Genomic DNA, 54,785 nt, shown 5'->3' on the forward strand with positions numbered 1-54,785 from the left:
GATCGCGCGCCAGCTGCGGGCCGACCACGTCCGGCCGGGTGGCAAGGAACTGGCCGAGCTTCACATAGGAGGGGCCAAGCCGCGACAGTGCCACGCCGATGCGCGCGGGATCGCCCGTCGTGCCGGGGCGGGCGATGAGCCGGGCGGCGGCGAAGAGCGGCTCCGAGCCGGGCGGCATCAGCGCGGGGTCGATGCGCGTGAACACGCCTTCGCGGGCCAGCACATAGCCGGCGCGCGCCAGTCGCAGGAAATCACCGAGGGGAGTGGCCACGCGCCTAGATCCGCACGCCGGAATGCAGGGCGACGATGCCCCCGGTCAGCGGCGTGTAGCCCACTCTGCCGAGGCCGGCGGCCCGCATCAGGCCGGCAAAGGCCTCCGGCGCGGGGAACTTGCGGATCGATTCGACGAGATACTGGTAGGATTCGGCATCGCCGGTGACGAGCCGGCCCATGCCCGGAATGAGCTTGAACGAATAGGTGTCGTAGATGGCGTCCAGCCCCGGCACGTCGACACGGGAGAATTCCAGTATGAGGCAGCGCCCGCCGGGCTTGAGCACGCGGCGCATTTCCGAGAGCGCCTTGTCCATGCGCGGCACGTTGCGGATGCCGAAGGCGATGGTGGTGGCGTCGAACGACTTGTCGGGGAAGGGCAGTTCCTCGGCATTGGCCTCGACGAACTCGACCCGCCCGGCAAGACCCAGCGCGGCGGCCCGCTCGCGCCCCACGCCCAGCATGCCACCATTGATGTCGGCCACCGTCGCGCGGGTGCCCGCGCCGCTGGCCTCCACCGTGCGGAAGGACACATCCCCGGTGCCGCCGGCCACATCGAGCAGCTTGAAGGCGCGCTCGCTCTTGGGCGGGCGCAGGCGCGAGACCAGGAGGTCCTTCCACACCCGGTGCAGGCCCATGGACATGAGGTCGTTCATCAGGTCGTAGCGCCGGGCGACGGAGTGGAACACCTCGTCGACCATGCGCTGCTTCTCGGCCAGCGGCACGGTGCGGAAGCCGAAATGGGTCTCGGCCGTGCGCGTGCCCGCGCTGTCGCCCGCGGGACGATCCGCGTCCGTCGTCGCCTCGACCCGAGCGTCCTCGGCCAGATTGCCCGCATCCATCGGCTCGCGGCTCCCGCGTTCGATCCAAATCGGCGCGGACCATAGCGGAGAGCCCGCCGCCCTCCAAGCCGGCCGGCGCGGGGGCCGCCATGCACGGTGAGCAATGCACGGTGAGCCGTGCGCGATGGGCAGCGCGGGGGCTCGGTTCGGCGGCTCGGCTTGGCTCGGCGGCTCGGCGCGATTCGTCAGATCACCCGTACCCGCGTGCCCACCGGGACGCGCTCGTACAGATCGATGACGTCCTCGTTGCGCATGCGGATGCAGCCGGAGGAAACGGCGCGGCCGATCGAGTCCGGCTCGTTGGAGCCGTGGATGCGGTAGAGCGTGTCGCCGAGATAGAGCGCGCGGGCCCCGAGCGGGTTGTCGGGGCCGCCGGCCATCACCTCGGGCAGGTCGGGCCGGCGGGCGATCATTTCCGCCGGTGGGCGCCAGTCCGGCCATTCACGCTTGCTGGTGATGCGCTGCGTGCCGCTCCAGGCGAAACCTTCGCGCCCGACCCCGATGCCGTAGCGGATCGCCGTGCCGTCGCCCTGCACGAGGTAGAGGAAGCGGGCGCCGGTATCGACGATGATCGTCCCGGCGCGGTCGCGGCCGGCATAGCGCACCACGCGGCGGTCGAATTTGCGATCGACGCCCTTGCCGCCGCTGGCCTCGCGCGCCACCGGCAGCGGCGGGCCGTCCTCGCGGTAATAATCGGCGCTGCCATAGGTTGCCGCCTCGACCGCGACGGCGCCGGTGCGGCTCGCGCCATAGGTATTCGCAGGGCCGGCGCCGCGCGTGACCGGGATGCCGCGCGGGGGCGGGAGCGTGCCATAGACCCCGCCGCCCACCGCATAGGCGCCGCCGGCCAGCGGCATCGGCGCGGCGACATCGGCGCCGGGTTCGTCGGCCGGCGGCTGCGCGTGGACCTCTCCCGGCGGGTAGACAGCGCCCGCGCCCGATCGCCACCCGCTGTGGGCCGGTGTGTTGTAGCGCTGCGCGCTGCCGGCGCCCTCGCCGGAGAAGACGCGGTAGGAGGAACCGGAATCATAGATCCAGCCCTGCGCCCGGGCGGGTGAGAGCAGAACGGACAGGGCAAGAAGGAATACGGCGAGGATCCACAGGGTCGGCGGAAATCGCGCGGCGCTCGATCGCGGGATGCGTGGTCGCCCGCGATCGCAGGCATGGCCGAGGGCCCGCCGCCGCCCTTCCGGCGGCGGCGCACCCTGTTCGACGCGGCCGACGACGCCCGAATCAGCGCTCATCCGCTTGCTGCCCCCTGCACGGTCCATCGGCGGCAGGCTGGGGCGCCATGGTTAATTTGCCGTTAGTGGCGGCATATCGGGCCGGCTCCGCAGGGGCGCGCCGGCCCTTCACCGCTCACGGGCAGCGCACATAGACCATGGTGCCGTAGCGACCGGCCACTTCCTTGTCGAGCCACCGGAGCACCAGCACCTGCCCGTCGAAGCGCACCACTTCGCGGTCGGTCTCGGCGCCCGGCGGCTCGTCCGCCAGGCCGATGAAGGTCGGGCCGGGCGGTATCTGCTTCGACACCACCTCGGTGGGCTCCGACTGGTCGGCCAGATACATCATGAACCCGCCCGAGGGGCCACCATTGATGATGTAGGGCTGGCGGCAGCCCTGGCGCGCCTGCGCCTCGGTGCGCGCGGCGTCCTCCGGCCGGTGATAGGCGGCGAGGCCCCACTTGCCGATGACCTGCTGCGCGGTGATCGGCGAGATGTAGCGCGGGGCGGCCGGCTCGATCGGCGCCGCAGTCTGGTTGGTCGAGGAACAGGCCGCGGCAAGGCCGGCGAGGGCGCCGAGAACGGCCAGATGCGTAAGGCGGCGGACAAACGTCATGGAACACTCCGGGACGGATAGATGCCGGACGGACGGCAGGGGTCAGGCATGAGCCCGTCTCATTCAGATTCGTGGCACCAGCATAATCATAGTGCTTTACGGGGAAAGATCATCCGAACATAGTCCCGCCGCGTTTGTGCCCGCGAAACGCGTGGGCACTCCCGCCGGATCGCAGCGATCGGGCGGCCGGAGTCGTCATCGTGAACAGCGTCACCATCCGAACCGCCCGCGATACCGATGGCGATGCGATCGCCGGGCTGATCGCGGGTGCCTTTGCCGAATATGCCGGCTGCGTCTTCGACCGGGCTGCCGAGTTCCCCGAACTCGACGCGATCGCCAGCCATTTCGCCGCCCGCGGCGGTGTCATCTGGGTCGCCGAGGGCGGGGTAGAGGGCGGGAAGCCGCCCGCCGTCATCGGCTCGCTCGCCATCGCGCCTTCGGGCGACGACGACGCGCCGGCCGGCACACTGGAACTGTTCAAGGTCTATGTCGCCGCGTCCGCGCGCCGCCGGGGTGTCGCTCGCGCCCTGTTCGACGAGGCACGCCGCCACGCGCTGGCCCGTGAGGCGCCGGAAATCCGCCTGTGGACCGACACGCGCTTTCTCGACGCGCACCGTTTCTATGAACGCTGCGGCTTCCGGCGCCGGTCCGGCCCGCGCGCGTGCCACGACCTCTCCGCGACGTGGGAATATCCCTACCGGCTCGGGCTCCTCCCCGCCGGGAACGCCCTCGCCGACCTTCTCGCCGAAAGCTGAATCATGTCGCGTTACATCGCCGGCCCCGCCCTGACGGCGGTCGCCGGCATCGGCCTGCTGTCGATCATGGACGGGCTGATCAAGCTGGCCGCCGCCTCCCATTCCAGCACGCAGGTCGCGGCCATGCGCTATGCCGTCGGCGCCCTGGTGGCGTTCGCGGTGTTCCGCGCCCTCGGCACGCCCTGGCCGAGCCTGGCCGTCCTGCGTCCGCATGCCTGGCGCTCCGTGGTGGTGGCGGTGACGGCGCTGACCTTCTTCTATTCGCTGGCCACGCTGCCGCTGGCCGTCGCGCTGGCGCTGTCCTTCACCTCGCCGATCTTCATCGCGCTGTTCGCCGCGCTGATCCTCGGCGAGCGGCCCAACCGCTCGATCTATATCGCCCTGGCGCTCGGCCTGATCGGCGTGATGGTGGTGCTGGGGAATGAACTGACCCACACCGACCGGGTGGGCAACACGCTCGGCCTGGTCGCCGCGCTCATCTCCGCCGTCGCCTATGCGCTGTCCATGGTGGTGCTGAAGAGCCGTGCGGCGCAGGATCCGCTGCCCACCATCGTCCTGTTGCAGAACGCTTTCGCCGGCGTGCTGATCGCCCCGCTCGGGCTGATCAACTGGACCATGCCGGCGATGGGCGATGTTGGCCTGTTCCTCGCCATCGGCGTCCTCGGCACGGCGGGGCATCTGTGCCTGGCTTCCGCCTACCAGCGCGCGGCGGCCAGCAGCCTCGGGGTGCTCGAATACACGTCCTTCGCCTGGGCGGTGGGCATCGGGTTCCTCGCTTTCGGCGAAGTGCCCAGCGCGAGCACGCTGGCCGGCTCGGCCTTCATCGTCGGCGGGGCGCTGATCGCCTCGCGTCACGCGCGGGAGACGCGGGCGCCGGACGTCGAAATCGGCCCGTGATGCCGTGCCGGCTGCGTTTTGTCGCCCCGGAACGGAGAGCGGGGCATCTGCCGTAACTTATTCGTTTACCTCCATCGCGAACGCGGCTTGCGGCTCGCCAACGTTGTGATCTGATGGATCGCAATCAAGGCGGCAGGGAATGGCGATGGAGGCGGATATCCGGACGCAGAGCGAGCTTGCCCGCGGAGAGGTCGAATCATACCGACTGGCGGAGCAGGTCGGCTTCGTGATGCGTGTCGCCGGCCAGCGCCATACCGCCATCTTCGCCGCGCGAATGATCGAAGGGCTGACGCCGCCGCAATTCGCCGCCCTCGCCAAGCTGCGCGAGATGGGCCCGTGCTCGCAGAACCGCCTCGGCCGGCTGATTCATCTGGATGCCGCGACCATCAAGGGCGTGGTCGACCGGCTGAGCGCGCGCGGCTTCGTGCTGGCGGCGGATGATCCGCTCGATCGCCGGCGCCGCGCCGTCGGCCTCACCGAGCGTGGCCGGGCCATCGCCGAGTCCGCCATCCTGGTGGCGCGCGAGATCGCCGAGGCGACGCTGGAGCCGCTGGCCGCCACCGAGCGCCAGCAATTGCTCGGCCTGTTGCGCAAGATCGCCTGACGGCTGCCCGCAGGGGCATCGCGTCCCCCCGGGCCATGGGTCTTGCCGTCCGGGGCGGGGCGATACCGGCGCCGCTCGATCGCGCGGCTAATTCCCGGGCGGGGCGAAGTCCGCCAGCCGGCCGGCATAGGCCTTGGCGCGGGGCGGGGCATAGGGGCCAGCCTTGGAGGTGGCGAGCCCCACCCGCACCAGCGCCTCCGCCAGCGTCACCGCGCCGGCCACGCCGTCGATGACCGGCACGCCATGTTCCCTGGCCAGCGCCCGGGCGAGATCGGCCATGCCGGCGCAGCCGAGCACGATCGCTTCGGCGCGGTCCTGCGCGATCGCCCGCCCGATCTCGGCGGAAATACGCTCGCGCGCGCCGGAGGCGGGATCCTCAAGCTCCAGCACCGCCACGTCGGAGGCCCGCACGCCGCTGCACCGCCGGTCGAGCCCGTAGCGCTGCAGATTGGCCTCGATCACGGCAACCGAGCGCGACAAGGTCGTCACCACCGCGAAGCGATGGGCGATCAGGCTGGCGAGATGAAAGCCCGCCTCGCCGATGCCCACCACCGGCGCGCGGGCCAGCGCGCGGGCGGCATCGAGCCCGGTATCGTCGAAACAGGCGATGACATGAGCGTCTACCCCGCCCGCCACCCCACCCGCTTCGGCTTCGGCGATGGCGGCGAGCAGGCCCGGCAGCGCCAGCGCATCGTCATAATAGCCCTCGATCGAGGCCGGCCCCATGCTGGACGTGGCCGCCACGATATCCGTCCCCGGCGCCGCCACCGCCCGCGCGGCCGCCGCGATCTTGTCCGTCATCGAGCGGGTGGTGTTCGGATTGACGAGATGGATGCGCAAGGCTGGACGAATCCCTGTTGAAAACTCGTCCGCTTCTAACACGTGGGATGGCTGGGGCGGGAGGATTCGAACCTCCGCATGGGGGAATCAAAATCCCCTGCCTTACCGCTTGGCGACGCCCCACCAGCGCCGGCTTCCGCGTGGAAACCAGCATGGGCGCGGACATAGCCACAGCTGCGCGCGGCTTTCAACCTCGGCAAGCAGGCTCCACAGGCCCGCGCGGAAAACGCGGGCGTCGAGGCGGCCCGTGACGATCATCCACACGAAGAATGCCGGTTGCCCTTGCAGCCCGGCTCATTCGCGTGTTAGAGGCTCGCGCCGCGGCGGCGGAGTGTAGCGCAGTCTGGTAGCGCACCTCGTTCGGGACGAGGGGGTCGCAGGTTCAAATCCTGCCACTCCGACCATTTATTTCCCGAGACTTATCCATCCCTAGATTTCTGGCGCCGCAGCCACCCCCTGGGGTGGGCGGTGCCCTGCGCCGGCGGCAGGCGCGCGTCTGCGCTCTCGGCCGCGCCGGCCCGGCATCAGCCTCAGCATCCCCCCAAGCGCGGGCTTCAGGCACCGCTGAACGCGCTGCCCCAAGCGCTGCCCCACCCGCCCGCCCGGCTACCCGCCAGAGGTGGGCGGCCGGGGCGGGCAGGGCTTGTCGGTGCGGGTCTCCGGCGGAGCGAAGATCAGGCGGGGGCGGAAGATCAGGCGGGGGCGAAGGTGCCGTCGGGGCCGAGGCGCTCCAGCACGCCGGTCGCCACCGCGAAAAACGCCCCGTGCAATGTCAGCTGCCCTTCCGCGAGCTTTTCCCTCACCCAGGGGAAGGTTTCGAGGTTGCGCAGCGAGAGCTTCACGCACTGGTGCTCGACGATGCGCCGGCGCTCCTCCGGGTCCTCGCTCAGCTTGAGCGCGATGTCGCGTGCCGGCGCGGCGATGTTGATCCAGTCCGGGAGGAAGTCGCGCGCCTTCTCCGGCGCTCCGTCGATCAGCGCGCCCGCACCGCCGCACAGCGCGTGGCCCACCACCACGATCTGCGACACTTCCAGAACCCGCACCGCGAATTCGATGGCGGCGCTTGTGCCGTGGTGATCATGGTCGGGCGTCGTGTAGGGCGGCACGAGATTGGCCACGTTGCGCACCACGAATAATTCGCCCGGCCCGGCGTCGAAGATCATGCTCGGGTCCACCCGGCTGTCCGAGCAGGCGATCACCAGCGTCTGCGGGCGCTGGCCGCGCGCCGCCAGTTTCTCGAACAGTATCTTGCGTTCCGGCCACGAGGTGGTCCGAAACCGGCGATAGCCATCCAAGAGATTATCCATGTCCGTTCCCTCTTCAACCGCGCGCGCACGACGCTGAATAAAGGTCGCGGGCGACCGAGGCAATTCGCTCGTTGCGCCGCCGTGGCCCTCCCGCGGGCCGGGCTTCATTGCCGGGCTTCATTGCCGCGCTCCTTCGGCCGAGCCCGCCGCCGCCCGCGCCGGGGCGCGGTTTCCTCAGGCGGGGAAATGGTCTAGAGCGGTTCCGAGCGGGATGGCCGGCCGCGTGACGAGCGCGCGTCCGAACAGGCACCGCGAGCCTTTTCGGTGCTGGCGCCTTCCCGGCGGGGAGGCCTCCCGGTGCTGGAACTTTTGCGGTGCTGGAGCCTTCGCGGGGAAGGCGGGTTCACCGCACAGGTGCGGGACCGGTAAGGACAAGGCAGGGCAGGCTGAGATGGCGGAAGACATTCCCTTCGACCGGAAATTCGACGCGGTTCCCGGGCGGGCCGACCGTGTCGCGCCCGGAGTGCGCCGCGTGCTGGCGCCCAATCCCGGCCCGTTCACCTTCACCGGCACCTGCAGCTATATCGTGGGCGAGGGCGAGGTGGCGATCATCGACCCCGGCCCTGACGATCCCGTCCATGTCGCGGCGCTGATGGAGGCGGTGCGCGGCGAGCGCGTGACGCATATTCTCCTCACCCATACCCATCGCGACCATTCCGGCGCGCTTGAGGCGCTGAAGGCGCTCACCGGCGCGCCGACCCATGCGCAGGGGCCGCATCGTGCCGCACGCCCCTCTCACGAGGGCGAGGGCAACGCGCTGGAATCGGCCGCCGACCGCGCCTTCTTCCCCGATGTCGCGCTGGCCGACGGGGCGCAGGTGCACGGCGCCGGCTGGAGGCTCCACGCACTGGCGACGCCGGGCCATGCCGCCAACCACATGGCCTTCGTGCTGGAGGCGGAAGGGCTCGTGTTTGTCGGCGACCATGTCATGGGCTGGTCGACCACCATCGTCGCCCCGCCGGACGGCTCGATGAACGACTACATGGACTCGCTGCGACGCCTGCATGCGCGGCCGGAAACGCTCTACCTGCCCGGCCATGGCGGGCCGGTCCGCGAGGGGCGATTGCTGGTGGAGCGGCTGATCCGCCACCGCAAGGCGCGCGAGACCGCCATCCTGCGGGCGCTGGAGCGCGGGCCGATGACCATTCCGCAAATCGTGCGCGCCATCTATTTCGGGCTCGACCCCCGCCTCGCCGGGGCGGCGGGGCTCTCCACCCTCGCGCATCTGGAAGATCTGGTCGCGCGCGGCGCGGTGCTCACCGATGGGCCCGCCGTGGTCGATGGCGTGTTCACGCGGCCCTGAAGAGGGGCGGCGGGATGCATTTTACCGCGCTCCTTGCCCGCTTCAGCGCCGGCGGCGGCCCTGCGCCTCGGCGAGTTCGCTGAACAGCGCGTCGATGCGGCGGGCATTGGAGCCGAAATCACGGTCGCTGTTGCGCGATACCGAGCGCATGTCGACCCGTGTGCCCTCGGCGGTGCGGCGCACGCGGATCACGATATCGTCCCGGAGGCCGAAGGGCAGGGCGCGCGCCACCGCCTCGATCCGCCCGTCACGCAGGCCCCCGCGCGGGGAGACGGCGTCCACCACCAGCCATTTGTGGCGTGTCACCATGGCCAGCAGCGCCGCGTAGATCTCATCGGCCGGCACGTCGAGTTCCATCGGCTTGATGCCGGGATAGGCGTCCTCTTGTCCCGAGGCGGCGCCTTCGCCGGCATAGGCGAGGGCATTGGCCTCGCGCGCCCGCGCCGCGCCCAGCGTCACGAAGACCGGGGGATCGTCGATATCGGTGCTGATGTCGTGCAGCGCCGGCAGGCCGATGCTCAGCGCCGCCACCGTCGCCGTGGGCATGAGCAGCGCCAGCGCCAGCGCCGCCGCGCCGAGCACCCGCCCGAGCCCGCGCAGGCCCTCGTTCCAGATAACGACGAAGCCGGCCAGCGCCAGCAGCAGCGCGAGGACGGAAATGCCCACGCCGGCCAGCACCGTGTAGACCGCGCTGCGGAAATCCAGCGTCTCCGTGGCATAGAGCGCGATGCCGATGGCGGTGACGGGCAGCGCGAAGATGGCGGTGCGCAGGCTCCATACGGCGAGCCGCGACAGGCGTTCCTCGACATAGAGCCGGCGGCGCACCATGCCTTGCCCCTCAGGTCGCCTGTGAAACGGGAAGAGGCCCGACCGGCAGAGGCTCGGCCAGCAGGAGCTCGGCCAGCGCCTCGACCGAATCGACCACCAGATCCGCTTCATGGGCGAAATCGTCGACCGGAGACGGCCCGCAGCGCACCAGGATGGCCCGCGCGCCGGCGGCATGCGCGCATTCCATATCGTGTCGCGTGTCGCCGACAAGGGCGATATCGCCCGGCGGCAGGCCGGTCAGCCGGCTGAAGGCCTGCACCATGCCGGGGCCGGGCTTCGAGCCATGGCCCGAATCATAGCCATAGATGGCGCTCATCATGTCGGTGAGGCCGAGCAGGCCCGCCTGCACCCTCGCATTGGCCTCGGCATCATTGGTGGCGATGCCCAGCGGCAGGCCCAGGCGATGCAGCCGCGCCAGCGGCTCGGCCGGGCGGCCGATCGGGGTGAGAAAGCGCCGGCCCTCCTCGGTGAACAATTCGTCGATCTCGCGGAAGAAATCGGCATCCGCGGGGCGGCCGAGCACCTCGGCCAGCGCCGGGCCATATTGCCGCGAGGAGCCGGCGATGAGCGGCGAGCTTTGCCGGAAACGGCGTGCGTCCGGCAGATAATGGGCGGCGGCATAGAGCGCGTCGCGCGCCCGGCTGTCGGCGCCGGCAAGGCGCTCCAGCACGGCGCCGGCGGCGGGGCCCCAGGTGAGATCGAAATCAACCAGGGTGCCGTCCTTGTCGAACAGAATGGCGCGCGGTGCGTTCACTGTCAGTCGATACCGTTCATTGGCGTTGAGAGGGCTGATAGCATGGATTTACGGCCGCTCCCATGGTGGACCACAGGGTGGACCACATGGCGCACCATATGGCGCACCCCGCCGGGTACCCTGCGCATCCGCGTCCTGTCGTCGGCAGCGGCGCTGCTGCTGCTGATGGCCGGCCCCCTCGCGGCGGACCCGCTGGCGGAAGCCGGAGCGTCGTTCGACGCGGCCGGCAGGGCGCTGAACGAGCAGATCGGCGACATGTTCGGCACGCGCCCCGCGCCGCAAAAGCCGCGTGCCCGCCTCGCGCGGCCGCGCCCGGCGGTGCCGCTGCCCCCGATCCGCCCGGCCGAGCTTGCCCGCGAGCCCGGCTCGGCTCCCGGCCCGGCTCCCGGGCCGGTCCCGTTGCCCGCGCCGGCCCCGGTTGTGGCGGCGGCGCCGGCTCCCGCGCCCGCTCCTTCGGCCGTGCCGGCGATTCCCGCGCCGGTGCGCCCGCCGGATCTCGCCAGCCCGCCGATCGTTCCCCCGCCGCCCTCGGCGTCGGCGCCGCTGCCGCCCCGCCCGCCGGGTTCCGGCGCCGCGCCGGTGGCGGCCGCCGACGCTCCCCCTCCGGTCCTCACCCCCGCTCTTCCTGCCGCGCCAGCCCCGACAAATGCCGCCGCTTCCGCCGATCTGCCGCCCATGCAGCAATCCGCGCCGCTGCCGCCGCAGCGCCCGGCCGAATCACCGCCCCCGGCGGGTCCGCGCGTCGCCGCCCTGCCGCCGGCGGAAAGCGTGGGCGAGCCGGCGCCCGCGAGCGCGCCAACCATCTGCCCCGAACTGTCCAATGGCGGCCTCGGCGTGTTCACGCCGTCCGTGGTGACGGCGACCGATCCGCTCTGCACGGTGGATCGCGGCGTCAGCCTCTCGGCCGTGCGGATGAAGGACGGGCGGCTGGTCGAACTCGCGCCCGCCGCGGTGCTCCGCTGCGAGATGGCGGCCTCGGTGGCGACATGGCTGCGCGAGAAGGTGGACCCGGCGGCGGCAACGCTCGGCTCCCCGCTCGACAAGGTGATGGTCGCGGCCTCGCAGCAATGCCGCCCGCGCAACCGCGTCGCCGGCGCCAAGATCAGCGAGCACGGGCGCGGCAATGCGATCGACCTTGGCGGCGTTGTGCTGGCGGACGGGCGCCGCTTCGTGATCGGCCCGGCGGGCGCCGGCGAGGCGGGGATGACGCGCGCCTTTCAGGAGACGCTGCGCACCAGCGCCTGCGCCGATTTCACCACGATTCTCGGCCCCGGCTCGGACGGCTATCACGAGGAGCACCTGCATCTCGACCGGGCGAGCCGGCGCAGCGGCGCGGTGCTGTGCCAGTGGGACATTGTCGTCGAGGCCTCGCGCGGGCCGACGACCCGCGGGCACGGGCCGCACTAAGCGCGGGCGCGCGCGTCGGCCCGATGGCGGTCGATGGCGAGAGACACGGAAACGGTGCGAAAAGCGCGCTTTCGGCCGGCATGCGCCGAAGGGCGCGCTTCCGGCGCGGCGCGGGGCGATCTAGGGTGCGCGCGACTGATCCCCCCGCGGAGTTCCGGCTCATGCTCACCAATCTGCAGACTCGCGACGTCGAGACCCTGATCCACCCCTATACCAACCTCATGTCCATCCGGGACACCGGTCCGCTCATCCTGGAGCGTGGCCAGGGCTCGTGGGTCTATGACGTGGACGGCAAGCCCTATCTCGAAGGCATGGCCGGCCTGTGGTGCACGGCACTCGGCTATGGCAACGAGGAACTGGTGGAGACGGCGGCCGCGCAGATGCGCAAGCTGCCCTTCAGCCATATCTTCGGCGGCAAGAGCCACGATCCCGCGATCGAACTGGCCGAGAAGCTGAAGGAGATGGCCCCGGTGCCGATCTCCAAGGTGTTCTTCACCAATTCCGGCTCCGAGGCCAACGACACCCAGATGAAACTCGTCTGGTACATGAACAACGCGCTCGGCCGGCCGAAGAAGAAGAAGATCATCTCGCGCATGCGCGCCTATCACGGCGTGACCATCGCCTCGGCCTCGCTGACCGGGCTCGCCGGCAACCACAATGATTTCGACCTGCCGATCGCCGGCGTGCGGCACACGACCTGCCCGCATTATTACCGCCTGGCCGAGCCGGGCGAGAGCGAGGAGGATTTCGCCACCCGCCTCGCCGCCGATCTGGAGGCGCTGATCATCGCCGAGGGCCCGGACACGGTCGCCGCCTTCATCGCCGAGCCGGTGCTGGGCGCCGGCGGCGTCATCGTGCCGCCGAAGACCTATTATCCCAAGATCGAGGCGGTGCTGAAGAAATACGACGTGTTCTTCATCGGCGACGAGGTCATTACCGGCTTCGGCCGGCTCGGCACCGCCTTCGGCTGCCAGGCGCTGGACATGACGCCGAACTCGATCTCCATCGCCAAGGCGCTCTCCTCCGCCTATCAGCCGATCGGCGGGGTGATGATCCCCGAGGACATGTACCAGGCCATGCTGCAGGAGAGCACCAAGCTCGGCAGCTTCGGCCATGGTTACACCTATTCCGGCCATCCGGTGGCGGCGGCGGTGGCACTCAAGACGCTGGAAATCTATGAGCGCGAGAGCGTGTTCGAGCGGGTGCGGGCGAAGATTCCGCAGTTCCGCGCGCGGCTGGCGGCGCTGGAGGATCACCCCCTCGTCGGCGAGGCCCGCGGCGCGGGGCTGGTGGCTGGCGTCGAGCTTGTCGCCGACAAGAAGACCAAGCACCAGTTCGACGCCAAGAAGGGCGTGGCGGCCAAGTGCGTGGCCTTCGCGCAGGGCGAGGGACTGATCGTGCGCAACGTGTTCGGCGACGCGGTGACGATCTGCCCGCCGCTCATCATCTCGCCGGCCGAGATCGACGACCTGTTCGACCGCCTCACCCGCGCGCTGGACAAGACGCTGGACTGGGCGGTGAGCGAGAAACTGCTGGCGGCGTGACAGGCTCCGTCACGGGGGGGGCGGCATGTTCCCCGGGGGCTTCCCCGGGGATGAGCGCCTGTCGCCCTCCGCCGCGCCGGCAGGGCCGCGACCGGTGGCGTGACGCCGTCCCGTCCGGCCGGGCGCCGCCCTTTCGCGCGGATGAGGATGCCGTCGCCGCCGCTTGTTCGCCGGCTGGTCCCAAAGCCGAGCAGGCAAAGAAAAAGGGCGCTGCCAAGCAGCGCCCTTTTCGATATCCGGCCTTGCGCGGGCTCCGCGCAACCCCCGGAAGGGGCCGCGCCGCGAGAGCCGTGCGCCTTCAGAGCACCACGACTTCGGCGCCCTGCGGCACGCGGGTGTAGAGGTCGATCACGTCCTCGTTCAGCATGCGGATGCAGCCCGACGAGATGGCCTGGCCGATATATTCCGGCTGGTTGGTGCCGTGAATGCGGAACAACGTGTCCTTGTTACCCTGGTAGAGATAGAGCGCGCGGGCGCCCATCGGGTTGTGCGGGCCGGGACCGACGAAATTCGGCACGCCGGCCAGACGCTGCTTGATCTCGGGGGTGGGCGTCCAGGTCGGCCATTCGGCCTTGCGACCCACCTTCGCCTCGCCGTGGAAGGCGAGGCCTTCCTCGCCGACGGTCACGCCGTAGCGGATCGCCTTGCCGTCGTTCTGGACGAGATAGAGGTACTTCTTGTCCGTATCGACGACGATGGTGCCCGGCTTCTCCTTGCCGGAATAGTCGACGATGGAGCGCTGGTAAATATCCGGCGGCAGCACCTTCTGGTAAGGCGCATTGGCCAGCAGTTGCTTGTCCCGGGGGGTCAGAGAAGCCTCGGGCGCCGGCTGGCGCTCCACGGCGCTGCAAGCCCCCAACAGCAGCGCCAACAGGACAACTCCCGCCCCGCGCACAATCATATCCCGAAGCTCCGAATCTCTTCTCGCACGACACATGCGTGCTTTCATGCATGTCGATTAGCCGAACTCGTTCTGGCCTTGAAGAGGACATATCGGCGCCATGTGTCGGTGGCGCGGACTTGTTGCTCAAAAACCTCAGTTTCGTTGGAAGAGGTCCAGAACCGGGCTGAACACCGTTCCTAACGTAAGGCACCCTATCCCTGACCTCGATTCTGCTTAATTTTGACGCAGTCGGCGCCCATTTCGTCGACTGTCGTTCCCGAAAAGCGGGGCGACCATTCTGGAGGAAGGCATGTCTACCGAGGAAACCCCGGCTCCCGAGAGCCGGCCGAGCGAACGCTGGGACCGTTCCCACCAAACCGCCCACTGGCGCGAGATCGGCATTTCCGCCGTCGCCGCCGCTGCCCGCTATGCCTCGACCCCGACGGTATCCGATGCCCCCGCCAAGGGTGCGGCGCGGACCGACGAGGGGGACAACAAAATCGTCACGCTACGCGACGTGGAATATTTCGCGGCCTGAGCGCCGCCATCCGCAACATCCCTGCCGATCCTGGATTGTCACGCGGCCGATCGTGAGGCTGCGCCCTGTCGCGCGCCGGTGGAGCCTCCTCCGGCGCGCCGTGGCGGCCGGCCGTGAACGGGTGTCGCAGCCGTGCCGCTCCCGCCTCGGAATTCCGGAAGCGGGGTGGTGACACCGGACGCGGCCTTGTCCATTGTCGCGGCCGCCGCGAAGGCGCGTGCGGGGAGAGCCGATGATCAACGCCTATTGCATGCGCCAGGGCGCGCTGGAGCATGTCGCCGTTCCCGTGGGGGCGATGATCCCGGCCGAGGCGATCTGGATCGACCTGTTCCGCCCGGAGCCCGCCGAGGATGCCAGCGTGGAAGCCACGCTCGGCATCGCCGTGCCGACGCGGGAGGAGATGGTCGAGATCGAGCCATCCAGCCGCCTGCGCGCCGAGAATGGCGCGCGCTACATGACCGCGTCGCTGGTCTGCCACAGCGACAGCGACCAGCCGATGCTGGCCGATGTCACCTTCATCCTGAGCAAGGGCCGGCTCGCCACCGTGCGCTATGACGAGACGACCCCGTTCCGCGTCCTCGCCGGCAAGTTCGACCAGTTGCAGGCCGCCGGGCTGACCGGCGAGCGCGTGCTGATGTGGCTGCTCGACACCATCATCGACCGCGCGGCGGACATCATCGAGCGGCTCGGGGCCGAGATCGACGGCATTTCGCGCCGCGTGTTCGAGCAGGACGAGGCCAGCGTGAGTGGCAGCCAGCGTTTTCGCGTGCTGCTGCGCGAGATCGGCCGGCGCGGCGACCTCGCCTCCAAGGTGCGCGAGAGCCTGGTGTCGATCGGCCGGCTCGTCACCTTCCTCGGTACCGAGGGCGATGCGGCGCGGCTCGACAAGGAGCCGCGTGCGCAGCTCAAGAGCATGCAGCGCGACGTGGCCTCGCTGAACGACCATCTGTCCTATCTCGGCAACAAGATCACCTTCCTGCTCGACGCCACGCTCGGCATGGTGTCGATCGAACAGAACAACATCATCAAGATCTTCGCCGTGCTCTCGGTGGTGCTCATGCCGCCGACGCTGATCGCCTCGATCTACGGCATGAACTTCCAGTACATGCCGGAACTCGGCGCGCATTACGGCTACCCCATCGCGCTGGTCGCCATGCTGGCGGCGGCGGTGGTGCCCTACCTGATCTTCAAGTGGAAGCGGTGGCTGTAGTTCCGCGCGCCCTCACACGTGCTGGCCGCCATTGATGTGGATCTCGGCGCCGTTCAGGTAGGACGACGTCTCGGTGCACAGCACATAGATGATCTTGGCCACTTCGTCCGGCGTGCCGAGGCGCTGCATGGGGATCTGCTCGACGATCTTCTCCGTGCCCGGCGAGAGGATCGAGGTGTCGATCTCGCCCGGCGCGATGGCATTCACCCGCACGCCGACCCGGCCGAAATCGGCCGCCATCTCGCGGGTCAGCCCGGCCAGCGCCGCCTTGGAGGTGGCATAGGCCGCGCCGGCGAAGGGATGCACGCGCGAGCCGGCGATGGAAGTCACGTTGACCACCGCGCCATGGGTGCGCTTGAGCTCCTCCAGCAGGCCGCGCGCCAGCAGGATGGGCGCGAACAGATTGACCTGGAACACCTTGTGCCAGGCTTCCTGCGGCGTGTTGAGCGTGCTCAGGCGCTCGCCGCCCGGCCCCTTGGGCGAAATGCCGGCATTGTTCACCAGCGCGTGCAGCTCGCCGCCCTCCAGCCGGCTCTTGATCTCGTCGACCGCGCGGAGCGTGTCCTGCGCGTCGCCCAGATCGACCTGGATGTGATCCTCCGGCCCCATCTCCCACGGGCAGTTTTCCGGGAAGGCATGGCGCGAGCAGGTGATGACGCGCCATCCGGCAGCGGAAAAGCGCTTCACGGTGGCGTGGCCGATCCCGCGCGAGGCGCCGGTGAGCAGCAAGGTGCGGCGCGGCTGATTGGAGCCTTTGGTCATGGATCTCTACTTGATGCTCGGGGACAGGGTCAGGCGGGGTGCTGCGGGGAAAGGGGATCGTGGATCACGGGTAGAGCCTCGTCCGGCTCCACGCGCCGGCGTCCGGCGATTCGCGGCGGAAGACGACGCGGTCGTGCAGGCGGAACGGCCGGTCGTGCCAGAATTCGATCTGTACCGGCCGGATGCGGTAGCCGGTCCAGTGGGCCGGCCGGGGCACCTCGCCCAGCGCATAGTGCGCGGTGAACTTGGCCACCGCCGTCTCCAGCGCGAATCGGCTTTCCAGCGGCTGCGACTGCTGGCTCGCCCAGGCGCCGATCTGCGACAGGCGCGGGCGGGAGGCGAAATAGGCATCGGCCTCGGCATCGCTCACGGTCTCGACGGGGCCGCGCACGCGGATCTGCCGGCGCAGCGACTTCCAGTGAAACACCGCCGCCGCCTTCGGCACCGCCGCCAGCTCGCGCCCCTTGGCGCTGCCGGTATTGGTGAAGAACACGAAGCCGCGCGCGTCGCGGGCGTTCAGCAGCACCATGCGCACATCCGGCAGCCCATCGGCATCGACAGTGGAGAGCGCCATCGCGTTGGGATCGTTCGGCTCGCTGGCGCGCGCGTCGGCAAACCACTCCTCGAACAGACGAAAGGGTTCGGCGGCGGCGGTGAAATCACCAGATGTTAACTGTTCCGGGGCTTCCATGAGGACATCTTCGGTGAATGGACCCCAAAGGGGCCGGGGCAATGATCCACAAGCGGCGAAATGCGGCGGCGCACAAGGGGGATCCCCGCGGGGGGACGGCTCCGGCATGCGTCACCCCCCCATATAAGCGCGTCGCGCTGCTGCGCACAGCGCGATCCGTACTGATCTTCGTCGCAGCCGGCCTCGCCGTCGCCGGATGCTCCACCTTGCCCGATGCGCTCGACATGAGCGCGACCGGCTCGCTCGGGGGCGATGCGGTGGCGGCGCGCGCCATGGCGCCCCCGTCGCCGCCGGTCTCGCCGCGCCCCGCCGTCGCCATCGCCGCTGGCAAGCCTGTCGTGCAGGCTGTCGCCTATACGGCCGAGCCGGTGCCCAAGGGCATCGCGCCGGACGACTGGGCCGCCGCCCGCCAGGCGCTGGCCGAGGCGCTGCGCGAGAAGAACGCCTCCCCGAGCGTTCCGTGGGAGAATTACGCCAATGCCGCTCGCGGCACGGCCATTCCGCTCGGCGTGTCGCGACAGACCCAGACGGGCACCTGCCGCGACTTCCGCATCAGCTTCGTGCGCGCGAGCGATGAGAAATGGCTGCAGGGGGAGGCGTGCCGGAGTTCCCATGGCAGCTGGCAGGTGGCGCAGGCGCGGCTGCTCGCCCGCAGCTGACGCTTTCCCGCGCAATCGGGCGCGGCGGCACCGTTGCGTCGCAGCAACACCATGCCTACATGGAGGCGAGAGCCGGAACCGCCGGACGAGATGATCATCCATGCGCGATCCTTATGAGATTCTCGGCGTCGCCCGTAACGCCGAACAGGCCGACATCAAGCGAGCCTTCCGCAAGCTCGCCAAGAAACTGCACCCGGACGCCAACAAGGACGATCCGAAGGCGCAGGACCGATTTGCCGAACTGAATTCCGCCAATGAGCTGCTCTCGGACCCCGAGAAGCGCGGCCAGTTCGACCGTGGCGAGATCGACGCCGAGGGCAAGCCGCGCGGCTTCGAAGGCTTTCCGGGCGGGGGGCGTGGTCCCGGACGCGGCTTCCAGCGCGGCCCGCAGGGCGAAACCATCTTCGAGAGCTTCTCCTATGGCCCGGAGGGCATGCGCCGCTCCGGCCATGGCCCGCACGATGCCGGCGGCTTCGACGACGTGATCGCCGATATTCTCGGCGGGCTGGGCGGTCGTGGCCGTGCGCGCGGCGCCGGCGGCGGCGAGACGCCGCGCGGAGGCGACATCGATATCGCCGTGCCGGTGCCGCTCGATCGGGTGGTCGAGGGTGGCCCGGTCAAGGTGCACCTGCCCAATGGGCGCGTGGTCGAGGTGAAGATTCCCGCGAAGGTGGCTGAAGGCCATCGCATGCGGCTGAAGGGGCAGGGCGAGCCGAGCCCGTTCGGCGGCGCGCCGGGCGACGCCTATGTCGTCGTCTCCTATGCGCCGCATCCCGATTTCAAGATCGAGGGCGCCGACCTCCGGGCCGATGTCGCGCTGCCGCTGGCCGATGCCGTGCTCGGCGGCAAGGTGCGCGTGCCGACGCTGGGCGGCGAGGTGGATCTCTCCGTGCCGGCCTGGACCCAGTCCGGACGCACTTTCCGCCTGCGCGGCAAGGGCCTGCCCAAGGCCGATGGCACGGCGGGCGACCTGTTCGCGACCTTGCGGATCATGTTGCCTGCGGAACGCGATCCCGAGCTTGAGGCGCTGCTGCGCAGCCGGCGCGACGGCGCGGCCTGAGCCCGTCTCGGCCCGCCCGACCACAGTATGGCGGGCGGGCGCGCAACCGCTGGCTTGAGCGGGTCCTGCCGCTGTGCGATAGGAACCACTCGGCACCGCAAGGTGGAACGAAGCACGGAGCGCGGTGTGACGGGCAGAGCAACGGGCGGATTCATGAACGGCAAGCGGGGCCTGGTGATGGGAGTGGCGAATAACCGCTCCATTGCCTGGGGCATCGCCAAGGCGGTTCAGGCGCAGGGGGCGAAGCTTGCCTTCACCTATCAGGGCGAACCACTGCGCAAGCGCGTCGAGCCGCTGGCCAACGAGCTTGACGCCGTGGTGGTCGGCCATTGCGACGTGACCGACCCGGCGACCATCGATGCGGTATTTGCGGAAACCGAGCGTCAGCTCGGCGGGCTGGACTTCCTGGTCCATGCCATCGCCTTTTCCGACAAGAGCGAGCTCGACGGGCGCTATGTCGACACCACGGCGGATAATTTCAGCAAGACCATGCTGATCTCCTGCTACAGCTTCACCGCGGTCGCCCAGCGCGCCGAGAAGCTGATGACCAATGGCGGCTCGATGCTGACGCTGACCTATTACGGCGCCGAGAAGTGGATGCCGCATTACAACGTCATGGGCGTCGCGAAGGCCGCGCTGGAGGCCAGCGTGCGCTATCTCGCCGCCGATCTCGGGCCCAAGAACATCCGCGTCAACGCCATTTCCGCCGGCCCGATCAAGACGCTCGCGGCCTCGGGCATCGGCGATTTCCGCTACATTCTCAAGTGGAACGAGCTGAACGCGCCGCTGCGCCGGACCGTCACCATCGACGAGGTGGGCGATACCGGCATGTATCTGCTGTCCGAGCTCGGGCGTGGCGTGACCGGCGAGATTCATCACGTCGATGCCGGCTATCACGTGGTCGGCATGAAGAACCCGGAAGCTCCGGACCTGACGCTGGAGCGGGACTGAGCCGGCGCCGGACGGCGCGGCGGCTGGCGAGCAGGAGACGGACGATGATCAAGGCTCCCGGAGACAGGCGCGGCACGGTGCGCGGCCTTGCCCGCGCGGCGCTGGCGGCTGCGGTGCTGGCGGCGGCGGTGCTCATGGGCATCGGCGCGGCGAGCCTGCCGGCCGCGGCGCAGTCCTCCATCACGGTGCGCCCGCCCCCAGGCTCCGGCCTGCCGGACTGGGCGACGCCGGGCTCGCCGACGCAGGACAGCGGCACCCCTCCGACCTTCCAGCAATATCCGTTCTGGAGCCGTATCTTCGGCACCGGCGGGCTCATCTTCCCCGGCTATACCTCGCCGGCCAGCAATGACAGCAGCTACCAGCGCCTCGCCCTGCTGATCGGCGGCGGTGCGGGCCGCGTGGTGTTCGCCGCCGGCATGGCCGATACGCTCTGCCAGCCCGCCGGCGCGCCGACCCTCACCGTGCGCAACGCCCCGCCCGGGGTGACGCTGACCACCGATTACGGCCAGTTCGTCGCCACCGGCAACGATGCCGGCTCCACCTTCTGCCGCGGCCGCACCGTGCGGGGCACGCGGCTCATCCTGTCCGGCCGCGCCCCGCGGGGGGGCGGCAGCGTGACGGTGCGCGTCTCCTGGCCGCGCATCGGCCGCAATGGCGGCACCAGCTACACGCACACCGTGGCCCTGCCGTCGAAATGACCCGGCGGCGCATCTTCCTTGTCCGGCACGGCGAGACCGACTGGAATCTCGCCGGCCGCCTTCAGGGCCATCACGACATTCCGCTCAACGATCTCGGCCGCGAACAGGCGGCCAATCTCGCGCGGGTGATCGGCCGGCTGAGCGGGGGCGCCGGCGCGCTCGATTATGTGGCGAGCCCGCTCTCGCGCACCGCGCAGACCATGGCGATCCTGCGCGCCGAGCTTGGCCTGTCGCCGGACGCGTTCCGCCGCGACGCCCGGCTGAAGGAAATCTCCTTCGGCCGCTGGGAGGGCGCGACCTGGCAGGAGCTGAAGCGCCGCGACCCGGTCAGCCTCGCCGCCCGCCGGGCCGACCCGTGGCACTTCGTGCCGCCGGGCGGGGAGAGCTACGACATGCTCACCGAGCGGGTGATGGCGGCGCTCGCCGATCTCACCGAGGACAGCGTGGTCGTCACCCATGGGGGCGTGGTGCGCGCCATCCTGCACATGCTGGCGGGCATGCCGCCGCAGCAGGCGGTGGACCTGCCGGTGCGCCAGGGGGCGGTCTACATGATCCGCGACGGGGCGTTCGAACTCGCCGTCGCCTGAGGCTTTGCACGCCGCCGCGCCGATGGCGGCACAGATGAGGTATCGCGATGGGCGCACAACTGATCCGGGCCGACGAGGCCGCCACTCCCCGCCCGATCTGGTGCGTGACGCCGCAGACCTGGCGCGAGGTGGCCGCCGAGCTTCCCGCGCCCGCGCTGGCCTTTGGCGAGGCGACCGGCTTCAAGGCGGAGCCCGGCGCTGTGCTGGTATTGCCCGCCGTTGATGGCGCGATCGCCGGCGTGCTGTTCGGCACCGAGGAGGCGCCCCGCGACCCGCTGGCCTTCGGCAAGCTGGCGACCGCGCTGCCCGCCGGCGATTACGCGCTTGCCCGCGCCCCCGCCCAGCCCCGCCTCGCGGTGCTTGGCTTCCTGCTCGGCGCCTACCGGTTCACGCAGTACCGCAAGCGTCCTTCGCCGGAGCTGCGGCTGGTGGTGCCCGAGGGGGTGGACAAGGCCGATATCGAGCACATGGCCGAGGCGGTGACGCTTGCCCGCGATCTCGTCAACACGCCCGCCAACGATCTCGGCCCGGCGGAAATCGAGGCGGCGGTGCGCGCGCTCGCCGCCCGCTTCGAGGCACAGGTGAACGTGACGACCGGCGAGGACCTGCTCGCCGCCAATTTTCCGCTGATCCACGCGGTGGGACGGGCCAGCCCGCGCGCGCCGCGGCTCATCGACCTCTCCTGGGGCGCGCCGGATGCGCCCAAGGTGACGCTGGTCGGCAAGGGCGTGGCGTTCGACACCGGCGGGCTCGACATCAAGCCGCCGAGCGGCATGCTGCTGATGAAGAAGGACATGGGCGGAGCGGCCAACGCGCTCGGTCTGGCGCTGCTCATCATGGCGCGCGCGCTGCCGGTGCGTCTGCGGCTCATCATCCCGGCGGTGGAGAATGCCATTGCCGGCAATGCCTTCCGGCCGGGCGACATCTTCCCCTCGCGCAAGGGGCTGTCCGTCGAAATCGGCAATACCGATGCCGAGGGCCGGCTGATCCTCGCCGATGCGCTGGCGCTGGCGGATGAGGAGGCGCCCGAATTGCTGATCGACTTCGCCACGCTTACCGGCGCGGCCCGCGTCGCGCTCGGCCCGCAGCTGCCGCCCGCCTATACCGATGACGAGGCACTTGCCGCCGATCTCGCGCGCCACGCGAGCGCGCAGGCCGACCCGTTGTGGCGGCTGCCGCTGTGGAAGCCCTACGCCTCCATGCTCGACAGCCCGATCGCCGACCTCAACAACGCGCCGGGCAGCGGCTTCGCCGGCTCCATCACCGCCGCCCTGTTCCTGCAGCGCTTCGTCGAGCGGGCGTCGAGCTGGCTGCATCTGGACATCTTCGCCTGGAACCCTTCCGCGCGCCCCGGCCGGCCGGAGGGCGGCGAGGCGCAGACCATCCGGGCGCTCGACGCGCTGCTCACGGAGCGTTACGGGCGTTAAGACTTTGTTGGCCCGCGGCACCGCATATTCCCGGGAACAATCCGCTGCCGTAACGATCCTTGGTGGCGCGGCGGATTGGAGCCGGGGAGCGGGGCATGGCGGTCGAGTTGCGCCCATCGCAGGCGCTGCGCCTGTTGCACGAGCTGTCGCTCGCGCAGGTGCGGGACGATGCGCCCGATCTCTCCCCGCGCCAGCTGGCCATCCTGCTCAGCGTCTATCTGGAAACGCCGCCGCACACGGTGCGCGGGCTTGCCGCCCGGCTCGGCGTGACCAAGCCGGTGGTGACGCGCGCGCTCGACACGATGGGCGCGCTGCACCTCGTGTCGCGCCGGCGCGACGAGGCGGATCGGCGAAATGTGATCATCCAGCGCACCGTCGAAGGCGCGCTCTATCTGGAGAAGCTGGGCGATCAGGTGGTAGCGGTGGCCCGCGCCTTGCCGCGCTGAGCGGCGCCGCCTGTCATCCGCCATCCGCCGCCACCGGTCGTTCATTCCAGAGAGCCCGCCCGTGACCCTCGACCCCCGCCTGACGCCGGCCCGGCCGGACCTTGCCGCCGCCCATCTGCGCGGCGTCGTCGATGCCGCCCGCTTCATCGAGGGCGAGAGGTGGCGCGTGCGCGCCGTCAGCGCGCCGGTGCGCCGCGAGCCGTCCCCCGAGGCGCCGCTCACCACCGAAGCGCTGTCGGGCGAGACGGTGACGGTCTACGAGACCACGCCGGAGGGCTGGGCCTGGGGCCAGCTGGAGGCGGACCTGTATGTCGGCTGGCTGCCCGTGGAGGCGCTGGCCGCGCCGGGCGCGCCTGTCACGCACAAGGTGGCGGCGCTGCGCACGCCGGTATTTCCCGGCCCGTCCATCAAGCTGCCGCCGCGCGAACTGCTCTCCTTCGGCAGTCGTGTCGGCGTAGTGGAGATGCGCGAGCGCTTCGCGGTGACGCAGGATGGCGGCTTCCTCTTTGCCGGCCACCTCGTGCCGCTCGACGCGGTGGAGGAGGATTTCGTCGCGGTGGCCGCCCGCTTCCTCGGCGCCGCCTATCTCTGGGGCGGGCGCTCCAGCCTCGGGCTCGACTGCTCGGGCCTCGTGCAGGTGTCGCTCGCCGCGGCCGGCATCGCGGCGCCGCGCGACAGCGACATGCAGGAGCGCGCGCTCGGTGCGCCGGTGGCGTTCGAGGGTGATATCGCGGTGCTGGAGCGCGGCGACCTGGTGTTCTGGCCCGGCCATGTCGGCATCGTCGAGGATCGCGGCACGCTGCTGCACGCCACCGCCGCGTTCATGTCGGTGGTGCGCGAGCCGCTGGCCGGGGCGCTGGCCCGTATCGCGGCCGCGAGCGCGCCGGTGCGCAGCGTGCGCCGGCTCGGGTAAGGGGCGCGTTGGCGGCGCGCCTCAGAAATCCGAGGCGATGCCCTTCACTTCCCAGTCGCCATAGCGCACCGGCTCCGGCCCGTCGCGGCCATCGATCTCGGTCGGCGCCTGGACGGGAGCGGCGGCGGCGCGTCGCGCGGCGGCCTCGGCCAGCGCGCGCTCGGCGGCCGGGCTGAGCGCGCGGCGCGGAATCGGGGATGCCACCTTGGGCGTTTCGATGTCATCGGTCATGGCGCATTGGAACCATTGCCGGCCGGTCCGCGTCAAGCCGGCGCGGGGTGTGGGGGCGCGTTCGGTCTGACGCTGGGGCAGCGCCGATGCCGCCCGGCCTTGCGGCTTCGCACGATGCTTCCCATCCTATGGACGAGACCGCATGAGACGGCGCGTCAGACGAGGGACGAGATGAACTATTTCCGCACCGCGATCCTGCTGGCGGGCATGACCGCGCTGTTCATGGGCGTGGGCTTCATGATCGGCGGACAGGGCGGCATGCTGATCGCGCTGGTGGTGGCGGCCGGCATGAACCTGTTCAGCTACTGGAATTCCGACCGCATGGTGCTGTCCATGTACGGCGCCCGCGAGGTGGATCGCGCCAGCGCGCCGGACTTCTACGGCCTGGTGGAGCAGCTCGCCGCGCGGGCGCAGCTTCCCATGCCGCGCGTCTATGTCATCGACAATCCACAGCCCAACGCCTTCGCCACCGGTCGCAACCCGCGGAACGCCGCGGTGGCGGCCAGCACGGGGCTGCTCAACGCGCTCTCGCGCGAGGAGGTGGCCGGCGTGATGGCGCATGAACTGGCGCATATCAAGCATTACGACACGCTCACCATGACCATTACCGCGACGCTGGCGGGCGCGATCTCCATGCTTGCCAACTTCGCCATGTTCTTTGGCGGCAACCGTAACAACAATAACGGGTTCGGCGTGATCGGCACCCTCGCGATGATGATCCTCGCCCCGCTTGCCGCCATGGTGGTGCAGATGGCGGTGTCGCGCTCCCGCGAATATGTCGCCGACCGGACGGGGGCCGAAATCTGCGGCCAGCCGCTCTGGCTCGCCTCGGCGCTGGCCAAGATTTCCGGCTATGCGCATCGCATTCCCAACATGCCCGCCGAGCACAATCCGGCGACGGCGCACATGTTCATCATCAACCCCCTGTCGGGCGAGCGGATGGACAGCCTGTTCTCCACCCATCCGGCGACCGAGAACCGCATTGCCGCGCTGGAGGCGCTGGCGCGGGAAATGGGCGCTGCCGGCGGCGGCTTTTCCACTTCCGCCGCGCGGCCGGCCGATCCCGTACGGAGCGGTGCCGCGCCCGGGGGGCCGTGGGGCGGCACCTCGCCGCCCTCGCGTGGCCCGGATTCGCGACGGCCGCAGGGCCGTCGCGGCCCGTGGGGCTGAACCGGGCACCACATCCGTCGTTCGTGCGTCGGGGCGCTTGAAAAGAAGGGACTTCGCGGCTATCAGAAGCCGCGCGCCGCTTTAGCTCAGTTGGTAGAGCATCGCATTCGTAATGCGGAGGTCGTCAGTTCGAGTCTGACAAGCGGCACCATTACCTCTCCCGGAGAGGTTCGCTTATGTGCATAAGCGTCTGAAAAATCAAAAAGATCGGCGCCTTGGCGCCTTTGGCGATCCCACCGCGCGCGATGGCGGCCGCCTTTTTCGCAGGTAGCGCGGCGACTATCGAGTGGGGGAACGCCGAGCCGTTGCGCCGACGGATCGCGAAATCCACACCGTGACGTCCGCTCCGATGCTGTTCAACGGACGGTGGGCAGGCCGATTCGCCGCGGCGGGCCGGGTGAGTCGTTCAGCCCGGCATCGGCTCATCGATCGGCTCGCGCGGCGCGAGCGCGGCCAGCGCTTCCGCCAGCTTCGCCGCCGCGAGAACGGCATCGATGATCGGGACATGCACATGCGGGCGCAACCGTTCGGCGCTGCCGGTGAGCCCGCCCGAGCCGAGAAGAATCGCGTCCGCGCCGTCTTTCGTCACGGCCCGCGCGATGGTCTCCAGCAGCCGCTCCATCGCCACGCCGCCGCCCGCCGCCGCTTCGGCGACGCCGATGCCGGCGGCCCGCGCCGTGGCCATCTGCGCGACACCATAGCGTTCGAACTGGCGGTGAATGCCCGGCAGCGCGCTGGCCACCGTGGTCACGACGGTGAAGCGGCATGCCAGCGTGCGCGCGGCGGCGATGCCGGCCTCGACCGCGCCAACCACCGGCACGCGGAGGAAGGCGCGGGCGCGGGCGAGGGCGATGTCGTCGAAGGCGGCCAGGACATAGGCCTGATGGCGCGCCGCGAGGCTGCCGCGCAGCAGGGCGAGCACATGGGTTTCCGCGGCATGGCGATCGGCTTCGGTCTCGATCGAGAACGGGCCCTCCGGCGGATTGACCACGCGGGCCTGCGTCGAGGGCAGGATCACCCGCGCGATCTCGGCCCGTATATTGGCGGTGACGCGGGGATTGGTATTGGGGTTGACGATCAGGAGGCGCGTCGCGCGCGCCTCCTCGGGGGGAAGGTGGGCGGATATCATCAGCGTCCCGCCAGCATGTCGGGCAGCCACATCACCACCTGCGGGAACAGCATCAGCAGGATGGTGAAGATCATCATCACGAAGACATAGGGCCAGGAGCCGCGCGTCACGTCGCTATAGCTGCCGCCATCGGTTCGCACGCCATGCACGACGAACAGGTTCATGCCGACCGGTGGGGTGATCAGCGCGATCTCGCACATGATGACGATGAAGATGCCGAACCAGATCGGATCGATGCCGGCGGCGAGGATCACCGGAATGACGATGGGCACGGTCAGCACCAGCATCGACATCGCGTCCATGAAGGTGCCGAGCAGCACGTAGAACACCAGCAGCGCGAAGAGCAGTGCCAGCTGGCTCAGTTCGAAGCCGGCGATCCACTGGGTCATGGCCTGCGCCGCGCCGGTCATCGAGATGGTGACGTTGAGCAGCAGCGAGCACACCAGCACGATGATGACCATGCCGCTGGTCTTGGCGGCCTGGATCGAGCAGTTGATCAGCAGGTCCAGCGTCAGCCGCCGGTTCAAGGCGACGAAACCGAGCGCCAGCATGACGCCGATGGCGGCGGATTCGGTCGGGGTGGCAAGGCCGCCATAGATCGAACCCATCACCACGCCGAAGATGATGAAGGGCGGGATGAGATATTTGCCGAGCGCCAGCTTCTGGCGGAACGGCATGTCGATCAGCTCGGTCGCCTGCGCGCCGGCCTTGCCGTGGAAGAGGACGATGTAGAGCGAGAAGCTGAGCGCCAGCAGGATGCCGGGCACGATGCCGCCGGCAAAGAGCTGGCCGACCGAGGCATTGGCGAGCGAGCCATAGACCAGCAGGTTCACGCTCGGCGGAATGAGGATGCCGAGCGTGCCGCCCGCCGCCAGCGAACCCAGCGCGGGGGCCATGGGATATTTATAGTGCTGCAGTGCCGGCAGGGCGATGGTGCCGACCGTGGCGGCGGTCGCCACCGAGGAGCCGGACGTGGCCGAGAACAGCGTGCAGGTCGCGATGTTGCTGTGGAGCAGGCCGCCCGGCAGGCGCGCCAGCCACACCGCCATCGCGTCATACATGCGATCGGCGATGCCGCCGCGCAGCAGCAATTCGCCCAGCAGCATGAAGAGCGGGATGGCGAGGATGGACGGGCTGTTAATGCTCGACCAGATCACCCCGCCCATCATGTCGACGAGCGGCGCGCCATACATGAGGTAGCCGCCAAAGGCGCCGACCCCGATGATCGCCACCGCGACCGGGACGCTGAGGAACATCAGCCCCAGCATGAGAAGAAAGCCGATACCGACGATGGCGATGCTCATGGGGCGGTTCCTTCCTGCGCCGGCAGATCATGGGCGCGCGCTTCGCGCTTCTTCAGGTCGTCGAGTTCCGCTTTCAGCTCCTCCTCCGGGGAAGGGGGCCCGAAGCGTCGCGTCAGGCCGCGCCAGTCGCCGCGCAGGAGCAGGCGCAGCGCCTGCAGCGCGAGGATGAGGGCGGCGATGGGGAAGGTGGCGCTGGCAATCAGCCACAACAGCTGGGGATAGATCAGCGGCGTGGCCCACGGGGTCTGCGCGATCGACTGGTATTCCTGCGTGTCGAGCACGGTGTCGACGGTGAAGTAGAAGAAATAGCCGGCGAGCAACGCCATGGAGAGCACGGACAGCGCATCCAGCACCGCCTGCGCCGGCTTTGGGAACAGGGCGGTCAGCTGGTTGATGCGGATATGCGAATTCTCGACCAGCGCGACCGTGAAGGCGAGCGGGGCGGCGATGGCAATGGCATAGCCGCCCAGCTCGTCGATGCCGCCAAGCGTGACGGAGAAGAACTTGCGGAGCAGCGTTTCCGCCGTCACCGTGACCGACAACGCGATCATCAGGATCCCGAAGACGATACCAAGCAGGCGCGAATAGGTATGCATGGGTCTTCTCCGCCTCCGTGGATTGTCAGAGGCCGAGCTGGCTGCCGACCGTGGCGCGCCAGACCGCCTCGCAATTCGGCGCCACGGCGTTGCACTGCTTGGCCCAGATCGGCAGCGAGACACCGCCCACCGCCGCGGCGACCGCCTTGAGGTCGGCTTCCGAGGGTGTGGCTTCGGTCAGCTTGTAGGAAACGCCGCGCTCGCACGGCGTCTTGCCGGTGTTGCAGCGCATGGCATCCTCGTACAGTTCTTCGGAGAACGCCCAGATCTCGGTGGTCAGCTCGCCGATGGCGGCAGTCAGCTTGGCCTGCTGCTCGGGGGTGAGCTTCTTCAGCGAGGCGGTGTTGATGGCGTAGCCGTTCACCGCGAGTTGCAGCGCGACCGGCAGCACCGTGGTCGTCGCCTCCGGCCAGCCGCCGGAATTGGCCGAGGCCGGGCCGGTAATGGCGCAGTCGACGACGCCGCGCGCCAGCGACTGCTGGACTTCGCCGAACGGCATGGAGATGCCGGTGGCGCCGAGCTTGCCGACGAAATTCGCCGCGCTCTGGTCGCCCACGCGCACCTTCAGCCCCTTGAGGTCGGCGAGGCTCTTCACCTCGGGCTTGCAGAAGATGACCTGCGGGCCGGCCGGCCAGACGCCGAGCAGCTTGGCATTGAAGCGGCTCTGCAGCCGTTCGTCGACGAACGGCGCGAAGGCATCGATATGCTTCCTGCCGGAGGCGTAGCTGGTGTTCAGCCCGACCAGATCGAGACCGAGCATCGCCGGCTCGTCGCGGCTGACCTGCGGCCCGCGCAGGGAGACAATGTCGAACAGGCCGGACTTCAGCACGCGCAGGCCGTCCGTATCCGGGATGCCCGCGACGTCGACGGGGAGATATTCGATCTTGATGTCGAGGCCGGTGGTTGCCGCCAGCTTTTCGAAGAAGGGCTGTTCCTTCTTCTGGGCGATGAGGCCGGAGCCCGAGGGCTGCCCCAGCACGCGCAGCGTGATGGTCTCGGCATGGACGGGCGTGATCATCAGCGCGGTGATCGCGGCGAGAAGGATGCGGTGTGACATGCGGATTTCCTGTTCCCAAGCGAGGATGAACGAGTGCGAGGCGTGTTTCGGCACTGCTTAGGCGGTGGAAGAGCAGCCGAGCGTCCCGTCAGACGGTTCCGTCGATCTTCCCTGGAGGATAAGGAATACAGATTTCATGCCAACTAGTGTGAAAATACAGTTTCATATTCAAAATCATATAGATGACAGATTCAAGTTGCCGACCCTCGGCATGAAACCTCAGTTTCTCGTGAGGCAATAATAGACGTCGACTTCGTGCAGATGCACAAATCGACGTCAGAGTTCCTCAAGGGCGTCGTTGATGGCCTCGATGCCGCGCAGCCGGGTGCGGCCGGCGGCGGCGGCGCGCTCGATGCAGCGTGTGGCCAGCAGATGGCACACCGCCATCACCGAGACATGGCTGAACAGCGGCCCCGGCGCCAGTGTCTGGCAGCGCAGATGCCATGTCGCGCTTGGCAGGAAGCTCTCGCCCTCGTCGGTGATGTAGAGAAGCCGGGCGCCGCTCTTCTGCACCTGGTCGAGGATGAGGCCGATGCGGGCGACGCGCCGGCGCAGGCCGAAAAGGATCACCAGATCCTCCGGCGCGACGCTGACGAGATGCTCGCCGAGCGTCTGCCCGGCGCCGGGAATGGCGACGATGTTTTCCACGACCTGCGTCAGCTGCCACTGGAGATAGGCGGCGAAGGGCGCGCTGGCGCGAAAGCCGATCACCCAGATCTTGCGTGCCGCGAGGATGGCGGCGGCGGCGTCGTTCGCCTGGCTGTCGGTGATGGCGAGGAAGGTGGCCTCGAGATTGGCGATCGCCTGCGCGGAATGGGCGGCGACCGATTGCTCGCCGCTCGCATCCACCGAGGTGGTCAGGAACAGCCGCGAGCCGGTCTGCTTTTCCGCGCGCGCGTGGCGGCGCGCCTCCTCGTAATTGTCATAGCCGAGCCGCTGGACGAAGCGTGACACCGTCGCCTTGGAGACATGCGCCAGCGCCGCCAGTTCCTGCGCCGAATAGCTCGCGAGCTCGCCGGGAAAGTCGCACACGAAATCGCCCAGCCGGCGCTCGGCGGGATGCAGCGTCGGCAAGGCCTGGCGAACGCGGGTGAGGAAGGAGCGATCCTTCGGGGGCATGGACCCTCCCGTGAAAACTGAGTTTCACGGACTGTCCTACGGCGCCCGGCGCAAGGCAAGGGAAGATGCCGCTGCCGCACCCGGGGCGCAAGCCGGCGGAACAGACATTCGCTCACCGTCATTCGCTGGTTCATCCGCTCAATCGAGCGAGCGCGATTTTGTCCGATCCCACGAATGTCATAGTGTCTGGGTAGCGTGCGCTCTTGAATCCGGAGCTTCAATGACCTCGAACGCCGATAATCTGAAGCCGCTGCTCTGGGAGCCGAAAAATCTGGTCCGCGCGATCGAAGCAGCGGGGGTCGCGCTGTGGTCGTGGAACGTGGATTCCGACGCTCTCGCTATGGACGACCATGCCTATGATCTCTGGGGCCTTCCTCGCGGCAGCGAGGTCAACTTCGAAGACCTTTCCGCCCATATTCATCCTGCCGATCGCGATCGGGTTCGTGCCGCCTTCACGGCGACGCGCGCCATTCTCGGCGCCTACGAGATCGATTTTCGCATCGTCACCGGCGACGAACTCAAGTGGATTTCCGCGCGCGGCCAGGGCGATGACGCCGGCATGGTGCAGCGGCTCATGTTCGGCATCTTCATCGATGTGACGGGCCGCAAGCAGGCAGAGGAAGGGCGGGAATTGCTGGCGGGCGAGATGAGCCACCGGGTCAAGAACCTCCTCGCCATTGCCTCCGGCCTCACCGCCATCACCTCGCGCTCGACCTCGACGACAACGGACATGGCCCGCGAACTGACGCAGAGATTGACCGCGCTGGGCCGCGCGCATGATCTGGTGCGCCCCGTCCCCGGCCAGACGATGGCGGCCTCGGCGCTGCTGGGCGATCTGCTGACCGTGCTGCTGGCGCCCTATGACGATCTCGGCGCCTTCAGCGGCCGCATCCGCGTATCGGTGCCGCGCATGAGCGTCGGTGAATCCACCACGACGATCCTCGCGCTGATCGTGCATGAACTGGCAACAAACTCGCTGAAATACGGCGCCCTGTCGGTCGACATTGGCAGTCTCGATATTTCATGCTCGGCGCACGATGCCGCCGTCACCCTTGTCTGGACGGAGACCGGCGGGCCGAAGGTGACGCCGCCCACCGGAGCACGAGGCTATGGTAGCAAGCTCGTCGAGCGCAGCGTGACCGGCCATCTGCGCGGCTCCATCGACTACAACTGGGCCAAGGATGGCGTCGTCATCACGTTGAAGGTCAATCCAGATCGCCTGACGGCATAGTTCACGCATCCATGCGTGCGTTCGCCGCCGATATCCCCGCCCACCGGCAATGTCCGGCCCGCGCGGGGCGATCATCCACTGAAGCCGGGTGTCGCCCCGCCGTTTCCACCCGACCCGCCCGGGCCTATGCAGGTAGGCTCCCGCGCTTGGGATCGGGAATGGACCGCGACGGGGAGCGATGATGCCGACGGGAGGTGAGGGCGCGAGCCTGCGAGACGAGACCGGTCTCGTCCTTCTGGGCGGATCGGCGCGCGGGCCGGTCGTCGCCATGGCGGAAGGCCTGAGCTTCTGGGGCGGGGTTGATCCCGCCACCGGCCGGGTGATCGATGTGCACCATCCCTGCCATGGAGTGTCGTTGGCGGGCGCCATCGTGCTGATGCCGACCAGCCGGGGGTCCTGCTCGGGCTCGGGTGTGCTGCTGGAACTCGCCATGGCCGGGCATGCGCCGGCCGCGCTGGTCTTCTGCGAGCCGGAGGACACGCTGACGCTGGGCGCGCTGGTCGCCCGCGAGATGTTCGGCCGCACCGTGCCGGTGCTGCGCCTTTCGCGCGCCGCCTTTGCCGACATCGCCGGGGCGGAGACGGTGTCGATCTCGCCTTCCGTCCTCGCGGCGGACGGGCGACGCATTCCCCTCGCGCCGCTGCCGGCGGATGGGCTCGTCCTCACGCCGCGCGACCGGGCCATGCTCGATGGCGCGGACGGCCCGGCGGTGCGGCAGGCGATGGCCATTCTCTGCGCGATGGCGTGCCAGCAGGGTGCGGCGGCGCTCACCGATGTCACCCGCGCCCATATTGACGGCTGCATCTATGCCGGGCCGGCCAATCTCGTCTTCGCCGAGGCGATGGAGAGGCTGGGCGGACGGGTGCGCGTGCCGACGACGATGAATGCCATTTCGGTCGACCATGAGAACTGGCGCGCGCAGGGCGTGCCCCCGGCCTTCGGCGTTCCCGCGGCACGGCTGGCGGATGCTTATGTGCGCATGGGGTGCCGGGCGAGCTTCACCTGCGCGCCCTATCTGCTGGAGGCGCCGCCGATGGCGGGCGAGCCGATCGGCTGGTCGGAATCCAACGCGGTGATCTTCGCCAACAGCGTTCTCGGCGCGCGCACCGCCAAGCATCCCGATTTTCTCGACCTGTGTATCGCGCTCACCGGCCGCGCGCCGCTGGCGGGGGCCTTTCTCGACGCGGCCCGCCGGGCGCGGCGCCTCATCGACGTGGCGCTGCCCGCGGATGCCGGCGCGGCGGTGTGGCCGCTCATCGGCTATCTCGCCGGCCGCGCCGCGCCCGACCGTGTACCGCTGCTGCGCGGTCTGGCGCCGGGCCGCCCGACGCCGGACGACCTCAAGGCGCTGTGCGCCGCCTTCGGCACCACCTCCGCCGCGCCGATGCTGCACATCGCGGGTGTCACGCCGGAGGCCGGCCACGCGCCCGCCGCGGATGCCGACACGGTCCTCCTCACGCGCGCGAATCTCATCGCGGGATGGGCCGGTCTCAATGGCGGGCCGGAGGCGGTGGAGCTCGTCGCCATTGGCAGCCCGCACGCGTCGCTTGGCGAGTGCCGGGCGCTGGCCGACGCGCTGGCGGGCCGGCGCCGCGCGCCGGATGTGTCGGTCATCGTCACCGCCGGGCGGCAGGTGATCGCCGGCACGGCGAGCGAGGGCACGCTGGCGCGGCTGCGCGCCTGCGGGGTGGAGGTGGTGGCCGATCTGTGCTGGTGCTCCATCACCCGGCCGGTCTTCCCCCCGCGGACGCGGGCGGTGATCACGACATCCGGCAAATATGCCCATTACGGGCCGGGGCTCTCGGGCTGCGCGGTGCGGCTCGGCACGCTGGACGATTGCGTTGAGGCGGCCCTGACCGGCCGGGTTCCGCCACGGCTGCCGGACTGGCTGCGGTAGGGGGCGTGGCGACGGGGATTTCGGCTCGCGCCGGATGAGGCCATGGAGAAAAGGAGATGGCGCCCGACCGGGGAAGGCGATTTCGCCAGACGGGCGCCAAGGTGAGGATCGGGGCCGCGGCGCGCCGCGGCCCCGTGCGGGAGCCGGGCTATTTCAGGGTGATCCAGATGGTCTTGGTCTGCAGGTACTGGTCCATCGCTTCGGTGCCGTTGTCGCGGCTCAGCGAGCCCGAGCGCTTGTAGCCGCCGAAGGGTGTCGTCACATTGCCTTCGCTGAAGCCGTTGACCGCCACCGTGCCGCAGGGCAGCCGTTTGGCGAGGTGAAAGGCCTTGTCGAGGTCCTGCGTGAACACCGTGGCGTGCAGGCCGTAATCGCTGTCGCGGGCGATGGCGAGCGCCTCCTCGATGCCGCCCACTTCGATCACGCCGAGCACCGGGCCGAAAATCTCCTCACGGGCGATGCGCATGGCCGGGTCGACGCCGTCGAACACGGTGGGGTCGACATAGGCGCCGTCCAGTCCCGCGCTGGCGCCACCGCCGGCCAGCAATGTCGCGCCCTCGGCCTTGCCGATCTCGATATAGGACAGCACGCGGGCGCGGTGCTCCTCGGTGACCATGGAGCCGAGATCCGTCGCCGGATCGAGCGGATCGCCGACCACCAGCGCCTTGGCCTTGTCGACCACGGCGTCGAGGAAGGCGTCCTTCACCCTGGTGTGGACGATCTGGCGCATATTGGCCGAGCAGTTCTGACCGCCGTTCCAGAACGCGGCGGAGATGGCGGAGGAGACCAGCGTGTCGTCGATCTCGGCATCGTCGAGTACGATCATCGGGCTCTTGCCGCCCATTTCCAGCCCGACCGGCTTCAGGTTGCTCTCGCTGGCATATTTCAGGAAATAGGCGCCGACCTCGGTGGAGCCGGTGAAGGACACCGCGTCAATATCCATGTGGCGGCCGATCGCCTGGCCGGCCGTCTCGCCGAAGCCCGGCACCACATTGAGCACGCCTGCCGGCAGGCCGGCCTGCATGGCGAGTTCGGCCAGCTTGAGCGCGGAGAGCGGGGTCTGCTCGGCCGGCTTCAGCACCGCCGAGCAGCCGGCGGCGAGCGCGGGGGCGAGCTTCCACGCCGCCATCAGCAGCGGGAAGTTCCACGGCAGCACGAGGCCGACCACGCCGATCGGCTCGCGTACGATCATGCCGACAATGTTCTGCGCGGTGGGTGCCACCTTGCCGAAGCTCTTGTCGATCAATTCGGCATACCAGCGGAAAAAGGTCGGCACTTCATGGCCGATCTCGTTCAGGCAGTCCTTGATGGTCTTGCCGGAATCGAGGCTTTCCAGCACGGCGAGTTCCTCGGCATGCGCCGAAACGAGGTCCGCCAGCTTCAGCAGCACGGCCTTGCGCTCCTCGGGCGCGGCGCGCGACCAGTCGCCCGCCTCGAAGACGCGTCGTGCCGCCGCCACCGCGCGGTCGACGTCAGTGCCGCCGCAGGAGGCGACGAGGCCGAGCGGGGTCCCCCGCGCGGGATCGCGATTCTCGAACACCTCGCCCGCGGCCGCCGCGCTCCATTCGCCATCGATGAAGGCTTTCGACGGCAAGGCGAGGCGGCCGGCGATGTCGCGGTACTGGTCGGCGGACTTGTAGGCGCTCATGAGCGGTGTCTCCGGACGTTGTCAGGCGGTTTCGGACACGGGAGCCGGGAAGGCGAGGCCGAAGCGGGCGGCGAGCCGGGCGAGGTCATCAGTGATGCCGGGATGCAGCGCGACGCCCTCGGCCAGCGCCGCGCGCTTGCGCGACAGCGCGGCTTCGCCGGGCAGCCGCACGCGCGGCGCGCCGGCCGGCACGCGGGCGGCGTGGCAGGCATCGATCAGCCACCCGGTCTGGCGCAGGAAGCCGTCCAGCCCGGCAAAGGCGGCCGGGCTGAGCGCCAGCACCAGCACGCCGGCGCCCCAGCCGGTGGGCGCCTCGGCGCGGCCATGGCCGGACAGGCCCTGGGTCAGCGCCTCCACCATGAGCGACAGGCCATAGCCCTTGTGGCCATGGTCCAGCCCGCCGATCGGCAGCAGGGAACCGCCCTGCTTCGTCGCGTGCGGGTCATCGGTGGCGCGGCCGTCCGCGTCCTGCAGCCACGGGCCGGGCAGCCGCGTATCGGCGGCGCGCGCGCGGCCGCACAGGGCGGCGGTGGTGATGGAGGTCGAGACGTCGATCAGGATCGGATCGGGATGGGCGGGGATGCCGGCGGCGATGGGGTTGGGGGTCAGCACCGGCGTCAGCCCGCCAAAGGGGGCGACATGGGCGTCGCTGGGGTCGGAGGAGAAGACCAGCACCATCATTCCCGCCCGTGCCGGGGCCTCAAGAAAGCTGGCGAGACAGGCGATGTGATGGCTGCGCCGCACAGCCACCGCACCGATGCCGAACAGGCCCGCGCGGCGCACCGCATCCTCCACCGCGAGGCGCGTGACCCACAGGCCGGGCAGGCGCCGCCCGTCCCAGGTCGCCACCGCGGCGTGGTCGGCGACGATGTCCGGCGCGCCCTCGCGCTCCATCGCGCCGGTGTCCAGTTCCTCGACATAATCGCCGATGAGCGCCAGCCCATGCGTGGTGTGGCCGAGCAGGTCGGCCTCCGTGAGGCCCTGCGCCACCGCCTGGGCCGGTTCGTCCGGCAGGCCGGCGGCGCGGAGAATGGCGCCCGCGAGGGTGACGAGGTCAGGCGCGGCATAGCGTGTCGGCATCGGGAAATCCTCGGGTCGTCGGCGGGCCAATGTCGGGGGCGGGGCGTCTCAGTGCCGGCGCTGGGAAATGTGCCAGGGGATCAGCAGCCGCTCGGCCAGCGTGACACAGCCGAACAAGGCGAGGCCGAGCAGCGTCAGGAAGAAGATGCCGGCAAAGGCGAGGTCGGGCCGCATGTTGCCGGTGGCGATGGAGATGTAGAAGCCGAGCCCCTGGTCGGAGCCCATGAATTCGGCGATGGTCGCGCCTACCGTGGCGTTGAGCGCGGCATATTTGAAGCCGACGAAACATTGCGGCAGCGCCGCCGGCAGCCGCACTTTCCAGAAGGTGCGCAAGGGCCCCGCGCCGGTGGACCGGCAGAAGCGGGTGAGTTCGTCGGATAGCGAGCCGAAGGCGTGGATGGCGTTCAGCGCCACGGGGAAGAAGCACACCAGCACGACGATGATCACCTTGGGCAGCAGGCCGAAGCCGAGCCAGGCGATGAAGAGCGGCGCGAAGGCGATTTTCGGCACCATTTCCAGGCTGACGAAGAACGGGTAGAGCGTCCGTCGCAACATCGGCGAGAAGGCGATGGCGAGCCCGATCGGCAGGCCCACCGCGACCGCCAGCAGATAGCCGAGGACGGATTCCGTGCCCGTGACCAGCGTGTAGTCCAGCAGGCGGGGAATATCGGCCCAGCCGCGCGTGACGATCTCGGACGGCGTCGGCAGGATGTAGCCGGGGACGCCGAACAGGATGACGGCATATTCCCAGAACAGGAAGAAACCGACGAAGAAGGTGAGGAAAGGCCACGCCGCGGCGATGCGCAGCACCAGCCATTCCACGGCGCGGATGAGCCGGCCGGCATGGGCGGGGGCATGGGCGGGGGCGGGGTCGCGGGGGGCGTTAGAGGACACCATAGTCACGGAATATCCCCTGGATGTCATGGACGTAGCGGGTGAATGCGGGGCTCGCCTTCACCTCCATGTCGCGCGGCCACGGCAGATCGATCTCGATGGTGCGCTCGATGCGGCCGGGGCGCGGGGTGACGACGCAGACGACGGAGGACAATTGCACCGCCTCCTCGATGGAATGGGTGACGAACACCACGGTGGGCCGCCGCGCCATCCACAGCGCCTGCAGGTCGGTGCGGATGCTTTCGCGGGTCATGGCGTCGAGCTTGCCGAGCGGCTCGTCGAACAGCAGCGTGTCCGGCTCGTGCACCAGCGCCTGGCAGAAGGCGGCGCGTTGCTGCATGCCGCCCGACAGTTCATAGGGGTGGCGCGCGGCGAAGCCTTCCAGCTTCACCGAGCGCAGCAGGTCGCGGATGCGGCCGGCATAGGGTTTGGGGTCGAGGCCGCGCAGTTCCAGCTGCAGCGCGATGTTGCCTTCCACCGAGCGCCACGGCACCAGCGTGTTGTCCTGGAACATGATGCCGATATCGGTGCGCGGTGCGCCGACCCGTTCGCCGTCGAAATAGATGGCGCCTTCCGAGGCGTCGAGCAGGCCGGCCACCATCAACATCAGCGTGGACTTGCCGCAGCCGGACGGACCGAGCAGCGAGACGAAGCTGCCGGCCTCGATGGTGAGATCCACCGGCCCGAAGGCGTGCACCGCCTGCGGGCCGGAGCCGAAGGTCTTGCTCAGCGACTTTATCTCGATCGTCGCGGCCATGGCGCGCGCGGCCTCTTCTTGGTTTGGAACATTCACCGGGCGGGCGCCGGGGCGCCCGCCGTCCGCGTCCGGGCAGTCTATTTCGGAAGGAAATCGTTGGTGTAGAAGAAGGACGCCGGTTCCTTGGTCTGAAGGCCGTTATAGGCCTTCATCAGTTCCAGCATCTCGGTCCAGTCCTGCGGCACGTTGAGGCCGAGCACCTTGGCCGTGTTCGCCTTGGAGTAGAGCACGTCCAGCGTCACCTTCTGCACCTCGGCCGCCTGCTTCTTGCCGGCATCCTCGTTCATGGTGCCGCCGACAATGTCGCCCATCGCGTTCACCGCCGCCTGCGGGTCGGCTTCGGCTGCCTTGTAGGAGCGCACGGTGGCGGCGAGGAAGCGCTTCACCAGATCGGGATTCTTGGCCACGGTCTCGCGATTGGCCACCATGCAGTAGCCGACCTGGTTCACCCCGTAGTCGGAATAGGGGAAGGTGACCGGCGCGGCGCCGCCGGCCGCCTTGATCTCCGCCGGCTTGTCGTCGAGCCCGCCGAGCAGACCCACCACGCCGCCCGCACCCTGCAGATAGCTCGACACCAGCGCGCCGTCCGGCACGTTGATGATGCCGACATCGCCCTCGGCGAGGCCGGCATTCTTCAGCACCAGCGGGAAGAAGGTATTCACGCCGGCATTGGCGGTGGTGAGCAGCTTCTTGCCCTTGAGGTCGCCGATCTTGGCGACGCTCGCATCCGGCCGCACGATGATGGCCTCCGTGCCCATGGCGTCGATGACGCCGACCGAGACGAGCGGCGCGCCCTTGGCGGCAAGGTTCACCATGCTGGCGCAGGAGCCGTAGGAAAAGGTGCTGTCGCCATTGGCGACCAGCCGGTGCGCCGAGCCCGAGCCATTGCCGGAGCGCACATCCAGATTGATGCCGGCATCCCTGAAATAGCCGCGGTCCTTGCCCAGCGCGAAGGCGGCGTGCGAGCCGTACCACATCCAGTTGAGGCGCAGGCGCACGTCGTCGAGCGCCTGTGCCTGGCTGGCGGTGAAAAGGCCCACCGCCACAAGGGCGGCGCTGGCCAGTCGCGTTCCGAATACTCCCGATATGCGCATGACGATCCCCTGGTTGGTTCTCTGGTTGCTTTGTTGTGGTCGCTCACACCGGCAGGCAGCCCGGGCCGAGCGGTTCGTAGGTCTTGTAGGACAGGATGAATTCCTGGTGCCCCAGCGCCTCGGACTTGGTCGGCAGGCCGGAGGCGGCGGCGCGGACCGCGTCGACGATGCGGCGGCCGACATCGGCGACGCCCTCGATCCCGTCGGCGATGGTGCCGCCATTGATGTCCATGTCGTCTTCCATCCGCGTGAAGACCCGCGAATTGGAGACGCCCTTGATGACCGGGGCGAGCGCCTGGCCGACCACCGAGCCGGCGCCGGTCGTGAACAGGATGAGGTGGCAGCCGCTCGCCACCATCTCGGTGATGGTCTGGGTGTCGTTGATGTTGGGAATGCCGTAGCGCACCGGCCCGTCATTCACCGTGTCCATGAGATAGAGGCCCGGCGCGGGCGGGCGCACGCCGGGCTTCAGCACCCCGGAGATCGGCCGCGAGCCGCTCTTGGCATAGGCGCCGAGCGACTTCTCCTCCAGCGTGGAGAGGCCGTACTTGATATTGCCGCCGCCGAAGCTGCCATGGCCCAGTTCGGTGTAATAGCTGTCCGCCTTGCGCACCGCCGCCGTCAGCGCGGCGGCAAGCTCCGGTGTGGCCGCCCGTGCCGCCATGTGCGTTTCGCAGCCGATGAGTTCGCAGGTCTCCTCGAACATCACGGTGGCGCCGGCATCCACCAGCAGGTCGCTCGCATGGCCCACGGCCGGGTTGATGGTGACGCCGGACAGCCCGTCCGAGCCGCCGCACTTGGTGCCGATGACGAGATCGGACAATGCGAGCGGCACGGTCGGCGCGGCCGCCAGCGCGGCGAGCCGAGCCTCCACCCAGGCGCGCCCCTTTGCGACCGAGCCGGTTGTGCCGCCGGCGCTCTGGATGGTGAGCAGTTCCACCTCGCGTCCGCTGGCGGCGATGGCCTCCTTCAGCCGGGCGCGCTGGAATTCCTCGCAGCCGAGCGAGACCAGCAGCACCGCGCCGACATTGGGATGGGTGGCGAGGTCCTCCATCACGCGCTGGGCATAGTCGCTGGGGTAGCAGCCGGGAAAGCCGATCAGCTGCACCCCATCCCCCTGATAGGGCGACGCGATCCTGCGCGCGACATGGTGGGCGCATTCCACGAGATAGGCGACGAGCAGGAAGTTGCGAATGCCCTTGCGCCCGTCCGCGCGCGGATAGCCGCGCATCGCGACAGGCGCGGGCGCCGGCGACGCGGTGGAGGGGAGCGGAGCGGGGCTATTCATAATGATCCTGATCATTGTTGAGGTAGCGGCTGGCGACGTTGTGCACATGCACCAGCCGGCCGGCGGGAATTTCCGCCCGGGCGATGCCGACCGCCATGCGCAGGCGCACGATGTCCGCCCCCGGCGCGATGGGCACGAGTGCGATCTTGTGCCCCTGCGGGATTGCCTCCAGCGCGCGGAGCGCGAGTCCGTCCAGCGTCGCGGCGGTGCTGCCGGCCGCGATGTCGACCAGCGCGATGCCGACATTGTCGCCCGCCGCCAGCCGGATCATGTTCGCCGCGCCCGGTTCGCCCATCATGTCCTCAGCCGGCTACGAGATTGGGCGTGCCGATCGACCGCATCATGGCGAGCGTTGCCGCGCGGTAATGCGGGCGCGCGTCACGGGTGGGCGGCCGGCAGCGGCTGGAGGGCAGGCCGACCAGCTCCATGCAGAGCTTGTCGAGATAGCCATCGCCGCTGGTGAAATCGCGCTCGATCTCCACCCACAGCTTGTAGAAGGGCATGGCCTCCTCCACCAGCATGCGGGCCACCTCGGTGTAGTTGCCAGCGCCGATCTCGCGCACCAGCTTGAGCCCCCATTCGGGCCAGAAATTGCACAGGTGCACCTCGAAGGCGCGGGCGCCGAGCGCGGGCATGGCGCTGAAGGCGAAGAACAGGTTGTTGTCGATGATGGTGAAGCGCTTGGAGAAGCGAGCCGCCACGCTCTCGAATTCCATGGCGTCGGTGCGCGGGGTCGCCCATTTCAATCCCACCACATTGGGGATCTGCGCGAGACGCTCGACCATGGCGAAGGAGATGTTCGTGGTGTTCCAGAACGTATTGTAGATGATCAACCCGATATCGGGCGCCGCCTCGGCCGCGGCGCGGACGAATTCCTCGAAATCGGCTTCGGTATGGCTGAAGTAGAACGGGCAGGAGACCTGGATGAAATCAGCGCCGATGCGCTGCGCCGCCTTGGCGAGGCGCACCAGTTCCAGCGTGCTGGTGGTCTGGGCGCCCATGGCCACCGGCACGCGACCCGCCACCTCGTCGATCACGATTTCGGCGACGCGCACCCGCTCGTCGAAACTCATGGTGGAGAAGTCACCCGCCGCGCCGCCGGCCAGGAATACCGCGGTATCGGCCGTCAGCCCGCCGTCGATGAGGAAGCGGACATAGGCGCGCAGCGCCACTTCGTCGACCGGAAAGCCGTCCTCGTCGCGGAACGGCGTCGGTACCGTGACATAGCACCCTTCCAGCTTCTTCTTCAGAATGTCCGCCCGGGACATGTCCGTCCGCATCACTGCTCTTCCCCGCGTCGTGCGGCCCGCGCGCCCACCCGCCCCGCGGCCGCATGGCCGAGAGTTCACCGGCGAGGGCGCCGCGTGCTCGATGTCCTGCTCATGAAGATTGGCGGGAGTCCCGTTCCGCCTGTCGGACAGCGGGAAGGGGCTCCGTCTGCATCTCGATGACCCATCCTTCCCAACAATCGGCAAAACGAATTGACAGTGCTGGACCAAATGTGAACCATCCTGGACAGGTCGCGCCTCAACTACCGGCCGCCACCCGTGGCGCGCCTCGCGTGGCCCGGCCCTCAATCGCCCGTCAGGAGTGCCGTGATGTCCCCGATCGAGGCGCCTTTGAGCGGCGAACGGCGCGCGGGCGGCCCGCCCAGCTTCAATTTCATCCTGCAGCCGGAATTTCCGCTCAACGCGCTGGTGCTGGCGACCGAGGCGCTCCGGATCGTCAACCAGTATAGCGGGCGCGAGCTGTTCCGCTGGCGGCTGGCCTCGGAGGATGGCAACCCGGTGCGCGCCAGCAACGGGCTGTGGATGTCGGTCGATGACGGGCTCGCGAGCCTGCCGCCGGCGGATTTTCATTTCGTGTTCGAAGGCAACCTGCCGATGCAGCGCAATTCGCCCAAGCTGCTCAACCAGCTGCGCACCGCCGCGCGGTTCGGGGCGACGATCGGCGCGGTGGATACCGGCGCCTTCGCGCTTGCCCAGGCGGGGCTGCTGAAGGGGCGCAGCGTGGTGCTGCACTGGGAGGCGGTGCCCTCGTTTCGCGAGCGCTTTCCCGACATCGCGGTGAGCAGCCAGATCTATCTGATTGACGGCCCGCGCATCAGCTGCGCCGGCGGTGTCGCCATGCTGGACCTCATTCTCGACCTGATCGGCCGGCTGGAGAGCCCCAGCCTCGCCAGCGAGGTGGCCAACGCGCTGGTCCACGTCCCGCGCCCGGCTGTGACGCCGCAGCGGCTGGACGACGCCCCGCGCCCGGCCGCGCGCCCCACGCTGGCCGACCGCATCGTCGCGCTGATGGAGCACAATCTCGACTTTCCGCTGGCGCTGGAAGACATCGCCGATCAGCTCGGGGTCTCGGCGAAGACGGTGCTGCGTGCCTGCAACCGCAGCTTCGACGAAACGCCGATGCGGCTTTACCTGCGCATCCGCCTGCAGGCGGCGCGCAACATGCTGTTCTACGAGGAGTTCGGCATCAAGGACGTGGCGACCGCCTGCGGCTTCTCCTATCCCGGTGTCCTCTCCCGCGCCTTCCATGCCCAGTTCGGCATGACGCCGCGCGAATTCCGCGCCTCGCTGCGGCGCCAGCAGAACCAGGCCTACCGGCCGGAAGTGCGCCGGCTGTCCATCGGCCCGCTGGCGCATCAGGCCTTGGATGCCGCCCCGGAACCGACGCCGAAAACGGCCCTGGATGCGAATAATGAGTCCTTTTTGATCAAGTCGGACCGGGAAACTGGTCCACTATGAAGCAACGGCGACGACTGCCGGAATAAGCGGTCACGGATTCCGGAAAAACCGGCCGAATACAATAAACGCAGACGACATCATGCGATGTGGCACTGTTCCTTCGCAGGAAACGCGTTCGCCTTGAGAGGTCTGTTCCGCGCTTCTACACGAGATCCGACTTCGGTGACGCACTTCCTCCGGGCTGCAATAAACAGATTGAGGGGAATACATGAACACGAAATCCGATATCACTGATTCGACGCTCACGCGGCCGAGCCGGCGCGGCTTTCTTGCCGGCGCCGCCGCCCTCGCCGCCACGCCATTCGTGCCCGCCCGCCCCGCCCTCGCCAAGCCGGTCGAGATCGTGCACTGGAGCTGGCTGGCCGCCTCCGATGGCGAGGTGTGGGCGAAGATGATCGACGCCTTCAACACCGCGCACGCGTCCCAGGGCATCAAGATCCGCATGGAGATCGTGCCCGAGGAGCAATATGTCACCAAGATCCTCGCGTCGGTGGCTTCCGGCAAGGCGCCCGATTTCGGCTGGGGCACCGCCGGCAAGGAAGCCGCGCTGGCCCGCGACGAGGTGATCGTGCCGCTGGACGATCTGGCCAAGGCGGCGGGGCTCGACCTGCCCGATTTCAGCGCCGCCTCGATCCAGGCCTCGCGCTACCCCAAATATGGCAACGGCCTGTTCATGGTCCCGATGGACCTGATGAGCCTGCAGCCGCTGCTCAACCTCGCCATCGCCCGGGAAGCCGGCCTCGACGGCACCAAGCCGCCGACCGATGCCGCCTCGCTGATGGAATGGGCCAGGGCGATGACCAAGACCGAGGGCGGCAAGGTCACGCGCTCGGGGCTCATGATGACCGGCTCGGGCGTGCAGCCCACCGTCACCTGGGGCATCATCGCCGCGCAGATGGGCTTCCGCCGCGCCAGCGACGACCTCAAGACCGCGGCGGTCAACCCGGACGCCGGCAAAGCCGCGATGCAATGGGTGCTCGACCTGTTCGACAAGGAAAAGGTGTCCACTCGCGATGTGACCGACCGCTACAAGGCGTTCGGCACCGGGCAGGGCGGCATTTTCTGGACCGGGCCGTGGACGCTGAACGGCTATCTCGGCCAGAAGCTCGATTTCACCGCCGCGCTGTTCCCCAATATTGGCGGCACGCTGCGCACCTATAGCGAGATCGGCGGCCTGGAACTCTACGCGCAGGCCGACAAGGGGCGCTACGAGGCGAGCATGCAGGCGGTCAAGTGGCTGTCCGACAACAGCTTCCTGTGGACCACGGTCGGCCGCGGCGCCTCCCCGCGCACATCCATCCTGTCGCGCCCGGATTACAAGACCGCCGGCGCGCCGTGGAGCGTGCGCGGGCCGTTCGTCGACGGCATGTCGTTCGCCACCGAGGGCGAGATCCCGGTCGTCGCCGGCCCGGATTTCACCATCTATTCCGGCGGCAACTTCCTGGCCAAGACGCTCGATGGCGTGTGGGCCGGCAAGACCAGCATCGACCAGGCCATGGCGCAGATCCAGGAGACCTGGCAGCGCGGCCTCGACGAAGGCTGAGCGGCGAGACGCTGCTGCGGGAGCCGCACCGCCCCGGGGGCGGGATGTCGGGCCGGTCGTCACGCCGGCCCGACCGCGGCGGCGGTCCGTCGACGATCAATGCGAGGCCGGCCGGCGGCGATCCGGAGCGGGGATCATCATGACCGATATGGCAGTGCCTGCCCCGGAGACGGCCACCGTGCCGCCGCCGGGCCGCCGACAGGAGCGGCCGCGCGTCGACCGCGTCGGCTATCTCTTCGTCGCCTTCTTCGCCGTGCCGTTCTTCCTGTTCAACATTCTCCCCGTGCTGTTCGGGGTTTATGTCGCGTTCACCCGCTGGAGCATCGTCGGCAGCCCGCGCTGGGTGGGAACCGAGAATTTCACCCGCGCCTTCGCCGATCCCTGGGTCACGGTGGCGTTCCAGAACGCGCTGCTCTACGGTGTGCTGATCGTGCCCGGCGTGAGCGTGCTGGGGTTGGCCTTCGCGCTGTTCGTCAGTCGCGGCTATCCGCTCTCCGGCCTTGCCCGCACGCTGTTCTTCGCCCCCAATGTGGTTTCCGCCACGGTGATCGGCCTGGTCTGGGTGTGGCTGCTCGATACCCAGTTCGGCCTCGTCAACCACTATCTCGGCGCCGTCGGCGTCAGTGCGGTGCCGTGGCTGACATCGACCGAATGGTCGCTGGTCGGCGTGTCCATCGCCTCGGTGTGGTGGGATCTGGGCCTCGCCTTCGTGCTGTTCCTCGCCGCGCTGCAGGACATTCCCGCTGACTTGACCGAAGCGGCGCTGGTGGATGGCGCCGGGCGCTGGCAGCGGCTGTTCTTCATCGTGCTGCCGCAGCTTCGGCCGGTCATCTCCATGGTGGTGACGCTGCAGCTGATCTCCACCTTCCGCATCTTCAGCCAGGTCTATGTGATGACCAATGGCGGGCCGGCCGGCTCCTCCTCCTCGCCGATCTACTACATTTATACCATGGCGATCGTGCGCAACCTGTTCGGCTATGCCTCGGCCATCGCGCTCCTGCTGTTCATCGTCATTCTCATCCTCACGCTGCTGCAGCGTTTCCTGCTGAAGGAGCGCGCCTGATGACCGCGCTCCTGACCCGCGTCCGCCGCTACATGGACGAGCACCGCTTCACCCTGCTCGACCTGCCGATCTGGCTGGTCGGCATGGCGGTGGCGTTCGCCTGGTTCGCGCCCTTCGTGTGGATGGTGTCGACCTCGCTGAAATACCCCGAAGACGTGATGACGGCGCAGATCGAGTGGCTGCCGAACCGCATCACCTTCGATAATTACGTGAAAGTCTTCGAGTACCCTGTGGTGCGCTGGGCGTTCAACAGTCTGGTGCAGGCGGGCGTGGCGACCTCGCTGTCCGTGCTGTTCGGCGCCATGGCGGGCTATGGCCTGGCGCGGATGCGCTTTCCCGGGCGGGACGGGCTGTTCGCGCTGTTCCTTGCCTCGCTGATGATCCCGACCGAGGTGTCGATCATCCCCATGCTGCTCGGCTTCATCAAGATGGGCTGGGCCTCCAGCTATCAGGCGCTGATCCTGCCGAGCATCGGCAATGTCTTCGCGGTCTATATCTTCCGCCAGTTCTTCCTCGGTTTTCCCGCCGAGATCGAGGAGGCGGCGCGGGTCGACGGGGCCGGGCCGTTCCGGCTGTTCTTTCTCATCGCGCTGCCGCTCGCGCGCGCTCCCGCCATCGCCGCCGCGGTGATCCTGTTCACGCTGAACTGGAACAATTTCCTGTGGCCGCTGCTCGTTACCTTCGACGAGAGCATGAAGACGCTGCCCGTGGGCATCGCCGCCTTCACCCCGGTGGTCGGCACGCGCACCCAGCTGGAGGGCTTCAGCGTCGCCATGGCGGCCGTGACGATCCTCTCGGTGCCGAGCCTGGCGCTGTTCTTCCTGCTGCAACGCTACTTCATCCAGGGCATCTCTCAGGGAAGCATCAAGTCGTGACCGCGCGCATCGATCTTACCGCGCTCGGGCTGGAGCCCCCGCGCACCCTGTTCATCGACGGCGCCTTCGCGGCCGCTGCCTCGAGAGACAGCTTCGCCAGCCTCGATCCCTCGACCGAAGCCGAACTCGCCCCGGTGGCGCGGGGCGGGGCGCGCGACATCGACCGCGCCGTCGCCGGCGCCAAGGCCGCCCTTCGCGGCCCGTGGCGGGAGGTGACGCCGGCCGAGCGCGGCCGGCTCATCCACCGGCTCGCCGAAATCGTGCTGGCCCGCAAGGAACAGTTCGCGCTCATCGAGACGCTCGATGTCGGCAAGCCCTTGAGGGAATCGCGCGGCGATGTCGAGGGCGTGGCGGCGACGCTGCGCTACAATGGCGGCGCCGCCGACAAACTGGAAGGCGCCACCATCCCGCTGGGGCGCGACATCATCGATTTCACCCTGCTGGAGCCGGTGGGTGTCACCGCCCACATCGTGCCGTGGAACTACCCGCTCGGCATGCTGGCCCGCTCGGTGGCGCCGGCGCTGGCGGCGGGGTGCAGCTGCGTGGTGAAACCCGCCGAGCAATCCCCGCTCAGCGCCGGCCTGTTCGCGCAATGCTGCATCGAGGCGGGCATTCCGCCCGGCGTCGTCAATGTCGTTACCGGCTATGGCGAGGAGGCGGGCGCCGCGCTGGTCGCCCACCCGGACGTGCGCGCCATCACCTTCACCGGCTCGGTCGAAACGGGACGGCTGGTCTATGCCGGCGCGGCGCGCGGCCTGAAGCCGGCGGTGCTCGAACTGGGCGGCAAGAACCCGCTGATCATCCTGCCCGACGCCGATCTCGACCGGGCGGTGAGCGACGTTCTGGACGGGGCCTTCGGCAATTCCGGGCAGGTGTGCTCGGCCTCCTCGCGCCTCATCCTGCATCGCTCGATCCACGACGCCTTTCTCGACCGTCTCGCGGATGCGGCGGCGCGGCTCACCGTCGGTCCCGGGATGGACGACCGCGACCTCGGCCCGCTGGTCTCGGCCGAGCAGCACCAGCGCGTGGCCGGTTACATCGCCGCCGGCCTGCGCGGGGGCGCCCGGTTGCGCTTCGGCGGCGGCCGGCCGGCCGACCTGCCGCGCGGCTATTTCCTCATGCCGACGCTGCTCGACCAAATGGAGCCCGCCAACATCGCCGCGCGCGAGGAGATTTTCGGCCCGGTGGCGGTGGCGCTGACCTTCGACACCGTGGAGGAGGCGCTCGGCCTCGCCAACGGCCTCGGCTACGGGCTGGTGGCCGGCGTCTATGGCAGCGACATCGGCACCGCGCTCCGGCTCGCCCGCGACATCGAGGCCGGCTCGGTGTGGATCAATGGCTGGTTCATCGGCGGCCAGCAGGCCCCGACCGGCGGCATCAAGGACAGCGGGGTCGGCCGCGAGCGCGGCCTGCCCGGCATCCTGAACTACCTCGCCATCAAGAATGTGGGGATCCGGCTCTGAAGCCGGCCGGTCCCCGCCTCATCTCGCCTGAACAGGAAACGTGAAAGACACCGTCATGGGCATCATCAAGGACGTCGAAACCACCGACATCTTCCGCCACGGCTCGCATTGCGTGAACCAGATCGCGATGCGCACCCTCAGGAACGGCGACCTGCTCGCCGTCTTCAACGAGGAGCGCTTCCCGTTCCATCATGACAGCGGCCAGACGCTGATGACCCGTTCCACCGATGGCGGCAAGAGCTGGAGCCCCCCGCATGTGGTGCTGCCCTGGAGCCAGACCGAGGGCAACTGGGACTGCGGCATCTGCGAGCTGGAGGACGGCACGCTCCTGGTGAACCTCACCATTACCGGCTTCTTCAAGCGCGGCGTGCGGCCCGAGCAGCCCTCGTGGTCGGCGCATCCGCGCACCGACGAATGGGGCGACTGGAGCTGGACCTACAAGCTGCAGGGCTGGCTCGGCACCTTCGTCATCAAGTCGACCGATGGCGGCGCGACCTGGACCAAGCCGATCCCGGTCAATGTCCGCCCGCTCAAGCATGGCGGCTGCCGGCTCGGCTCATGGCTGCTGCCGAACGGCTCGCTGCTCATGGGTCTTTACGGGCGTATCCGCGGCTATGAGGAGGAAGGCGAGGGCGAGACCACACGCTCGGCGCTGATGCGCTCGGACGATGGCGGCGACAACTGGGAATATTTCTCCACGCTCGGCTACGACCCCGCCAGCATCATCGATTACGAGGAGCCCGCGCTGCTGCGGCTGAAGGACGGGCGGCTGGTGTGCTTCATGCGCACGCACACGCAGCCCTCCAGCGACGCCAAGAACATGGTGATGACCATTTCGGAAGATGACGGCTTCTCCTGGACGCCGCCGAAATGGACCAACATCTGGGGCTACCCGGCCGAGCTGATCGCCCTGCAGGACGGGCGCTATCTCATGGTCTATGGCTATCGCCGCCCGCCCTATGGCGTGCGCGGCATCCTCTCCGAGGATGGCGTGACCTGGGACGTGAAGAACGAGTTCATCATCCGCGAGGGTGGCGTTCCCGGCCGCACGGAAACCGACACGCCCGGCTCCAGCCGCATGACGCCGGAATCCGGCAAACTGGCCAGCGGCGGCATCGACTGGCACCATCCCGGCATCTACCAGCATATCGGCTATCCCAGCGTGGCGCAGGTGGAGGACGGCACCATCGTCTGCGCCTATCACGAATGGACCGACGATCCCAAGCCGCTGCAATATCTGCTGTGCACGCGGTTCCGCGTCTGAGGCCGGGCATGTCGAGCGTTCGAACGGGACGGCGGCGGTCCCCGCCGCGGGCGGAGATCGTCCAGCGCGGCATCCTTCATCGCGAGGTGGACGCCTATTGCGCCCACCCCCACCTCGCGGTGGCGAGGGATGGCGGCTGGCTCCTGGTGTTCAACCGGGTGCCGCGCCGCAAGCTCATCCTGCATCCGCCGCAGGATCCGGACTACCGCAACGTGATGATGCGTTCGAATGACGAGGGGGCGAGCTGGAGCCCGCCCTCCGTCGTGCCCGATTACGACTGGAGCGGGGTCGAATGCGCGGGATTGACCGTGCTGCGCTCGGGGCGGGTGCTGCTCAACCAGTGGCGGTTCGAATGGCTGCCGCTGGAGCGCGCCCGCGCGCTCGGCCGGCAGGACGTGGTGATGCCCGGCGCGCTGTTCGCCGATCTCGCGGCCTCGCCCGAGCTTGACGCCTTCACCCCCGCCGCTCTGGCGGGGGAGGCGGAGCGCGCCTTTCCCTGGGCGCGCGGCGGCGGGCGCACCGTGGTGCACCTGTCGGAGGATCACGGACGCAGCTTCCACGCGACGCGTGTCATCGCCACCGCGCCGTTCAGCGGCGGCTACGGCATGCGTGGGGCGGTGGAAACGATGGGCGGCGACATCCTCCTGCCGCTCTCCGACGTTCCCGATTACCGGCGGATCTTCGTCGTGCGCTCGCGCGACGGCGGGGAAAGCTGGTCTCCGCCGATCCTGGTGGCGGAGGGCGAGGGCCATGAATTCGAGGAGCCGGCACCGCTGCTGCTGCCCTCGGGCCGTATTCTCCTGCTGCTGCGCGACAATGGCACGCGGCAGCTGCACGCGGTGCATTCCGACGATGATGGCCGCCGCTGGAGCGCGCCGCGCCCCACCGGCATCCGCGCCTATCCCGCCCATCTGATCCGCCTCGCGGATGGGCGTCTCGCCGCGGTCGCCGGACGCCGCGCGCCGCCCTTTGGCATCGTCCTGCACCTGTCCGAGGATGAAGGGGAAAGCTGGGGCGAGGCGGTGGCGCTGGTCGACGACCTCGCCACCAAGGATCTCGGCTATCCCACGGCCGGGCTGCGGGCGAATGGCGACCTCGTGGTCGTCTATTACGCGCAGGATGCCGCCGGGCTCACCGGCATCCATTCCGTCACGGCGCGCCTGCCATGAGCGCGCATCCCTTCGCCCGGCCTGTCGCCGCCTGCCCAGCTGGAGTCCTGCCATGTCGCGCGTCGAACTGAGCGGCATCACCAAGCGCTTCGGCGCTTTCGAGGCGATCCGCGGGATCGATCTCACCGTGGAGGACGGCGAGTTCGCCGTGTTCGTCGGTCCCTCGGGCTGTGGCAAGTCCACCTTGCTGCGGTTGATCTGCGGGCTGGAGGTGCCGACCGAGGGCGCCATCCGGTTCGATGACCGCGATGTGCGCGGGGTGCCGCCGGCCGGGCGCCGCCTCGCCATGGTGTTCCAGTCCTATGCGCTCTACCCCCATATGAGCGTGGCGGAGAATATGGGCTTCGCGCTGCGCATGGCCGGCATTTCCAGGGCCGAGCGCGCGGTCCGCGTCGCCCGCGCCGCCGAGACGCTGCAGATCACCCGCCTGCTGGAGCGCCGCCCGAAGGAACTGTCCGGCGGCCAGCGCCAGCGTGTCGCCATCGGCCGGGCCATCGTGCGCGAGCCCTCGCTGTTCCTGTTCGACGAGCCGCTGTCCAATCTCGACGCCGAGCTGCGCGTGGAGATGCGCGCGGAGCTGATGGAGCTGCACCGGCGCCTCGCGACAACCATGATCTATGTCACCCACGACCAGATCGAGGCCATGACCATGGCCGACCGCATCGTCGTGCTGCGCGATGGCCGCATCGAGCAGGCGGGGTCGCCGACGATGCTCTATGAGCGGCCGGCCAACCGCTTCGTGGCGAGTTTCATCGGCTCGCCGCGCATGAACTTCCTCGCCGCCCGCGTGACGCGGGTCGAGCCGGGCCGGGTGACGATCGACCTGCCGGGCCTTCTGCCGGGCGTTGCCGGCGAGCCGCTCGCCCTCGCCGTCGCCGAGCGGCACGGGCTCAGGATCGATGATTCCGTGGAACTGGGCGTGCGGTCGGAACATCTCGGCCTGGAGCCGCGCCCCCACCGCCTTCAGGCCCGCATAAGCTTCAGCGAATATGTCGGCGGGGCCTGGCACCTGCATGCGGGCGACCATCCGGCCGGCCGGCTGGTGCTGCGCCATGCCGGCGCGCCGATCCATGCGGGCGAGACGCTGGAACTCGGGCTCGACATGGCGGGATGCCACCTGTTCGCCCCATCGGGCCTGCGCGTTTCGGTGTGAGAAGGGCGCGTCACGGCGCCTTGGCGGCGGGGCGCAGCAGCAATTGCGCGGCGGGCGAGAAGACGCGCCCGCGCATCAGCACGATCGCCACCGTACCGGAAATGCCGGACGCCGCGAGGATCATCGCCACGATGATGAACTGGAAGATGCCGGCATAGAGCGGGCTGGCGCCCGATACCATCATGCCCGCCATCACGCCCGGTATCCACACGAGGCCGAGCGACTTGAGCATGTCGAGACGCGGCAGCAGGCTGGCATAGACGGCGCTCTGCACGAAGGGCGACACGCTCGCCGGCGCGGCGGCGCCCAGGCTCAGCGCGGCCTCCACCTGCCCGACATGGGCGGTGACGTCGGATTTGAACCGCTCCATTCCCTGCGCGCACGCATTCATGCTGTTGGCGATGATCATGCTGCCCACCGGCACCAGAATGGACACATGCGGCTCGACCGCCCGTATCGCGATCATGAACAGGATGACCGTGCCGGCGCCGACGCCGATGGCGAGGACGGAGATGGCGAGCGCGCCCTCGATCTCGGGCAGACGGCGCGCCGCGGTCCAGCCGGCCGCCGCCACCATGCCGGCGAGGATCAGGCCCGCCACAAGAGCGCCGCCGGTGAGGAGAAGGCCGAGCAGCACGCCCACCAGCGCCATCTGGATGAGGCCGCGCACCAGCGAGACCGAAGCCTCCCGGCCGATGCGCAGCCCGTAATGGCGGCACAGCGCCACCACGCCGAGGCACAGGAGGATGGCGCCGCCGGCCTGCACCAGCGCGCGCATCACCTGGTCGTCGATGAACTCAGTGGGCATCGAGAACCTCCCGGGTGTTGCCCACGGCGACCAGCCGGCCGGCGTCGAGATAGAGCGTGCGCGGGGCGATGCGCAGGGCCTGTTCCCGGTTATGCGTGACGATCACGCAGGTCGTCCCGCTGGTCCGGTTGATCGTCATGATCAACTGCTCGATGCCGCGCACATTCTCCTCGTCGAGCGCGGAGGTCGGCTCGTCGAGCAGCAGCACTTCGGGCTGGTTGGCGAGGCTGCGCGCCAGCGAGACGCGCTGGGCTTCCCCGCCCGACAGGGTGGAGACGTCCCGCGGCTCGTAGCCCGGCAGTTCCACCTTCGCGAGAAGCGCGGCGATCTCGTCGGCCGGCAGGGTCCGGCCGCGCTGGGCGGGCCCGAAGGCGAGGTTGGCGGCGACGGTGCCGGGAAACAGAAACGGGGTCTGCAGCACCATGCCGACGCGCTGGCGCAGCACACGCGGATCGATCTGGCGGTAGTCCTGCCGCTTGAACAGCACGGTGCCGCCGGTCGGCTCGTCGAGCCGGTTCAGCAGGCGGATGAAGGATGATTTGCCCGCCCCGCTCGGCCCGACAATGGCGAGGATCTCACCCTGGCGAATGGCCACGGTGACGCGGTCGACGAGAGTCCGGCCGCTCACCCGGCGGCTGAGGTCGCGCACGTCGAGTTCGCGGATGTCGAGGTCGTGCACGTCGAGGTCGATGCTGGCGCCGGCATCCGCCACGCCCTGCGGCACGTGCGGCGGCACCGGGGGGCTTGCGGGCGTGGCGGCCGTCGATTCCGGGGTGGTCGGCATGCCTTCGGCCCATTCGTTATACGCGGGAAGGGTAGGCGTCGCCTCGGGGTCCGTCTTTCGCGGGGTCTGCGAGGCTTGCCGCATCGAACGGCGGCGAGGGGCGCATGGTTCCGCCGCGAGTCCGCGTCGATCTGAGTGAAGGGCAATCAGATCGACGCGTGCCCTGTCAATAGTGAGAGGCCGATCCGCTAGGGTCCCTCGGACAGCGTGAACACGGTGAGCTGACCGCCCAGCGCGGTGTAGCGGCTCAGCGCGGCATAGGCGTCCTTCGCTCCGGAGCCGGCATTGGGGTCGGTGAGGCCGGCGGCGAGGCCGATGCCGGCCCAGCCGCCAATGCCCGACAGCACGGCGACATATTGCCGGCCGCCATGCGTGTAGGTCATCACGTTGCCGACAATGCCGGAGGGCGTCTTGAACCGGTAGAGTTCCTTGCCGGTGGCCGCATCCACCGCCTTCAGGTAGCCTTCCAGCGTGCCGTAGAACACCACGCCGCCGGCCGTGGCGAGCGCGCCGGACCATACCGAGAAACGCTCCGGCAGCGACCACACCGTGCGGCCGCGGATATTGTCCCAGGCGAGAAAACGGCCGGTGCTCCCGTCCCCGCCCGGCGCGGGATACATGGCGAGCGTCGCCCCAACATAGGGCTGGCCGGCGGCGTAATCGACGTGGAATGGCTCATAATCCATGCACAGCGCGCTGGCCGGCACGTAGAACAGGCCGGTGACGGGCGAGAAGGCCGCCGGCTGCTGGTTCTTGGCGCCGATGGCGGCCGGGCAGATGCCGGAATAGGTGACATCCTCGCCTTCCGCCTCGGTGCCGAATTTCGGATCGAGGCGGGGGCGCCCATAGGTGGGGCTCGCCCTGTCGAGGTCGATGCCGCTGGCCCAGTTGGCCTTCGGATCGAATGCGGCAGCAACGAGCAGTTCGCCGGTCGCGCGGTCCAGCGTGTAGGCGAAGCCGTTGCGGTCGAAATGAGTGAGCAGCGCCCGCGCGCGGCCCTCGAACGGCTGATCGGTGAGGATCATCTCGTTGACGCCGTCATAGTCCCACTGGTCGTGCGGCGTTAGCTGGTAGACCCAGCGCGCCATGCCGGTATCGGCGTCGCGGGCGAAGATGGCGTTGGTCCAGCGGTTGTCGCCCGGGCGCTGCGAGGGATTCCAGGTGCCGGGATTGGCGGTGCCGTAATAGATGAGGTTCAGCCTCGGGTCGTAGGCGAACCAGCCCCACGGCGCGCCGCCGCCGACCTTCCACTGCTCGCCCTCCCAGCTCTTCAGCGAGGAATCCGGCCCGACCGGCCGGCCGAGTTGCGTGGTCTTCTCCGGATCGACACGCATGTCGGCATCCGGGCCGGTGGACCAGGCGCGCCAGGCCAGCGTGCCGTCCTCGATGTCATAGGCGCTGATGTG

55 protein-coding genes and 3 tRNA genes (2 of these 58 cut by a window edge) are annotated in these 54,785 nt (G+C 69.1%); 29 read left to right on the top strand and 29 right to left on the bottom strand.

Annotation, left to right across the window (positions count from 1 at the left end; all coding sequences use genetic code 11):
• The 4 genes from ubiB to QOZ99_RS16475 all read right to left on the bottom strand — a co-directional run.
• On the bottom strand, positions 1–271 hold the 5' portion of the coding sequence (ubiB, locus tag QOZ99_RS16460; protein ID WP_306891086.1) for a 2-polyprenylphenol 6-hydroxylase. 1,298 nt of this gene lie to the left of the window's left edge; only the first 271 of its 1,569 coding nucleotides appear in the window; the start codon lies at positions 269–271; its stop codon lies off the left edge, out of view.
• A 4-nt stretch (positions 272–275) separates the two neighbouring features.
• Entirely contained in the window at positions 276–1,112 is an 837-nt protein-coding gene (gene ubiE / locus QOZ99_RS16465; protein WP_306891087.1) for a bifunctional demethylmenaquinone methyltransferase/2-methoxy-6-polyprenyl-1,4-benzoquinol methylase UbiE, read from the bottom strand.
• A 185-nt stretch (positions 1,113–1,297) separates the two neighbouring features.
• The gene (locus QOZ99_RS22325) at positions 1,298–1,969 is read right to left on the bottom strand and encodes a L,D-transpeptidase (protein WP_370876875.1); all 672 of its coding nucleotides are present in this window, start codon (positions 1,967–1,969) and stop codon (positions 1,298–1,300) included.
• 502 nt (positions 1,970–2,471) lie between these two features.
• Positions 2,472–2,951: a hypothetical protein gene (locus QOZ99_RS16475; RefSeq protein WP_306891089.1), complete on the bottom strand. Its 480-nt coding sequence runs from the start codon at positions 2,949–2,951 to the stop codon at positions 2,472–2,474.
• 200 nt (positions 2,952–3,151) lie between these two features.
• On the opposite strand from QOZ99_RS16475, the gene QOZ99_RS16480 reads away from it, so the two are divergent.
• From QOZ99_RS16480 to QOZ99_RS16490, 3 genes are all read left to right on the top strand, one after another.
• Positions 3,152–3,706 carry a GNAT family N-acetyltransferase gene (locus tag QOZ99_RS16480; RefSeq protein ID WP_306891090.1) on the top strand — a complete coding sequence of 185 codons (555 nt, stop codon included), beginning with the start codon at positions 3,152–3,154 and terminating at the stop codon, positions 3,704–3,706.
• A gap of 3 nt (positions 3,707–3,709) precedes the next feature.
• On the top strand, positions 3,710–4,603 hold the full coding sequence (locus tag QOZ99_RS16485; protein WP_306891091.1) for a DMT family transporter: 894 nt from the start codon (positions 3,710–3,712) through the stop codon (positions 4,601–4,603).
• Positions 4,604–4,742: 139 nt separating this feature from the next.
• Positions 4,743–5,207, top strand: a complete 465-nt coding sequence (locus QOZ99_RS16490; RefSeq protein ID WP_306891092.1) for a MarR family winged helix-turn-helix transcriptional regulator — start codon at positions 4,743–4,745, stop codon at positions 5,205–5,207.
• An 87-nt stretch (positions 5,208–5,294) separates the two neighbouring features.
• On the opposite strand, the gene QOZ99_RS16495 is transcribed toward QOZ99_RS16490, so the two are convergent.
• Both QOZ99_RS16495 and QOZ99_RS16500 read right to left on the bottom strand, forming a co-directional pair.
• A complete protein-coding gene (locus QOZ99_RS16495; RefSeq protein WP_306891093.1) occupies positions 5,295–6,047 on the bottom strand; it encodes an aspartate/glutamate racemase family protein in 753 nt (250 codons plus the stop codon).
• A 48-nt stretch (positions 6,048–6,095) separates the two neighbouring features.
• A tRNA-Gln gene (locus QOZ99_RS16500) sits at positions 6,096–6,170 on the bottom strand.
• A 204-nt stretch (positions 6,171–6,374) separates the two neighbouring features.
• Here QOZ99_RS16500 and QOZ99_RS16505 point away from each other — a divergent pair.
• A tRNA-Pro gene (locus tag QOZ99_RS16505) sits at positions 6,375–6,451 on the top strand.
• Between the two features lie 288 nt (positions 6,452–6,739).
• Here the strand turns inward: QOZ99_RS16505 and QOZ99_RS16510 are convergent.
• On the bottom strand, positions 6,740–7,354 hold the full coding sequence (locus tag QOZ99_RS16510; RefSeq protein WP_306891094.1) for a carbonic anhydrase: 615 nt from the start codon (positions 7,352–7,354) through the stop codon (positions 6,740–6,742).
• 391 nt (positions 7,355–7,745) lie between these two features.
• Here QOZ99_RS16510 and QOZ99_RS16515 point away from each other — a divergent pair, with 391 nt between their 5' ends.
• A complete protein-coding gene (locus QOZ99_RS16515; RefSeq protein WP_306891096.1) occupies positions 7,746–8,657 on the top strand; it encodes an MBL fold metallo-hydrolase in 912 nt (303 codons plus the stop codon).
• 42 nt (positions 8,658–8,699) lie between these two features.
• Here the strand turns inward: QOZ99_RS16515 and QOZ99_RS16520 are convergent, their stop codons facing one another.
• The gene (locus QOZ99_RS16520; RefSeq protein WP_306891098.1) at positions 8,700–9,485 is read right to left on the bottom strand and encodes a DUF1499 domain-containing protein; all 786 of its coding nucleotides are present in this window, start codon (positions 9,483–9,485) and stop codon (positions 8,700–8,702) included.
• A gap of 10 nt (positions 9,486–9,495) precedes the next feature.
• On the bottom strand, positions 9,496–10,239 hold the full coding sequence (locus tag QOZ99_RS16525; RefSeq protein ID WP_306891099.1) for an HAD family hydrolase: 744 nt from the start codon (positions 10,237–10,239) through the stop codon (positions 9,496–9,498).
• 42 nt (positions 10,240–10,281) lie between these two features.
• Here QOZ99_RS16525 and QOZ99_RS16530 point away from each other — a divergent pair, with 42 nt between their 5' ends.
• Both QOZ99_RS16530 and QOZ99_RS16535 read left to right on the top strand, forming a co-directional pair.
• Positions 10,282–11,646 carry an extensin family protein gene (locus QOZ99_RS16530; RefSeq protein ID WP_306891100.1) on the top strand — a complete coding sequence of 455 codons (1,365 nt, stop codon included), beginning with the start codon at positions 10,282–10,284 and terminating at the stop codon, positions 11,644–11,646.
• A gap of 161 nt (positions 11,647–11,807) precedes the next feature.
• A complete protein-coding gene (locus QOZ99_RS16535; protein ID WP_306891101.1) occupies positions 11,808–13,190 on the top strand; it encodes an aminotransferase in 1,383 nt (460 codons plus the stop codon).
• A gap of 298 nt (positions 13,191–13,488) precedes the next feature.
• On the opposite strand, the gene QOZ99_RS16540 is transcribed toward QOZ99_RS16535, so the two are convergent.
• Positions 13,489–14,091, bottom strand: a complete 603-nt coding sequence (locus QOZ99_RS16540; protein WP_306891102.1) for a L,D-transpeptidase — start codon at positions 14,089–14,091, stop codon at positions 13,489–13,491.
• A gap of 292 nt (positions 14,092–14,383) precedes the next feature.
• On the opposite strand from QOZ99_RS16540, the gene QOZ99_RS16545 reads away from it, so the two are divergent.
• Together QOZ99_RS16545 and QOZ99_RS16550 are read left to right on the top strand one after the other, a co-directional pair.
• Complete coding sequence (locus QOZ99_RS16545; RefSeq protein WP_306891103.1) at positions 14,384–14,611, top strand: hypothetical protein; 228 nt, start codon at positions 14,384–14,386, stop codon at positions 14,609–14,611.
• Positions 14,612–14,843: 232 nt separating this feature from the next.
• A complete protein-coding gene (locus QOZ99_RS16550; protein ID WP_306891104.1) occupies positions 14,844–15,821 on the top strand; it encodes a magnesium transporter CorA family protein in 978 nt (325 codons plus the stop codon).
• A gap of 12 nt (positions 15,822–15,833) precedes the next feature.
• On the opposite strand, the gene QOZ99_RS16555 is transcribed toward QOZ99_RS16550, so the two are convergent.
• Positions 15,834–16,583, bottom strand: coding sequence for an SDR family NAD(P)-dependent oxidoreductase (locus QOZ99_RS16555; RefSeq protein WP_306891105.1), 750 nt, complete (start codon positions 16,581–16,583; stop codon positions 15,834–15,836).
• A gap of 64 nt (positions 16,584–16,647) precedes the next feature.
• Entirely contained in the window at positions 16,648–17,274 is a 627-nt protein-coding gene (gene pdxH / locus QOZ99_RS16560) for a pyridoxamine 5'-phosphate oxidase (protein ID WP_306891106.1), read from the bottom strand.
• Positions 17,275–17,480: 206 nt separating this feature from the next.
• Between pdxH and QOZ99_RS16565 the strand changes: the two genes are divergently transcribed.
• The 8 genes from QOZ99_RS16565 (at position 17,481) to QOZ99_RS16600 (ending at position 24,015) form a co-directional block, all read left to right on the top strand.
• Complete coding sequence (locus QOZ99_RS16565) at positions 17,481–17,933, top strand: RT0821/Lpp0805 family surface protein (RefSeq protein WP_306891107.1); 453 nt, start codon at positions 17,481–17,483, stop codon at positions 17,931–17,933.
• Between the two features lie 100 nt (positions 17,934–18,033).
• Positions 18,034–18,993 (top strand): DnaJ C-terminal domain-containing protein, encoded by a 960-nt coding sequence (locus tag QOZ99_RS16570; protein ID WP_306891108.1) that lies wholly within the window; start codon positions 18,034–18,036, stop codon positions 18,991–18,993.
• Between the two features lie 153 nt (positions 18,994–19,146).
• A complete protein-coding gene (gene fabI / locus QOZ99_RS16575; RefSeq protein WP_306891109.1) occupies positions 19,147–19,944 on the top strand; it encodes an enoyl-ACP reductase FabI in 798 nt (265 codons plus the stop codon).
• 44 nt (positions 19,945–19,988) lie between these two features.
• On the top strand, positions 19,989–20,642 hold the full coding sequence (locus tag QOZ99_RS16580) for a hypothetical protein (protein ID WP_306891110.1): 654 nt from the start codon (positions 19,989–19,991) through the stop codon (positions 20,640–20,642).
• A complete protein-coding gene (locus tag QOZ99_RS16585; RefSeq protein WP_306891111.1) occupies positions 20,639–21,229 on the top strand; it encodes a histidine phosphatase family protein in 591 nt (196 codons plus the stop codon). The genes QOZ99_RS16580 and QOZ99_RS16585 overlap by 4 nt, the downstream gene beginning before the upstream one ends.
• Before the next feature lie 47 nt (positions 21,230–21,276).
• A complete protein-coding gene (locus QOZ99_RS16590; RefSeq protein WP_306891113.1) occupies positions 21,277–22,656 on the top strand; it encodes a leucyl aminopeptidase family protein in 1,380 nt (459 codons plus the stop codon).
• Positions 22,657–22,751: 95 nt separating this feature from the next.
• Complete coding sequence (locus tag QOZ99_RS16595; protein ID WP_306891114.1) at positions 22,752–23,102, top strand: MarR family transcriptional regulator; 351 nt, start codon at positions 22,752–22,754, stop codon at positions 23,100–23,102.
• Positions 23,103–23,163: 61 nt separating this feature from the next.
• Positions 23,164–24,015 carry a C40 family peptidase gene (locus tag QOZ99_RS16600; RefSeq protein WP_306891115.1) on the top strand — a complete coding sequence of 284 codons (852 nt, stop codon included), beginning with the start codon at positions 23,164–23,166 and terminating at the stop codon, positions 24,013–24,015.
• Between the two features lie 21 nt (positions 24,016–24,036).
• On the opposite strand, the gene QOZ99_RS16605 is transcribed toward QOZ99_RS16600, so the two are convergent.
• Positions 24,037–24,246, bottom strand: coding sequence for a DUF1674 domain-containing protein (locus QOZ99_RS16605; protein WP_306891116.1), 210 nt, complete (start codon positions 24,244–24,246; stop codon positions 24,037–24,039).
• A 171-nt stretch (positions 24,247–24,417) separates the two neighbouring features.
• On the opposite strand from QOZ99_RS16605, the gene htpX reads away from it, so the two are divergent.
• Positions 24,418–25,416 carry a zinc metalloprotease HtpX gene (gene htpX, locus QOZ99_RS16610; protein ID WP_306891117.1) on the top strand — a complete coding sequence of 333 codons (999 nt, stop codon included), beginning with the start codon at positions 24,418–24,420 and terminating at the stop codon, positions 25,414–25,416.
• Between the two features lie 75 nt (positions 25,417–25,491).
• A tRNA-Thr gene (locus QOZ99_RS16615) sits at positions 25,492–25,567 on the top strand.
• Between the two features lie 255 nt (positions 25,568–25,822).
• On the opposite strand, the gene QOZ99_RS16620 is transcribed toward QOZ99_RS16615, so the two are convergent.
• The 5 genes from QOZ99_RS16620 to QOZ99_RS16640 form a co-directional block, all read right to left on the bottom strand.
• Positions 25,823–26,545: an aspartate/glutamate racemase family protein gene (locus QOZ99_RS16620; RefSeq protein WP_306891118.1), complete on the bottom strand. Its 723-nt coding sequence runs from the start codon at positions 26,543–26,545 to the stop codon at positions 25,823–25,825.
• Positions 26,545–27,849 (bottom strand): TRAP transporter large permease, encoded by a 1,305-nt coding sequence (locus QOZ99_RS16625; RefSeq protein ID WP_306891119.1) that lies wholly within the window; start codon positions 27,847–27,849, stop codon positions 26,545–26,547. Before QOZ99_RS16625 ends, QOZ99_RS16620 begins: the two co-directional genes overlap by 1 nt.
• On the bottom strand, positions 27,846–28,445 hold the full coding sequence (locus tag QOZ99_RS16630; RefSeq protein ID WP_306891120.1) for a TRAP transporter small permease subunit: 600 nt from the start codon (positions 28,443–28,445) through the stop codon (positions 27,846–27,848). The genes QOZ99_RS16625 and QOZ99_RS16630 overlap by 4 nt, the downstream gene beginning before the upstream one ends.
• A gap of 25 nt (positions 28,446–28,470) precedes the next feature.
• Complete coding sequence (locus QOZ99_RS16635) at positions 28,471–29,502, bottom strand: TRAP transporter substrate-binding protein (RefSeq protein WP_306891121.1); 1,032 nt, start codon at positions 29,500–29,502, stop codon at positions 28,471–28,473.
• A gap of 276 nt (positions 29,503–29,778) precedes the next feature.
• On the bottom strand, positions 29,779–30,621 hold the full coding sequence (locus tag QOZ99_RS16640; protein ID WP_306891122.1) for a MurR/RpiR family transcriptional regulator: 843 nt from the start codon (positions 30,619–30,621) through the stop codon (positions 29,779–29,781).
• A 220-nt stretch (positions 30,622–30,841) separates the two neighbouring features.
• On the opposite strand from QOZ99_RS16640, the gene QOZ99_RS16645 reads away from it, so the two are divergent.
• Together QOZ99_RS16645 and lhpI are read left to right on the top strand one after the other, a co-directional pair.
• A complete protein-coding gene (locus QOZ99_RS16645) occupies positions 30,842–31,852 on the top strand; it encodes a sensor histidine kinase (protein WP_306891123.1) in 1,011 nt (336 codons plus the stop codon).
• Between the two features lie 181 nt (positions 31,853–32,033).
• Positions 32,034–33,749, top strand: coding sequence for a cis-3-hydroxy-L-proline dehydratase (gene lhpI / locus QOZ99_RS16650; RefSeq protein WP_306891124.1), 1,716 nt, complete (start codon positions 32,034–32,036; stop codon positions 33,747–33,749).
• A 148-nt stretch (positions 33,750–33,897) separates the two neighbouring features.
• Here lhpI and QOZ99_RS16655 read toward each other — a convergent pair whose 3' ends face one another.
• From QOZ99_RS16655 to QOZ99_RS16690, 8 genes are all read right to left on the bottom strand, one after another.
• Positions 33,898–35,397 (bottom strand): aldehyde dehydrogenase, encoded by a 1,500-nt coding sequence (locus QOZ99_RS16655; protein ID WP_306891125.1) that lies wholly within the window; start codon positions 35,395–35,397, stop codon positions 33,898–33,900.
• A gap of 21 nt (positions 35,398–35,418) precedes the next feature.
• Complete coding sequence (locus tag QOZ99_RS16660; RefSeq protein WP_306891126.1) at positions 35,419–36,477, bottom strand: Ldh family oxidoreductase; 1,059 nt, start codon at positions 36,475–36,477, stop codon at positions 35,419–35,421.
• Positions 36,478–36,525: 48 nt separating this feature from the next.
• On the bottom strand, positions 36,526–37,374 hold the full coding sequence (locus tag QOZ99_RS16665; RefSeq protein ID WP_306891127.1) for an ABC transporter permease: 849 nt from the start codon (positions 37,372–37,374) through the stop codon (positions 36,526–36,528).
• The gene (locus QOZ99_RS16670; protein WP_306891128.1) at positions 37,361–38,128 is read right to left on the bottom strand and encodes an ABC transporter ATP-binding protein; all 768 of its coding nucleotides are present in this window, start codon (positions 38,126–38,128) and stop codon (positions 37,361–37,363) included. The genes QOZ99_RS16665 and QOZ99_RS16670 overlap by 14 nt, the downstream gene beginning before the upstream one ends.
• A gap of 77 nt (positions 38,129–38,205) precedes the next feature.
• Positions 38,206–39,222 carry an ABC transporter substrate-binding protein gene (locus tag QOZ99_RS16675; protein ID WP_306891129.1) on the bottom strand — a complete coding sequence of 339 codons (1,017 nt, stop codon included), beginning with the start codon at positions 39,220–39,222 and terminating at the stop codon, positions 38,206–38,208.
• Positions 39,223–39,265: 43 nt separating this feature from the next.
• The gene (locus QOZ99_RS16680; protein ID WP_306891130.1) at positions 39,266–40,510 is read right to left on the bottom strand and encodes a UxaA family hydrolase; all 1,245 of its coding nucleotides are present in this window, start codon (positions 40,508–40,510) and stop codon (positions 39,266–39,268) included.
• Positions 40,503–40,808 carry a UxaA family hydrolase gene (locus QOZ99_RS16685; protein ID WP_306891131.1) on the bottom strand — a complete coding sequence of 102 codons (306 nt, stop codon included), beginning with the start codon at positions 40,806–40,808 and terminating at the stop codon, positions 40,503–40,505. Before QOZ99_RS16685 ends, QOZ99_RS16680 begins: the two co-directional genes overlap by 8 nt.
• A 4-nt stretch (positions 40,809–40,812) precedes the next feature.
• The gene (locus QOZ99_RS16690) at positions 40,813–41,790 is read right to left on the bottom strand and encodes a dihydrodipicolinate synthase family protein (RefSeq protein ID WP_306891133.1); all 978 of its coding nucleotides are present in this window, start codon (positions 41,788–41,790) and stop codon (positions 40,813–40,815) included.
• 318 nt (positions 41,791–42,108) lie between these two features.
• Here QOZ99_RS16690 and QOZ99_RS16695 point away from each other — a divergent pair, with 318 nt between their 5' ends.
• The 8 genes from QOZ99_RS16695 to QOZ99_RS16730 all read left to right on the top strand — a co-directional run bounded on the left by QOZ99_RS16695 (position 42,109) and on the right by QOZ99_RS16730 (position 51,787).
• Positions 42,109–43,257: a GlxA family transcriptional regulator gene (locus tag QOZ99_RS16695; RefSeq protein ID WP_306891134.1), complete on the top strand. Its 1,149-nt coding sequence runs from the start codon at positions 42,109–42,111 to the stop codon at positions 43,255–43,257.
• Between the two features lie 208 nt (positions 43,258–43,465).
• On the top strand, positions 43,466–44,800 hold the full coding sequence (locus tag QOZ99_RS16700) for an extracellular solute-binding protein (RefSeq protein ID WP_306891135.1): 1,335 nt from the start codon (positions 43,466–43,468) through the stop codon (positions 44,798–44,800).
• 139 nt (positions 44,801–44,939) lie between these two features.
• Positions 44,940–45,863 carry a carbohydrate ABC transporter permease gene (locus QOZ99_RS16705; RefSeq protein WP_306891136.1) on the top strand — a complete coding sequence of 308 codons (924 nt, stop codon included), beginning with the start codon at positions 44,940–44,942 and terminating at the stop codon, positions 45,861–45,863.
• Positions 45,863–46,738 (top strand): carbohydrate ABC transporter permease, encoded by an 876-nt coding sequence (locus QOZ99_RS16710; RefSeq protein WP_306891137.1) that lies wholly within the window; start codon positions 45,863–45,865, stop codon positions 46,736–46,738. The genes QOZ99_RS16705 and QOZ99_RS16710 overlap by 1 nt, the downstream gene beginning before the upstream one ends.
• Complete coding sequence (locus QOZ99_RS16715) at positions 46,735–48,201, top strand: aldehyde dehydrogenase family protein (RefSeq protein WP_306891138.1); 1,467 nt, start codon at positions 46,735–46,737, stop codon at positions 48,199–48,201. Before QOZ99_RS16710 ends, QOZ99_RS16715 begins: the two co-directional genes overlap by 4 nt.
• A gap of 40 nt (positions 48,202–48,241) precedes the next feature.
• Positions 48,242–49,465: a sialidase family protein gene (locus tag QOZ99_RS16720; RefSeq protein ID WP_306891140.1), complete on the top strand. Its 1,224-nt coding sequence runs from the start codon at positions 48,242–48,244 to the stop codon at positions 49,463–49,465.
• Positions 49,466–49,473: 8 nt separating this feature from the next.
• Entirely contained in the window at positions 49,474–50,634 is a 1,161-nt protein-coding gene (locus tag QOZ99_RS16725; protein ID WP_306891141.1) for a sialidase family protein, read from the top strand.
• A gap of 52 nt (positions 50,635–50,686) precedes the next feature.
• Positions 50,687–51,787: an ABC transporter ATP-binding protein gene (locus QOZ99_RS16730; protein WP_306891143.1), complete on the top strand. Its 1,101-nt coding sequence runs from the start codon at positions 50,687–50,689 to the stop codon at positions 51,785–51,787.
• A 10-nt stretch (positions 51,788–51,797) separates the two neighbouring features.
• Here QOZ99_RS16730 and QOZ99_RS16735 read toward each other — a convergent pair whose 3' ends face one another.
• From QOZ99_RS16735 to QOZ99_RS16745, 3 genes are all read right to left on the bottom strand, one after another.
• Positions 51,798–52,595 carry an ABC transporter permease gene (locus QOZ99_RS16735; RefSeq protein WP_306891144.1) on the bottom strand — a complete coding sequence of 266 codons (798 nt, stop codon included), beginning with the start codon at positions 52,593–52,595 and terminating at the stop codon, positions 51,798–51,800.
• Entirely contained in the window at positions 52,585–53,379 is a 795-nt protein-coding gene (locus tag QOZ99_RS16740) for an ABC transporter ATP-binding protein (RefSeq protein ID WP_306891145.1), read from the bottom strand. The genes QOZ99_RS16735 and QOZ99_RS16740 overlap by 11 nt, the downstream gene beginning before the upstream one ends.
• A 188-nt stretch (positions 53,380–53,567) precedes the next feature.
• Positions 53,568–54,785 carry the 3' portion of a methanol/ethanol family PQQ-dependent dehydrogenase gene (locus QOZ99_RS16745; protein WP_306891146.1) on the bottom strand. Its footprint extends 615 nt past the window's final position, so 1,218 of the gene's 1,833 nt are visible here — the last part of the coding sequence; its start codon lies off the right edge, out of view; its stop codon occupies positions 53,568–53,570.

The organism is Ancylobacter amanitiformis, from assembly GCF_030814815.1.
Lineage (GTDB): Bacteria > Pseudomonadota > Alphaproteobacteria > Rhizobiales > Xanthobacteraceae > Ancylobacter > Ancylobacter amanitiformis.

Coding starts and splice junctions, on each gene's coding strand:
- QOZ99_RS16700 (WP_306891135.1), top strand. CDS start 43,466: ATGAACACGAAATCCGATATCACTGATTCGACGCTCACGCGGCCGAGC.
- QOZ99_RS16695 (WP_306891134.1), top strand. CDS start 42,109: ATGTCCCCGATCGAGGCGCCTTTGAGCGGCGAACGGCGCGCGGGCGGC.
- htpX (WP_306891117.1), top strand. CDS start 24,418: ATGAACTATTTCCGCACCGCGATCCTGCTGGCGGGCATGACCGCGCTG.
- ubiE (WP_306891087.1), bottom strand. CDS start 1,112: ATGGATGCGGGCAATCTGGCCGAGGACGCTCGGGTCGAGGCGACGACG.
- QOZ99_RS16640 (WP_306891122.1), bottom strand. CDS start 30,621: ATGCCCCCGAAGGATCGCTCCTTCCTCACCCGCGTTCGCCAGGCCTTG.
- QOZ99_RS16540 (WP_306891102.1), bottom strand. CDS start 14,091: ATGATTGTGCGCGGGGCGGGAGTTGTCCTGTTGGCGCTGCTGTTGGGG.
- QOZ99_RS16735 (WP_306891144.1), bottom strand. CDS start 52,595: ATGCCCACTGAGTTCATCGACGACCAGGTGATGCGCGCGCTGGTGCAG.
- QOZ99_RS16605 (WP_306891116.1), bottom strand. CDS start 24,246: ATGACCGATGACATCGAAACGCCCAAGGTGGCATCCCCGATTCCGCGC.
- QOZ99_RS16530 (WP_306891100.1), top strand. CDS start 10,282: ATGGATTTACGGCCGCTCCCATGGTGGACCACAGGGTGGACCACATGG.
- QOZ99_RS16625 (WP_306891119.1), bottom strand. CDS start 27,849: ATGAGCATCGCCATCGTCGGTATCGGCTTTCTTCTCATGCTGGGGCTG.
- QOZ99_RS16550 (WP_306891104.1), top strand. CDS start 14,844: ATGATCAACGCCTATTGCATGCGCCAGGGCGCGCTGGAGCATGTCGCC.
- QOZ99_RS16535 (WP_306891101.1), top strand. CDS start 11,808: ATGCTCACCAATCTGCAGACTCGCGACGTCGAGACCCTGATCCACCCC.
- QOZ99_RS16555 (WP_306891105.1), bottom strand. CDS start 16,583: ATGACCAAAGGCTCCAATCAGCCGCGCCGCACCTTGCTGCTCACCGGC.
- QOZ99_RS16585 (WP_306891111.1), top strand. CDS start 20,639: ATGACCCGGCGGCGCATCTTCCTTGTCCGGCACGGCGAGACCGACTGG.
- QOZ99_RS16520 (WP_306891098.1), bottom strand. CDS start 9,485: ATGGTGCGCCGCCGGCTCTATGTCGAGGAACGCCTGTCGCGGCTCGCC.
- QOZ99_RS16590 (WP_306891113.1), top strand. CDS start 21,277: ATGGGCGCACAACTGATCCGGGCCGACGAGGCCGCCACTCCCCGCCCG.
- QOZ99_RS16490 (WP_306891092.1), top strand. CDS start 4,743: ATGGCGATGGAGGCGGATATCCGGACGCAGAGCGAGCTTGCCCGCGGA.
- QOZ99_RS16725 (WP_306891141.1), top strand. CDS start 49,474: ATGTCGAGCGTTCGAACGGGACGGCGGCGGTCCCCGCCGCGGGCGGAG.
- QOZ99_RS16630 (WP_306891120.1), bottom strand. CDS start 28,445: ATGCATACCTATTCGCGCCTGCTTGGTATCGTCTTCGGGATCCTGATG.
- QOZ99_RS16675 (WP_306891129.1), bottom strand. CDS start 39,222: ATGCGCATATCGGGAGTATTCGGAACGCGACTGGCCAGCGCCGCCCTT.
- QOZ99_RS16730 (WP_306891143.1), top strand. CDS start 50,687: ATGTCGCGCGTCGAACTGAGCGGCATCACCAAGCGCTTCGGCGCTTTC.
- QOZ99_RS16545 (WP_306891103.1), top strand. CDS start 14,384: ATGTCTACCGAGGAAACCCCGGCTCCCGAGAGCCGGCCGAGCGAACGC.
- QOZ99_RS16515 (WP_306891096.1), top strand. CDS start 7,746: ATGGCGGAAGACATTCCCTTCGACCGGAAATTCGACGCGGTTCCCGGG.
- QOZ99_RS16740 (WP_306891145.1), bottom strand. CDS start 53,379: ATGCCGACCACCCCGGAATCGACGGCCGCCACGCCCGCAAGCCCCCCG.
- QOZ99_RS22325 (WP_370876875.1), bottom strand. CDS start 1,969: ATGCCGCTGGCCGGCGGCGCCTATGCGGTGGGCGGCGGGGTCTATGGC.
- QOZ99_RS16705 (WP_306891136.1), top strand. CDS start 44,940: ATGACCGATATGGCAGTGCCTGCCCCGGAGACGGCCACCGTGCCGCCG.
- QOZ99_RS16670 (WP_306891128.1), bottom strand. CDS start 38,128: ATGGCCGCGACGATCGAGATAAAGTCGCTGAGCAAGACCTTCGGCTCC.
- QOZ99_RS16580 (WP_306891110.1), top strand. CDS start 19,989: ATGATCAAGGCTCCCGGAGACAGGCGCGGCACGGTGCGCGGCCTTGCC.
- lhpI (WP_306891124.1), top strand. CDS start 32,034: ATGCCGACGGGAGGTGAGGGCGCGAGCCTGCGAGACGAGACCGGTCTC.
- QOZ99_RS16595 (WP_306891114.1), top strand. CDS start 22,752: ATGGCGGTCGAGTTGCGCCCATCGCAGGCGCTGCGCCTGTTGCACGAG.
- QOZ99_RS16665 (WP_306891127.1), bottom strand. CDS start 37,374: ATGGTGTCCTCTAACGCCCCCCGCGACCCCGCCCCCGCCCATGCCCCC.
- QOZ99_RS16680 (WP_306891130.1), bottom strand. CDS start 40,510: ATGAATAGCCCCGCTCCGCTCCCCTCCACCGCGTCGCCGGCGCCCGCG.
- QOZ99_RS16620 (WP_306891118.1), bottom strand. CDS start 26,545: ATGATATCCGCCCACCTTCCCCCCGAGGAGGCGCGCGCGACGCGCCTC.
- QOZ99_RS16635 (WP_306891121.1), bottom strand. CDS start 29,502: ATGTCACACCGCATCCTTCTCGCCGCGATCACCGCGCTGATGATCACG.
- QOZ99_RS16570 (WP_306891108.1), top strand. CDS start 18,034: ATGCGCGATCCTTATGAGATTCTCGGCGTCGCCCGTAACGCCGAACAG.
- QOZ99_RS16690 (WP_306891133.1), bottom strand. CDS start 41,790: ATGCGGACGGACATGTCCCGGGCGGACATTCTGAAGAAGAAGCTGGAA.
- QOZ99_RS16660 (WP_306891126.1), bottom strand. CDS start 36,477: ATGCCGACACGCTATGCCGCGCCTGACCTCGTCACCCTCGCGGGCGCC.
- QOZ99_RS16510 (WP_306891094.1), bottom strand. CDS start 7,354: ATGGATAATCTCTTGGATGGCTATCGCCGGTTTCGGACCACCTCGTGG.
- QOZ99_RS16685 (WP_306891131.1), bottom strand. CDS start 40,808: ATGATGGGCGAACCGGGCGCGGCGAACATGATCCGGCTGGCGGCGGGC.
- fabI (WP_306891109.1), top strand. CDS start 19,147: ATGAACGGCAAGCGGGGCCTGGTGATGGGAGTGGCGAATAACCGCTCC.
- QOZ99_RS16645 (WP_306891123.1), top strand. CDS start 30,842: ATGACCTCGAACGCCGATAATCTGAAGCCGCTGCTCTGGGAGCCGAAA.
- QOZ99_RS16655 (WP_306891125.1), bottom strand. CDS start 35,397: ATGAGCGCCTACAAGTCCGCCGACCAGTACCGCGACATCGCCGGCCGC.
- pdxH (WP_306891106.1), bottom strand. CDS start 17,274: ATGGAAGCCCCGGAACAGTTAACATCTGGTGATTTCACCGCCGCCGCC.
- QOZ99_RS16710 (WP_306891137.1), top strand. CDS start 45,863: ATGACCGCGCTCCTGACCCGCGTCCGCCGCTACATGGACGAGCACCGC.
- QOZ99_RS16475 (WP_306891089.1), bottom strand. CDS start 2,951: ATGACGTTTGTCCGCCGCCTTACGCATCTGGCCGTTCTCGGCGCCCTC.
- QOZ99_RS16485 (WP_306891091.1), top strand. CDS start 3,710: ATGTCGCGTTACATCGCCGGCCCCGCCCTGACGGCGGTCGCCGGCATC.